Origin of the sequence: Embleya sp. NPDC008237, from assembly GCF_042956465.1 — a bacterium.
Classification (GTDB): Bacteria; Actinomycetota; Actinomycetes; order Streptomycetales; family Streptomycetaceae; genus Embleya.
Genome location: NZ_JBIBGL010000008.1, coordinates 306,779 through 364,449, shown reverse-complemented (window position 1 = coordinate 364,449; position 57,671 = coordinate 306,779). Strand labels below are relative to the sequence as shown.

The window sequence follows — 57,671 nt, the reverse complement described above, 5'->3', positions numbered from 1 at the left end:
CGCGCCACCCACCCGATCGGATACCGAGTGGCGAAGCACCCCGGGTGGTCCGCTATTGTTGTCCCGTCGCGCCGCAAGGCGCACACGGCGGGTTGCCCGAGTGGCCAAAGGGAGCAGACTGTAAATCTGCCGGTGTATGCCTACGTTGGTTCGAACCCAACACCCGCCACACCGTGAAAGACGGCTTCCGACCAGAGGTTTTGGTCGGGGGCCGTTTTTTGTTGCGTGGACTCGGGTGTGCGGGGCGGGTGGTGGACGGCCCTCGTAGGTGTGTGCCGGGGCGCGGGAGGTTGCGGGTTGTCGGGCCGCGCATCCCGTGCGTCCGACCGGTCGGCCAGGATGGGACCACGACTGCCGGCGGATGTACGGGGGAGCGAATGAGCGTGAGCGGTGACGACGAACCGGTATCGCAGGAGCTGATCGACTATTGCGCGACCCTGCCGGGAGTACTGGTGGGCGCCTCGGTGCTGCTGCGGGATCGGCACGGCGGGCTCGTGGTGGTGGAGCCCAACTACAAGCCCGGCCTGGATCTGCCCGGCGGGATGGCCGAGCCGGGGGAGGCCCCGCACGAGGCCGCCGGACGTGAGCTGCGGGAGGAGTTGGGCCTCGAACTCACCGTCGGTCGGCTGCTCGCGGTGTCCGCGACGACGTCCGGGACGTGGGGGCGGGTCGTATTGGATTTCCTCTTCGACGGGCCGACGCTGACCGACGAGCAGGTCGCGGCGCTGGCCCCGGCCGATGCGGAACTGGACGCGGTGTACGTGCTCACCCCCGACCAGGCGCTGCCGCGCTTCCCGGGGCGGACGCGGCGGCGGGTCTCGGTGGCGTTGGAGGCGTACGTGTCGGGGGCCTGTCTGTACATGGTCGACGGGCGCGAGTACCGGCCGGCGAAGAAGCGGGTGTGGCACGAGGACGAGCCGATTCCGGCCGGCACTCCGGTGAGTCGGGCGGCGGGGTGGCTGTTCGATCCCGAGGGGCGGGTCCTGCTGGTCGGTGACCCGGACGGCGGGTACGCGCTGCCCGGCGGCGGTGCCGAGCCCGAGGACGCGGACGCGCCGGCGACGCTGGCGCGCGAGGTCGCGGAGGAGGCCAACGCGGTGCTCGGGAAGACCACCCACGTGGGCTATCTGTCCGACCCGGACGGCGGCGACGTCAGGTCCCGCAGCGCCGCGCGGATCGCCGCACTCGGCCCGCTCGCCCCCGACCCGGCCACGGGCTGGTCGTGGAGCCGCGTCCTGGTCACCCCACGCCGGGCCGCCGAACTCCTCGGGGACGGCTACCAAGCGCGTCTGACGCAGGCACTCGCCGCCCAGCGGATCGCCCACGAACGCCTCGGCGTCCCGATCCTCGACGACGACAGCCGAGTCGACGTTCCCCCGGAAGGCGTCACCTTCGAGTAGCCGAGCGAGCCCCGACCATCCGGCGGCCGACACGCGATTGGAGCCGACCCCTACCCACCACCGCCCGACCGGGCAACCCCCGCCGAAGCCGCCGGGCCCACCGCACGGACGACGACGAATCCGCGAGGTCCGGGAAGCGGGGGCCGGCGGCCGAGCCCCACGAGCCCGGCCGCCGCACTCGCCGGGGGCGGGGATGGGCCGGTCGGGCCGTGGGGGGGCGGCGGTTTGCTTTCTAGAGCGGGTGGTTCAGGTGGTGGGTCAGGTTTCCGACGTAGTCGGTGATCATGTGGCGTCGGGTGAACCGCCATGTTCCGTCGGCCCGTTCGAAGGTGTCGTGGTAGCGGCCGGTGAAGATCGGCTGGAGGGGGAAGTCGGGCAGGGGCTGGAAGACAGTCACGTAGCTGCGGCACGTGCCGGTGCCCGCCTCGTCGTCCACATCCAGGACCAGGTTCGTGGTCACGTGCCGGGTATGCGGTGTGCCGTTGTCGGGATAGCGGCGCGTCCACCCCTCGAACATCGCGCGTGCACCCGCCGCGCCGGCCACCTCCGTATCCTGGCCCTCGGAGGTGATCACCGCGTGTGCGAACAACTCGCCCACGCCCACGTAGTCGCCGGCGTCGATGCGCTCGGCGTACAGCCCGATCAGATTCGGAATCGCGTGGTAACCGGACGGCATGAAGGGTGGCCTCCCGACCTCTCGACGGAGCGGCCCCGCGGCACGGCCGGCCGGCGGCCTCCGCGAAGCAGGCAATGAAGCAGGCAATGCAGGACCGGCCGACGGTAACTGACATGGCGTCAGATGTCTTCGGTACGGGCGGCCGATCCCCACCCCCGCGGCGCGCCCGTCACAACCGCCGACCGCCCGTCACCCGCGCGCCCGTCACCCCCGCCGACCGCCCGTCACCCCGGCCGGGAGTGCGCCCGCCACCCCGCCGACCTCCACTCACTCCCCGCCGTCCACCCCGACCGCGCCCCGGATGTCCCTCGTCAACTCCAGCAACTCCGCCTCGCGGTCCGCCCGCTCCCGCGGCCACCCCGCGGCGTCCGGTCGGGTCTGCCACGGATGCGGCCCGCGCAACGGCCGGTACTCCACGCCCAGCGCGTCCAGCCGAGCCAGATGCCCCGACGTCAACCGCGCCACGAACTCGGCGAAATCACCCGACCCGGACCCGGACCCGGACCCGGACCCCGACTCCGGCTCCGGCTCCGACGACGGCCCCGACCCCGACCACACCGCCTCCGCGAACGCGCACAACCTCGGAAAGGCCATGTAGTCGATCCGCCGCACCGAGTCCATGTGCTCGGTCCAGATCTGCGCCTGCCCGCCCAGCACCCGCGCGCCATCCTCGGCGGACAACGCCGACGGCACCGGCCGGAACGCGTACACGTCCGCCAGAGTCAGCAGCGGCCCGACCGGAATCGGCTCGTCCGCGCCCTCGCCCTGGCGGTAGTCGAGGTACACCGAGGTGTCCGGACACGCCACCACGTCGAACCCGGCCCGGGCCGCCGCGATCGTGCCGTGCTCGCCGCGCCAGCCGCCGATCAGCGCGTCCGAGGGCACCGCCGCGCCGCCCGCCAACACCTCGTCCCAGCCGAACAGCACCCGCTCGTGCGCGGCCAGCATCCCGGCCAACTCGGCCACGAACCAGCCGCCGAGCGAGCCCGGGTCGGGATGACCCATCCGCTCCCACGGCCCGGTCGGCACCTCGTCGCCGCCCACGCACACATACCGGGACGGGAAGATCGCGCACACCTCGGCCAGTACGTCGCGGCAGAAGCCCAGCGCCTCCTCGGTCGGCGCGAGCACCCCGTCGGACAACCCGCCCCACCGGGTGCGCACCCCCTCCACCGGCACCGCGCCGAGCGACGGGTAGGCCGCCACCGCCGCCTGCACGTGCGCCGGCAGGTCGATCTCGGGCACCACGGTGATGTGCCGATCGGCCGCGTACGCGACGATCTCGCGCAGGTCGTCGCCCGTGTAGTAGCCGCCGTGCGGTCGCTCGTCGAACGTCTCGTGTTGCCGCGATCCGCGCATGCTGCCCGTGCGCCACGCGCCCACCGAGGTCAGCCGGGGCCACCCCGGCACCTCGATCCGCCAGCCCTGGTCGTCGGTCAGATGCAGGTGCAGCACGTTCAACCGGTGCACCGCCATCAGGTCCACGAAGCGCAGCACGTCCTGCTTGGGCAGGAAGTGCCGGGCCACGTCCAGCATCACGCCGCGCCAGCCGAAGGCCGGCTCGTCCTCGATCACGCACACCGGCAGCGACCACTCGGCCGTGCGCACCCGCGCGCGCCGGAACGCGTCCGCCGGCAGCAGTTGGCGCAGCGTCTGCAGGCCGGCGAACACCCCGGCCGCCGAGCCGCCGCGCAGTTCGACCGCCGAGGTGGTGACCTCCAACCGATACCCCTCGGCCGGCAGCGCGTCCGGATCGAGCAGCAGCGTGATGCCCGGACCGGGAGCCAGGAGGCATCCGGTCGCCGGTCCGAGCGCGCCGCGCAGCCACGCGGCCTCGGCGGCCAGCTCCGGCGCATGGGTCACCCCCGTGGCCGCCGTCAGCACGAACGCGCCCGCCCCCGGGACGACCCGAGCCGGCCGCGGCACCACGGACACCGCCGCCGCCGAGGACAACGAGGACGAGGAGGAGGTGGTCATCAGGGAATCAGTCCTTCACCGCTCCGCCGAGCCCCGAGACCAGGTGCCGCTGTACCAGCACGAAGAAGATCAGGACCGGGATGGTCATCAGGGTGGACGCGGCCATGATGCCGCCCCAGTCGTTCTCGTCCGGCTTGAAGAACACCATCAGCGCCGCCGGCAACGTCTGGTGGTCGGTGTCCAGGATGAACGTCTTCGCGAACACGAAGTCGTTCCACGCGGTGATGAACGAGAACACCGACGTGGCCGCGAGCCCGGGCGCCACCAGCGGGAACAGGATCCGCCACAGGATGGTGAACCGGTTCGCGCCGTCGATCCGGGCGGCCTCCTCCAGCGATTCCGGGATCGCCTTGACGAAGCCGCGCAACATCCAGATCGCGAACGGCAGCGAGAAGGCCAGGTTGACCAGCATCAGCGAGCCGAGCGTGCTGAGCCCGAACCCGGGCGCGACCGAGCCGATGTCGCGGACCAGGAAGAACAGCGGGATGGTCAGCGCCTCGACCGGCACCATCTGGGCGACCAGGAACATCACCAGGATCGTGGTGCGGAACTTGAAGTGGAACCGGGTCAGCGCCACCGCGGCCAGGAACGAGACCAGGCCGGAGAGCACGACCACCACGGTCGCCACGATCAGGCTGTTGAGGAAGTAGCCGCCGAATCCGCTGACGCCGAAGGCGTCGCGGAAGTTGTCCAGCGTCGGATGCCACGTCCACGGCCGCGGATCGACCGAGTTGATCTCACCGTCCGGCTTGAGCGCGGAGAGCACCATCCAGTACAGCGGGAACACGGTCAGCAGCGCGATCACGATCGCGGTGGTGTTGGCGATCCGCCGGGACACCTTCCGGTTGCCCCGGCTGCGACGGATCCCGGCCGGACGACCGGTGGCGGCGGCCACAGGCTTCGAGACGGACGCGCTTCCGGCGCCGGGGCCGGCCCCCGAGGAAGCGGGCGAAGAGGCGGACACAGTGCTCACAGCTCCTCCCCGGAGCGACGCAGCGCGCGGATGTAGAAGACCGTGACCACGAGCAGGATCAGCGTCATCAGCACGCCGATCGCCGCGCCCAGGCTGTAGTCCGAGGACGCGAACGCCTTCTGGTACGCGTACACGTTGAGGACCAGGTTCTGGCCGGCGATGCCGCCGCCCCCGGTCATCACGTAGATCTGGGTGAAGACCTTGAAGTCCCAGATGATCGACTGGATCACCACGATGGTCAGGATCGGCCGCAGGATCGGCAACATCACGTGCCGGAAGGTGGTCCACGTGGACGCGCCGTCCAGGCGGGCCGCCTCCAGCACCGAGACCGGGATCGATTCGATGCCCGCGTACAGCGAGATCATCACGAACGGGAACGAGTGCCACACGACCACGACGCCGACCAGCGCGAACGCGGACCACTTCTCGTAGAACCAGTTGTGGCCCTGCATGCCCAGAACCTCGTTGACCAGGCCCAGGTTGGTGTCGAACAGGAACATCCACACCGTCGAGCCGGTCATCGCCGGAGCCGCCCACGCGCCCAGCGCGGCGAACAGCAGCAGCAGCCTCGGCCACTTGCCGACCCGGGTCAGCAACACCGCGAGTGCCGCGCCCACCGCGAGGGTGGCCACGACGCAGGCCGCCGCGAAGATCACGGTCTGGAGCAACACGTCCCAGAACTGGTCGTCGCCCAGCAGGGTCGAGTAGTTGTCGAAACCGACGAACTCGGCGACCTCGCCCGCCGACGCCTGCGGCTGACCGAACTCGAGGAAGGAGAGCAGGCCGAGCTGGTAGAGCGGGTAGCCGAACAGCGGGATCAGGATGACCGCGGACGGCAGCAGCAGCCAGAACGGCATCCACGAACGGCGCCGCCCGGTCTTGGTCTTGTTCGCGCCGCCGCGCGGGCGGACCGCGGCCGAGGCCGGCCGGTCCGCCCGCGCGGGCGTGGTGGTCGTGGTCACCGTGCTACTTCCCGGCGAACGCGTTGTCGATCGCGGTCTTGGCCTCGCCCGTCGCACCCGAGACGTCGGACTTGCCGGTGACCACCTTCTGGAACATGGTCGGCACCACGGACTGCGAGTCGATCTTGGCCCACGCGGCGTCCTTGGGCACGAACTTGGTGCCCGCGTTCAGGGTGTCGACGAACGGCTTGAGCCACGGGTCCCTGGCGACCACGTCACCACGTGCCGAGGCGAGCGTGGGCAGGTTGCCCATCGCGTCGAACATCTGGAGCTGGTACTTCTTGCCGCCCAGGATCTTCATGAAGTCGACCGCGAGCGAGCGGTGCTGCGAGGACTTCATCACGCCGAGGTCGTTGCCCCCGGAGAAGGCGGGCGCGATCGAACCCGGGGTGTTGCCCGGCAGCGGGACGACCGCGTACTTGCCCTTGGCCACGCCCGCCTCGACCGCACTGCGCGAGGAGTTGGGCAGGATCGCCATGCCGGCGGTGCCGGCCGCGAAGGCCTCCACCGTCTTGCCGCCGGTCAGGTCGGCGCACTGCTGCGGCGGACAGATGTCCTTGGCGAACAGGTCGGTGTACGCCTTGACGCCCGCCTGCGACTGCGCCGAGTCGATCGTGGAGACGTACTTGCCGCCCTGCTGGGTGGCGATGTCGCCGCCGCCCGCCCACAGGAACGGCAGGCCGCCGAAGGTGTACTTGCCGCCGACCGCGATGCCGAGCATGTCCGGCTTGGCCGCACGCACCTTCTTCGCGGCCTCGACCAGCTCGGCGTACGAGGTCGGCGGCTTGATGCCGAGCTCGGTGAACACGTCCGTGCGGTAGTACAGCGAGCGCAGGCCCAGCCACCACGGCAGACCGTAGGTCTTGCCGTCGACCAGCGTGGTGTCCTTGAGGTCCTTGGGCAGGTCGCCCGCCTCGGACCAGTTGCCCAGGTCGGCGGAGATGTCCGCGAGACCGCCGGCCGCGACGTAGCCGAACAGGTCGGTATTGCCGAACTCGACCACGTCCGGCGCGCTGTTCGGGTCGTTGAACGCGCCCTTCATCTTCTCCGCGCGCGGGCCCGCGTCGGTCGGTATGTAGCCGATCTCGACGTTCACCTTCGGGTGCGCGGCCTTGAAGTCGGCGACGGCCGCGTTGACGACCTTTTCCTTGGGCGCGCGGTTCGCCTCGTCGTACAGCCACACTTTGAGCGTGCCGGTCTGTTCGTCGGCGGACTTCGACTTGGACGCCGTGCCCGGCGCGCACGCCGCCAGCGCGATGCCGGCCACTGCGACGGCGGCCAAACTCCGGATCTTCACGACAATTCCTCCTGCGGCGAGGCAGGCCGGAGCGATCGCGGGTGATCCCGCGACCCGAGGGTCGGCCTGTACGTCTGGACGTCTGCATCAATCGACACGAACGGGCCGCAAGGGGGAAACATCCGGTGCGGCGTGAGCGGGACGTTAGAAAGCGGCGCCGCGTTCCGACAAGGCGTCCCGGCGAACGTTGTGCACTGCAAAACTGTGTGCTGCGAAAGTGGCACCGGGCGCTCACGGACACGTAACGTCCGTGCTCGGTCGACCCGGCGGCCGCCGCACCCGGCGGTCGACGAGACACACCGCCCCCCGGGGAAACCGGGCGGAGACCGGCGAATACGAGCGGACACGAAGGGTAGGGAGGGCGCGCATGTACGACGTACTGCTGCGCGGCGGGCAGGTGCTCGACGGCACCGGCGCACCCGCCTTCCGGGCCGACGTCGCGATCACCGGCGAGAGGATCGCCGCGATCGGCCGACTGGACGGCGCACGGGCCCACACCGAGCTCGACGCGAGCGGCCGGTACGTGGCGCCCGGCTTCGTCGACGCCCACGTGCACGGGGACGCCGCCGTGCTCGACCCCGAGGTCCAGCTCGCCGCCCTGCGCCAGGGCGTGACCACCTTCGTGCTCGGCCAGGACGGCCTGTCCTACGCCCCGGCGACCCCCGCCGCGCTGGCCTACGTCACCCGCTACTTCGCCGCGATCAACGGCACCCACCCCGGCCTGGGCGAGGGCCCGGTCTCGGTCGCCGACCTGCTCGCGAGCTACGACCGCACCACCGCGGTGAACACCGCCTACCTCGTCCCGCACGGCACCGTCCGGCACAGCGCACTCGGCCCCACCGCACGCGCCGCGGACGCCGCCGAACTGGCCGCGATGACCAAGGCGGTCGAACAGGGCCTGGACGAGGGCGCGTGCGGGTTGTCCACCGGCCTGGAGTACGTGCCCGGCCGCTACGCCGACACCGCCGAGCTCGCCGCCCTGCTCGCCCCGGTCGCGGCCCGCGGCCTGCCGCACGTCTCGCACATGCGCGGCTACGAGGCCGCCGCCGGCCCGGCCATGCGCGAAATGCTCGACGTGGCCCGCGCGGCCGGGGTGGCCACCCACGTCTCGCACTACCACGGCCCGGCCGAGGAACTGATCGCGATGGTGGACGCGGCCCGGGCCGAGGGCCTGGACCTCACCTACGACGCGTACCCCTACCTGCGCGGCTGCAGCATCCTGGCGATGGTCGCGCTGCCGCGCGCGCTGGACGATCCCGACCCCGACAAGGTGGTCGCCGCGCTGGCCCGACCGGCCACCCGACGGCTCCTGGCCGACGAGGTGGACCCGGCCCTGTGGCCCCGGATCACCCTCGCCCACGTGCCCGCCGCCGACTTCCGCTGGGCCGAGGGCCGGCGACTCGTGGATGCCGCCGCCGAGGTCGGCGCGAGCCCGGCCGAGTTCTGTGCCGACCTGCTGATCGCCACCGACCTGGTGGCGAGCGCCGTGTTCGACCAGCCGCCGACCAACAGCGACGAGTCGGTCCGCGCGCTGCTGCGCCACCCCGCGCACATCGGCGGCTCGGACGGCATCTACATCGGCGGCAGCCCGCACCCGCGCGGCTGGGGCGCATTCGCCCGACTGCTCGCCCGGCACGTGGTCGAACTCGGCGACTGGACCTGGGAGCAGGCCGCGGTGCACCTCGCGTCGCACCCGGCCCGCCGCTTCGGGCTGAACGACCGGGGCCTGCTCCGGGTCGGCCTGGCCGCCGACATCGCCGTGATCGACCCGACCCGGGTGGCCGACCTCGCCGACTACGGCGACGCCCGCCGACCCGCCGCCGGCATCGACGACGTGCTGGTGGCCGGAGTCCCCGTACTCTCGTCCGGAGCCCTGACGGGTCACACGCCCGGGCGCCCGGTCGGGCCGTCCTGAGGACATGCCAGTGAACACCCACGAGCACGAGCGCGGCGCCGACGCGGCGCCCGGCGAATCGCGCGGCGAGACCCGAGCCGGATCGCGCGCCGAGGGCCTGCCGACACCGCCGCGCAACCAGTCGGCATCCCTGCGCCGCGCCCTCGCCGTCCTGGAACAGGTCCGCGACCACGCCGGCGCCGAGGGTCTGAACCTGACCGAACTCGCCGACGCGCTCGGCCTGTCCAAGAGCACCGTGCTGCGCCTGGCCCAGCCGCTCCTGGACACCGGGCTGCTCGCCCGCGACCGCCGGCACGGCCACTTCCGGCTCGGCCCCGGCGCGCTCGCGCTCGGCCAGGCGTACCTGGCCGGCATCGACCTGCGCACCGCCGCCGCGGAGGAGGCGCACCGGCTCATGCGCGAGGCCGGCGGCACCGTGCACCTGTGCGTGCCGGACGCGCCGCACATCGTCTACATCGACAAGGTCGAGAACGAGACCGCCGTGCGGATGGCCTCGCGGATCGGCAGCCGCGCGCCGATGTACTGCACGGCCGTCGGCAAGGCGATGCTGGCCTGGCTGCCCGAGGACGTGTTCGCCCAGGTGGTGGACGCGGGCCTGCCCATCGTCACCGCCCGCACCCTCACCGATCCGGTGCTGCTGCGCACCGAACTGGCCCGGATCCGCAACCGGGGCTACTCGGTGGACGACCGGGAGAACGAGCCCGAGGTGCGCTGCGTGGCAGCGCCTATCTTCGATCACAACGACGTCGTGGTCGGGGCCCTGTCGGTCTCCGGTCTCACGTCCCGCGTCACCGCCGCGCGGGTCCGCGAGCTGGGACCCGCGGTCGCGGCGGCCGCCCTCCGTGTATCGCGCACCCTGGGAGCGACCCGATGATCCTCGACTCGTACACCAAAGGCACCTGGCTGCCGTATGAGGAACTCACCGACGACGAACTCGGCGCCGCCGAACACAGCCTGTTCGACGGCCCGTTCACGTGGCCGGTGATGGTCGCGCGCAAGTCCGCGCTGATCGCGAACGTGGCCACGATGGCCGAATACACCACCCGCCACGGCGTGTTGTTCGCACCGCACGGCAAGACCACCATGTCGCCCGAGCTGTTCGCGGAGCAACTGGCCGCGGGCGCCTGGGGGATCACCGTGGCGACCGCGAACCAGGCGCTGGCCGCGCACCGGTTCAAGGTGCCGCGGATCCTGCTGGCCAACGAGGTGCTGGACGAGAAGGTGCTGCGCTGGGCCGCGACCCGGCCCGACCTGCTGTTCTACGTGGACTCGCGGGCGGGTGTGCAGGTGGCCGCCCGGGCGCTGGCGGCGGTGCCCGGCGGGAAGTTGTCGGTACTGATCGAACTGGGCCGCACGGGTGGGCGGACCGGCTGCCGCGGCATCGCCGAGGGCGTCGCGCTGGCCCGGGCCGCGGCCGAGGTGCCGGGGCTGACCGTGGCGGGCGTGGCCGGCTACGAGGGCGGCCTGCCCGACGCCGCGGCGGTGTCCGGGTGGTTGCGCGAACTGGCCGCCCTGGCCGACGGGATCGCCGACCTGGTGCCGGGCACGCCGATCGTCTCGGCGGGCGGCAGCGCGTGGTTCGACGCGGTCGTGGACGTGCTCGCGCCGGACGGCAAGCCGCTCCCGGACCGCACGATCATCCTGCGCAGCGGTGCCTACGTCTCGCACGACGACGGCCTGTACGCGCGGGTGACCCCGTTCGTGCGGCACCCCGAGGAGGGCTCGCTCGCGGGTGCCCTGGAGGTGTGGGCGCAGGTGGTCTCCGCGCCCGAGCCTGGTCTGGCCGTGCTCGGCGCGGGTCGTCGCGACGTGCCCTTCGACCAGGACCTGCCGATCCCGTTGCGGGTGCGCGCGCTGGACGGGACACTGCGCGAAGCGGGGCCGGCACGCGTGGTCAAGCTCGACGACCAGCACGCGTACGTCGACCTCGGCGACAGCACGATGATCCCGGGGGAGCTGGTCTGCCTGGGGATCTCGCACCCCTGTACGGCCTTCGACAAGTGGCGCGCGGTGCCGGTGGTGGACGACGACCACCGCGTCGTGGACGTGCTGAACACCCACTTCTGAGCCGGGGGCGCGAACTCCGGGTCCCCGGCCCCGGATCCGCCGCCCGACCCGAACCGACCCGAACTCGAACCGATCCGGACCGACCCGACCCGATCCCGGGGCGAGCCCGAATCCGATGCCACCGACGACGCGAATCAGGCGAGAGGACATCATGACCGCCGAACCCCGGGAAGCCCCGGACGTGGTCACGCTCGGCGAGACCATGGTGCTGCTCACCGCGCCGCACATCGGCCCGCTGCGGCACGCCCGCACGCTCGACGTCGCCACCGGCGGGGCCGAGACCAACCTGGCGATCGGGATCACCCGACTGGGCGGGCGGGCCGCCTGGATCGGTCGGGTCGGTGACGACGAGTTCGGCCGGCTCGTACTGGCCGTGCTCGGCGGCGAAGGGCTGGACACGCGCGGCGCGGTGGTCGACCCGGACGCGCCCACCGGGCTGATGGTCAAGGCCCGGCGGACCAGCGCGGCCACCGACGTGCGCTACTACCGCGCGGGCAGCGCCGGTTCCCGGCTCTGTCCCGAGGACGTGGACCCCGCGCTGGTGCGCTCCGCCCGGATCCTGCACGTCACCGGCATCACGCCCGCACTGTCGGCGACCGCGCGTGCGGCGGTGCGCGCGGCCGTGGCCGAGGCGAACGCGGCCGGCGTACCGGTCTCGCTCGACCTGAACTACCGGCAGGCGCTGTGGTCGGCGGAGGACGCGGCCACCGAGTTGCGGGCACTGGCCGCCGGCGCGGACATCCTGTTCGCCACGGAGGACGAGGCCCGCCTCGTGCTCAAGGCGCCGGCGCACACCCCGGTGCTCGACCTCGCCCGCGAACTCGGCGCGCTCGGCCCCACCCAGGTGCTGCTCAAGCAGGGTTCGCGCGGCGCCGTCGCGATCGTCGACGGCCGCGTGCACGAGGTGCCGCTGCACCGGGTACACGCGGTCGACCCGGTGGGCGCGGGCGACGCGTTCGCCGCCGGCTACCTCGCCGAGCTGGTCGAGGGCGGGACGGTGGCGGCCCGGGTGGCCACCGCCGCCGCGGCCGGCGCGTTCGCGGTCACCGTGCCCGGCGACTGGGAGGGACTGCCCCGCCGGGACGAACTGCGGCTGCTCCAACAGGACGACGCGGTCGCCCGCTGAACCCTCGGCACACATACCGTCCGGAACACCCGAGAAACCGATCAAGGAAGCGAACCACCATGGCCCACAAGGAAATCCGCACCGACGCCGCGCCCAAGCCCGGTGGCACGTACTCGCAGGGCATCGACGCCGGCGACTTCGTCTACACCGCGGGCATGGGCCCGATCGACCCGGCCACCGGGGCGACCGTCGGCGACGACGTGGCGACCCAGACCCGCCAGGTCCTGGACAACCTCAAGGCCGTGCTGGCCGAGGCCGGCCTCGACTTCAGCCACGTGGTGAAGGTGACGACCCACCTGGAGCACCTCAAGCGCGACTTCGCCGGCTACGACGAGGTCTACCGCGAGTACTTCACCGCGCCGTACCCGGTGCGCACGACGGTCGGCTCGGACCTGATGAACATCCTGGTCGAGATCGACGTGGTGGCCCGCCGCCCCTGACCTCGGCGGACGCGGCCGGTCACAGCGGCTGGAGGAATTCCAGCCGGTTGCCCACCGCGTCCTGTGCGTAGCACCGGCGGTGGCCGGGGAACTCCCCGTCGGGGACGACCTCGGTGCCGTTCGCGGTGAGCCGGGCGATCACCTCGTCCAGGTCGGAGACCAGGATGCCGGGATGCGCCTTGCGCGCGGGCCGGAAGTCGGCCTCGACGCCGAGGTGGATCTCCAGCGTGCCGGCGCGCACCCACAGGCCGCCGCGTGCGGCCAGGACCGGCGGCTTGGCCACCTCGGTCATCCCCAGGACGTCGAGGTAGAAGGCACGGCACGCGTCCTCGCTGCCGGCCGGGATGGCGAGTTGTACGTGGTGCAGGGCGAAGGAAGTCATGCGCGCATGACTACTCCACCGCCGAACCGCTGCCAACCCCGTCTCCGGCCGGGCGCCGGGCTCGGTGCGATCGCCGGCCCGGCCCGACACATGGCACGGCCCCGCTCGACGCGTGCGAGAACGCATCGAGCGGGGCCGAGGTGTTTTCTCAGCCGGCGTTGACGCAGGTGTTGCCGAAGGTCGGGTTGAGGACACCGATGAGGATGTTCACGGTGTTGCCGCAGACGTTGACCGGGACGTGAACCGGAACCTGGATGTTGTTGCCGGAGAGCACGCCGGGCGAGCCGACGGCCGCACCGTCCGCCTCGGAGCTTGCCATGGCGGGGCCGGCAGCGCCCGCGAGAGCGGCGCCCACAGTGGCGGTCAGGACGGCGGCCTTGGCGATACGCGACATCTTGTGTCGGTCCTTTCGGTTCGTACAGTGCCACCCGCGGCGGGTGGATCCTGCACAACGCGCCAGGACGCGGTCGGATACGGCAAGGCGCCCGAACGAGCGGTTGCCCCGGCGAAGTTACGCCGGATGGGCGGCGGCATGCAGCCGCAGGGCCAGTTCCCGGGCCACCTGTGCGAGTTCCGCGGGCGCGGTCGCGGCCAGCGCACCCAGCACCTCCGCCGTCGCCTCGACGACCGCGCGCGGCACCGTCACCGGGGCCAGCCCCTCCAGCACCGAACGGGTCCGCGCCGCGACCGGCGCCGGCGCGAAGGCCGGCGCGGGAGTGGCCGAATCGGCCGAACCGGCCGCTTCGATCGGGTCCCCGTCCGGCCCGGGGCCGGGAATCAGGCTGCGCAGTCCTCTGGGCACGGCGGGCACTGTCATTCCACGGAAGTTAGTGCAATCGCCGCCGCGAATTTCCCCATCGGGCGCGATTTTCGGCCATCGCCCGTAGTTTCCCTCGGGGTTTCATCCTGTCGGGTGACGGCACTGTCGGATTCGGCGGCTAACGTTCCCGCCAACCTGGTCACCGGCGCCGAGCGCCTTGTGCCGCTTGGCATTTGACGGGGTGTCACCGACTTTCGCGGACAGCAGTGGAGGGAACGATCGTGGGATGGATCCGGGCGGGCGACTATGAGGTCGCCCTGCAGGACGGCAAGGTGGTGTGCCGCAATGCCAAGGGGCGGCAACTGAAGTCGGTGCCCGGAAAACTCGCCGAGGACCCGGCCGTCGTGGGCCTGCGGCAGCTCGTCGAATGGCTGGAGCGGCACGACCGCTCGTGCCTGGACGCGGTCGAGCGCTGGATGGTCGGCTCGCTCCCGGTCCCGGTCGCGCTGCTCTCCCGAGTGTGGCCGGATCCCTCCTGGCAGCGGGTTCTGCGCGACCTGGTGGTCACCGCCGACGGCGCCGACGTGGCCGGATTCCTGCGCGGCGCGGACCCCGAGCGCGGCGTCGGCATCGTCGACCCCGACGGCGACACCGTCTACCTCGACGCACAAACCGTCCGGATCCCGCATCCGGTACTGCTGGAGGACCTGGAGGACCTGCGCGAGTTCGCCGTCGAACTGGGCGTCGAGCAGCGGGTGCAGCAGCTCTACCGCGAGGTGTGGCACCGGCCGGCGGACCTGGACCGCTCCGCCGGCGCCGTCGAGGAGTTCGCCGGCGGGCGCTACGACCAGTTGCGCTTTCTGATCGGCCGGGCCACCCAGCTGGGCTACCAGGTGCGCGGCGGCCAGGCCGTGTGCGCGGTGCTCGACGGAGACCGCGAGGTCGAGGCCCGGATGTGGCTGGGCGACTACGACGGCTACGACTCGACCGAGACCGGCTCGGTCTCCTGGACCGAGGGCGGCAGCACGCTGACCCTGGACCGGGTCCCGCCGGTGGCCTGGTCGGAAGGCATGCGCATGGGCGCCGCGCTGTACGCGGGCCGCACGATCGAGACCACGGAGGACGCGGCGTGAACAGCACCGGCATGAACCGCAAGAGCACCACCCCCGACGCCTCGCGCGGCCTGCTGGACGCGGGCGGCATCCTGCCCGTGGGCACCCTGACCGGCGACGACATCGACACGCTCACCGTACGCACCTACCTGCACCCCGCGTTCGAGGACCGCCCGATCGTGCGGCTGGTCCCGGCGACCCTGGGCGAGGCCGAGGACCTGGCACTGGGTTTCCTGGGGCTGGCCCGCGAACCGGACGCCCCCGAGGTCGGCCAGGTGCGCCGCGAGGCGCTCGGCTTCCCGGCCTGGGCCCTGGTCAACGACCCGGCCAACGGACACCACGCACTGGCCCTGGTCCGCGACATCGAGCGGTTGGACCGCCAGGCCAAGACCAGGCCCGGCGCGGCCAAGGACGGCTTCGCCGAACTGGCCGTGCGACTGGGCCGGGCCGTACCGCACTTCCTGCCCACCTTCCACGAGCAGGCCGCGCGGATCTTCCTCAAGCACGACAACAAGACCTACGCGTCCGCCTTCTTCGGCAAGGCCCGCGAGGCCGAGCAGGTGCACAACCTGCCGATCGAGGAGGAGCGGCTGCGCGCGGTCTTCCTGGAGTTCGCCTTCGCCGGCGCGCTGACCGCCAAGGCGCTCAAGGAGCACGCCAAGGCGCTGTCCGCCCGGCTGGGCCCCGCGCAGGCGTGGGTACAGTTCCGCCAACTCGCGGTCGAGCGCTGCACCGCGGGCATGCCGCCGTACGCGGGCCTGGCCGAGGACGCCCGCGCGCTGATCCGCGCGGCCGGCGGCGACCACACCGCCGAGGAGCACGCGCTGCTGCGCGAACTGCTCGCCACACCCGCGATCGGTCGCGCGCCGCTGTCCTTCTGGAAGGTCAACCGCAAGCCGATCGCGGCCCTGGCCGCCGCCGAGCCCGACACGCAGGCCCGCCTGCTGGAGATCCTGCCCACCCCCGGCGGCTCCACCCCGGACGCCGAACTCGACGACTTCTGGCTGGACCTGCTCGCCGAGGCCGGCGCGCTGGACCGGCTGGTCGACGGCGACCTCGAGGCCGGCGCCCGCGCCCAGTGGCTCACCCGCTGGACCGCACACTGCCGACGCGGCTGGCGGTACCGTCCGCGCAGCGAGCGCACCGCGAACCTGCTCGTGCGGATGGCCGGCGCGCTGCGCGCCGAGGCGGTGCCGGCGTCCCTGTTCAGCGGCAACGGTTGGCATGCCGGCGTGGACATCGACCTGCTCGACGTGGCGCTGAGCGAGGGCATACCGCTGACCGACCCGAACCCCGAGGGCTCGTTCGACCTCGGCGAGTGGTGGGGCGACCAGGCCGCGGGCCGCCGCGAACTGGCCGCGATCGCCGCCGACGAACGCCACCTCCCCCTGCTGTACCGGGGGATCGGCAAGCTCAAGAGCCCCCATCACGCGGCCACCGCCGCGCATCCCGTGCTGCGCGGCGTGCTCGCGACCTGGCTGACCGAGCAGGGCGCCAAGGTCACCGCCGCGGCCGGCCTGCCCGACGCCGAGCGCGAGTTCGCGGCGCTCAACGAGTTCCGCGCCGTGGCCTTGGAGGTGACCCCGGACGTGGTGTCCCGGGTCCGCGCGTTCGACGCGGTCACGCTGTTGGCCGACACACTGCGCGCCGGCGTCTACGACGAACTGGGCTGGCCCGCGCTGGACGAGGCGATCGAACGCTTCGGCCGCAAAAGCGAGATCCGGCTCGACGAGGCATGGCCCGCGCTGGTGCTCTCCACCGACAAGCGCGCCATCGTGGTCGGCCCCGAGGGCATCCTGCTCGAACACGAGCTGCGCCTGCCCAAGGAACGCACCACCTGGCATCGCCCCAGCCTCCGCTACGTCGACGGACAACTCCTGGTCGCCTGGTACAACAAGGAATACGAGTGGGAGGCCTACTGGTCCGGGCGCCCGAACGAGACCTTCATGCTCACCGGCGAGAGCCCCAACGCCGGCTCGGACGCCAACCCGCTGCTGTCTCTGGCGCTGCCCGACGGCGGTCGCACCACCGGCGCCCGCCCGCTGTACGCCGGCGACACCAAGCTGCCGCCGCGCCGGGGCGTGCTCACCGACGGCACCACGCACTGGTCGCTCGACTTCGACCGCAGCGAACGCAAGTGGACCGAGTACGACCCGGCCACCGGTACCCACGGCCGGGCCTCGCTGCCCGCTCCGTTCGCCGCCGCGGTCGCCGACGGCGGCTCGCTCGTGCCCGACCGGTGCGAGTTGCTGCCGCTGCTGCCCGGCCTGGAGCAGAGCCCGTTCGGCACCGACGGCACGCTGCTGGGCCGCTGGGTCCGGGTCGACGGCGACACCGTCACCACGGGGTCGGTGGACGGCCACACCGTCAGTGCTCCGGTGCGCACCCGGCGGCACTGGGACAAGATGCCGCTGCAGGTCCCGATCGGCGCGCTGCGCCTGCCCGGCGGCGCGGCTCCCACCGTGGTCATGGACAACGGCAACGTGTCGTTGTGGGCCGGTGACGTGCTGCTGGGCCACTGCGTCGGCAACAGGGGCGGCGTCGAGGTGGCCCTGGGCAGCAGGATCGTCCCGCCGCTCGCGTTCTGGCACGCGCTGCGACCGCGCGACGAGGCCGGCTCGCTGGCGCTGCGTGCGATCACCCACGAGCGGGCCGGCGAACTGGTCGCCGAGGTGCACGCCGACCACGAGCGCGCGATGGCCGAGTATGCGATCGCCAAGAAGTCCTCGGACAAGGCGGTCCGCCCCGACACGCTGCGGATCGACCCGGTGCACCGGTTGTTGCCCGAATTGAGCCACGCCGGCCTGGTGCGCTGCGTCGCCGGGCTGGCCCGGGACACCGCCCGACTGGCCCGGCGCCTGCGCGACTTCGGCAAGGTCACGGTCAAGGAGCAGAAGACCCGCGCGGTGCCCACCGGTCCCGCCCACGGCCAGGACTCCGAACTGCGCGAGGCGCTCGCCGGGATCGCGGGCACCGGCCGGTACAGCTATTACGGCAACTCGGGGGCTCCCGCGTGGACCACGGTGAACCACATCACCGCGGTGGCCGAGGCCCTGGCCCGTACCGACGGCCCGGCCGAGTGGACCACCGAGTCCGGTCGGCTGGCCGATCCGCACGTCTCGTGGCACGAACTGCTCGACCACCGCGCCGCCATGCTCGCCCGCGCCCTGTCCCCGTTCACCTCCGAGGAGCACCGCGCGTCGCTGCTCGTGGTGCTGGAGGCGCTCGCCGCCGGCCCGCTGGGCACGCCCGCCGGCACGCTGCGCAAGGTCGTCCTGTGCGAGCCGAGCGCCAAGAAGGGCAAGGACCGCAAGCGGCAGGGTCGGACCATCCGGCGCGGCGACCGCACGGTGTTCGTCCTGGACAGCCAGTACACCTACGGCGACAAGGACCACTGGGTCGCGCTCGACCACGACCCCTCGGGGCGATTCGAGGCGATCGACGGCTTCACCACACACGAGGAACACCGCTACGTCGAGCCGATGTCCCCCGAGCGGGTCGCCGCGGTGGTGCACGGGATCCGCGAACACGGCCCCGTGGCATGGCGGCCGGAGGCGGTGCAGACCCTGGTCGAGGGCACCGGCCTCGGTCGCGCCGAGGCGAGCGTGCTGCTGGCCGGCCTGATCGCAGGCGACCTCGACAAGGACCAGCGCGCCGTGCTCGGACTCAAGGCCGCGGAGGCGACCAACGCCCGCGAACAGCTGGACCGGCTCGACGGCACCGCGCGGGCCGGCGTCCTGGGCGCGCTGATCCCCGAGCGGGCCGAGGATGTCCCCACCCTGTGGACGACGGGCTACGACCTCGCGGCCGGCTGCCGGGCGTGGGACGCGGCGTTCGGCCGGGTGTTGCGGCTGCCCGAGGAGGTCGCGGCGGACGTTCGCGGCATCTCCGCAGCCGCGTTCGAGTACGTGCTCTCGCCGGAATCGTGCAGGTGGATCACCGGCACCTCCACCCACACGTTGGACAAGGACGGCCGGCTGCGTGCCTCCGACAGCGAGGCGGTGCCCAGCGGTCACGGCCTGAACGCCACGGTGACCGCGCTCGCCTGGCTTGCCTACCGGCTGCCCTACGGCGATCCGCTGCGCGCGCACCTGCCGCACGTGCTCGGCCTGCTGCGCACCCGACTGGCCGACCCGGGCCTGGTGTTCGACCTGGACATCGAGTACGCGGAGCGCGGCAACACCGCGACCCTGCTGCGCGAAGCCGTCGGCCTGCCCGCCACCGGCGGCGCCGACCCGGACGGCATCCTCCGGATCGAGGACCGCTTCTGGCTCCGGCCCTGGTACGGCGAGAGCGAGTTCGCCGAGGTCCGACCCGCCGGCTTCACCGGCGCCGACGACCCGTGGTTCGACCGGGTGATCGCGCTCCGCGGCGCCGCGCCTTCGGCCAACTTCGAGTCCTTCCGCCGAATCCTGGACCCGGCCTTCGAGGAACTCCTGCGCGCCGACGGCCCGCCCGGCATCCAGCAGGACCCGGCGTACGCGGTGCCCGACCTGGTCGGCGAGGTGGCCAAGACGCACGGCATCGGCGAGGACGCGGCGGTCCTCTACCTCCAGCTGCTCGCCCTGCCGGACCCCACGGACCGTCAGGTCGCCCGCTGGACCGGCTGGAAGCCCGCGCGGCTGAAGAAGGCCCGCACCGAACTCGCGGCCACCGACCTGGTCGTCGAGGCCAAGCGCTCGCGCGCCGGCCGCACGCTGTTCCTGCCCGGCGGCTGGTCCGCGCTGAAGAACCCGGCGCTGCCGCTGGAGACCTGGAAGGAAGGGCTGTACGCACAGCCCACGAACACCGCGATCGTGCCCGACCGCCCGGTGCCCGAACTGTTCCGCCGGGCCTGGCAGCGGGTCCTGGACGGCGATGCGCCAGGCTTCGAACAACTCGTCACCCGCACCACCCGGAAGGGCCGCCGCTGATGGCAACCGCAACCGAACCCGCCGCGAGCGCGCGCCAGGTACAACCCCCCGAGGACCTGTACGCCCTCGAACTCGCCTTCCTGGCCGCCCACGACCGCGGCCCGCGCCCGCCGGCCTGGCGGCTGACCCCGCGCGCGGTGGTCACCTTCGTGATGGGCAGCGGCGACGAACTCAAGCTGCCGGAGCCGGTCGACGGCCTCCCGCGCACGCTGACCATCGGCGCCAAGTTCGTCGGCGAACGAGCCCTCGTCGAGCGCTGCGTGGTCACCCTCGCCGGCGAACGCGGCCTGCTCCTGGTGGGCGAGCCCGGTACCGCCAAGTCGATGTTGTCCGAACTGCTGGCCGCCGCCGTGTGCGGCACCAGCGGGCTCACCGTGCAGGGCACCGCGGGCACCACCGAGGACCAGCTCAAGTACGGCTGGAACTACGCGCTGCTGCTCGCCCAGGGCCCCAGCCGCGGTGCCCTGGTGCCCTCGCCGGTGCTCACCGCGATGACCACCGGCGCGGTGGCCCGGATCGAAGAGGTCACCCGCTGCCTGCCCGAGGTGCAGGACGCGCTGGTCTCGCTGCTGTCCGAGCGCCGGATCGCCGTGCCGGAACTCGCGGGCGGCGCCGACGCACAGGTGCACGCCGCACCCGGCTTCACCCTGATCGCCACCGCGAACCTGCGCGACCGGGGCGTCTCGGAGATGTCCGCCGCCCTCAAGCGCCGGTTCAACTTCGAGACGGTCGGCCCGATCGGCGACCACGACGCGGAGATCGCGCTGGTCCGTCGCCAGGCCAGGGCCGCGGTGGAACGCACCGGGACCGCATACGGTGTCGACGACACGGTCCTGGAGGTACTGGTCACCGCGTTCCGCGACCTGCGCACCGGCCGCTCCGCCGAGGGCTGGGAGATCGAACGCCCCTCCACCGTGCTGAGCACCGCCGAGGCGGTCGCGGTGGCGTCCTCGCTCGCGCTGGCCGCCGCCTACTTCCCGGGCGACCGGGACGTGCTGAGCCTGCTTCCGGGACACCTGCTCGGCGTCGCGAAGAAGGACGACCCGGCCGACGCCGCCCGGCTCCTGTCCTACTGGGACGCCGCGGTGCGCCGCCGCGCGGAACACGGCTCGGCCACCTGGCGCACCCTGTGGGACCTGCGCGGAGTCCTGGAGGGCTGACGAGGTGTCGACCACACGTACGGACGGGCCCATCGACGAGGCCCGTCCGGCCGCCGCGCGCCTGGCCGCGTCCCGGCAGCCGTACCTGATCGGGGTGCGCCACCACGCCCCCTCGCTCGCCGCCGCCGTGCCGGCCCTGCTGGACGCGGCCCGTCCCGACGTGCTCCTCGTCGAACTGCCCCACGAGGCCGCGCCCTGGCTCGAATGGCTCGCACACGAGGACACCCGCGCGCCGATCGCCCTGGCCGGCACCGGCCCGGGCGGCCTGGGGTTCTACCCGTTCGCCGACTTCTCGCCGGAGTTGGCCGCCCTGCGCTGGGCCGCCCGCAACGGCGTCCCGGCGATCCCGTGCGACCTCCCGCTGGGCCACCCCGGCTGGGACCGCACCGACCACGTGCCGAACGGCGCCGGCGACGGGGAGCGCGACGACGAGGGCGCGGCCGCCGGTGCGGGCGGGCTGCGCGCCGCGCTGCGCGACCGGCTCACCGGCCGGGCGGGCGACGACCTGTGGGACCGGCTGGTCGAGGCCACCGCACCCGGCTCCACCGCCGAGGCGATCCGGCGAGCCGCGCTCACCGTCGGCTGGGCCCTGCGCCGCGACGCGGGCACCGTGGACCCGGTCGACCTGCGCCGCGAGGCATGGATGCGCGCCACGCTGCACGAGGCGACCACCGCCGGTGCGCGTGCCGCGGTGGTGCTCGGCGCATTCCACGCGCCGGCCCTGCTGGAGCCGGACACCACCGCACCCACCGCCGAGATCGCCGACGTCACGATGTCGCTGATCCCGTACACCTACCCGCTCCTGGACGCACGTTCCGGCTATCCGGCCGGCATCCGCGACCCGGAGTGGCAGCAGAGCGTGCTGGAATCCGGCGGCGACCCGGCCGCGTTGCACGAGGCGTTGATCGCCGCGGCCGTGCGGATCTGCACCGACCTGCGCGGCCAGGGCCACCCCAGCGGCCCGGCCGACGCCCGCGAGATCGTGCGCCTCGCGGGCGACCTGGCCAACCTGCGCGGACTGCCCGCGGCGGGCCGCGGCGAACTGCTCGAAGCGGTCCAGACCGTGCTCACCCACGGCGAGCCGCTCGGCCGGGGTCGATCGGTGGCCCGCGCGCTCGAACGTGTCCTGGTCGGCAAGCGGGCCGGCCGGCCCGCACCGGCCGCACCGCGCAGCGGCCTGGGTCCCGAGGTGGAGCGCCGGATCACCGAGCTGGGCCTGCCCGGCCCCGCCGACCCGGCCGAACGCGACCTGCGCCTGGACCCGCTGCGCAGCGACCTGGACCGGCGCCGCGAACTGCTCCTGCAACAACTGACGACCTGTCGGATCCCGTACGCCGAACCGGTCGCGGTGGTCGGCACCGGCGGCGCGGACGCGGTCACCACGCGCTGGCGGGTGCGCTGGACCCCGTCCGCGGCGGCCCTGTTGGACGCGGCCGGCGTGAAGGGCGTGACCCCGGAACAGGCCGCCGAGGGCACCCTGCGCGCGCAGCACCGAGCCGAACTCGACGAGGGCGGCCCCACCGCGGAACAGATCCTCACCGGCCTGGAACGCGCCGCCGCCTGCGGCCTGACCGAGCTCACCGCCGCCAGGATGGCCGAGGCCGGCACCACCCTGCCGACCATCGCCACCCTCCCGAACCTGCTCACCGCCCTCACCCTGACCGACCGCATCCGCGCAGGCCACCTGGGCATCGAACCCCCGCCCACCCCGAACCGGTCCACCACGGCCGCCGCTCCCACCCCGGAGTCGGCCACGCGCCCCGGACCCACTGCGGCCGTCCCGGGATCGGCCACGCGCCCGGGCATCGACGACGCCGCTCCCGACCCGGAGTCGGCCGCACCCCCCGGCACCGCCACGAAAGAACCCGACCCCAAGTCGGCCGGGCTCCCCGACGCCGGCGAGGACATCACCCGGACCCTGCTCACCGCCGCCGTCCGCCACCTCGACGGCCTGACCGGATCCGACGACCCGGCCGACGCCCGGGCTCTGGCCGATCTGGCCGAGCGCGCCGACACGTTCGGCGGGCTCCGGCTGCACTCGGGCCTGGCCCGGCTGGCCGCCGACGGCTCGCCGCTGATGTCCGCCGCGGCCGGCGCGGTCCGGGTCCTGCTCGGCCACGAGGATGCGGCCGGCCTCGGCGACCGGATCGGCTCCTGGATCGACACCGCGACCACCCCGCCCGCCCGGGCCGACCTGACCCGCCGACTCACCGGACTGCTCACTGCGGCCGGTCCGCTCCTCCAGACCGGCGGCCCGGTCCTGACGGCGCTCCTGACCCGCGTCGACACCCTGGCCGACCGCCCGTTCCTGGACCGGCTGCCGGCCCTGCGCGGCGGCTTCGACACCCTCAGCCCCGCGGCCCGCGACCGGGTGCTCGACGCGGTGGCCGACCACCTGGGCGACCGGGTGGACACCGACGCCGACCCGATCGACCTGGCCCGCTGGACCACCGCCGACCTGACCGCCCGAGAAGCCCTCACCCACCGCGGCCTGCTTCCCACCGCCCACCCCACCCCCGAAACCGAGCCCGACTCGGGACCCGAGCCCGCCCGCGAGGCCGCACCCGCCCAGGGATCCGATCGCGCCCCCGCAACCACGTCCGCCTCCGGATCCGAGCCCGCCCGCGAGGCCGCGCTCGCTGCGGGGTCCGAGCCCACCCCCGAAGCAGCCCCCGATCCCGGGCCGCACGACCTCCCCGGCGCCCACCGCTGGAAGCTGATCCTCGGCCGCCGCTCCGACCGGCTCCGGGGCAACGCCGGCAGGATGGCCACCGCGCTCGACGAGCTCTACGGCACCGGCCGAGGCGAAGGCTCCCGCAGCGACCTCGGCGACGGCAACGGCGGCGGCCGGGAAGCCCCCTACCCCGGCGTCCGGGAATGGTCCGAGGACCTGATCACCCTCTTCGGCTCCGAGATCCGCGAGGAGGTCCTGGCCGCCGCCGCGGCAGCCGGCCGTACCGACGTCCTCACCCACCTCGACCCCGCCGCGGCCCGCCCCTCCGTGGACCTGCTCAAGACCGTGCTGGCCCACGCCGGCGGCCTCCCGGAGGCCAAACTCGCGCTGCTGCGCCCGCTGATCGCCCGGATCGTCGCCGAACTCACCCGCGAACTCGCGACCCGGCTGCGCCCCGCCCTCACCGGCATCACCACCCCACGTCCCACCCGCCGCCCCGGCGGCGCACTCGACCTGCCGCGCACGCTGCGGGCCAACCTCACCACCGCCCGCCGCACGGCGAACGGCACCGTGGCCGTCGTCCCGGAGCGGCCGATCTTCCGCACCCGGTCGAGCCGCAGCAACGACTGGCGGCTGATCCTGGTCGTGGACGTGTCCGGCTCGATGGAGGCGTCGACCATCTGGTCCGCGCTCACCGCATCGATCCTGGCCGGCGTCCCGTCGCTGAGCACGCACTTCCTGGCGTTCTCCACCGAGGTGATCGACCTCACCGAGCACGTCCACGACCCGCTCGGCCTGCTCCTGGAGGTCGAGGTCGGCGGCGGCACGCACATCGCCGCCGGTCTGCGCGCCGCCCGCGAACTGGTCACCGTGCCCTCACGCACGCTGATCACCGTGATCAGCGACTTCGAGGAGGGCTACCCCCTGGGCGGCCTGCTCGGCGAGGTGCGCACCCTGGCCTCGGCCGGCTGCCACATCCTGGGCTGCGCGAGCCTGGACGACGCGGGCCGTCCGCGCTACTCCGCCGCCGTCGCCGGCAGCCTCGTCGCCGCCGGCATGCCGGTCGCCGCCCTGAGCCCCACCGAACTGGCCCGCTGGGTCGGAGAGAAGGTCCGATGAGCACGCAGGGCCTGCCACCCGTCGCGCCGGACGTCACCGCCGACATCATCGAGGCACTCACCCCGCGCCTGCGCAAACGCCTGGACGCCGCGATCGGCAAACTCGGCGCCTGCCCGATCGCCCGTGACGGCGACACCGTGCGGATCACCGTCGGCGAGGACGCCGAACTGACCCTGTCCATCCCGAGCGGATCGGTCACCCGCGCCGAAGACCTGCGCTGCTCGTGCCTGTTGGCCCCGGCGTGCGTACACCGCGCCGCGGCCGCCGCCGCGGCTCCGGTCGCCGACAGCGCACCCCCACCCGCTCCGGACACCTCGAACGCCGCCGACACCTCGGCCACTTCCACCGAGGCCTCCGACCCCGACACCGCCGCGGAACGGGACCAAACCCCCGGGCTCACCGAACCCGCCACAGCCGAACCCACCGCAGCCGAACGCGCCGCCGCCGACGCGCTGTGGACCGCCGGCGCCGCGATCGTGGACGCCGGCGTCGACACCGCGGGCGCCGTGCTCCAGGCCGGCCTGTTGCGCGCCGCGCACACCGCACGCCTGGCCGGGCTGCACCGCGCGTCCGCCGCCGCCGTCGCGGTGGCCACCGGCCTGCGAGCCGCCCGGACCGGCGATCCCGCATACCGACTCGCCGAACTGGTCGGCGCGCTGCGCGAACTGCTCGACGTGGCACACGCCCTGCGCACCTCGACCGGGGAGTCGGCGCAGGCCCTCGACGTGTTGCGCGGCACCTCCCGCCGGGCCTACGCACCGGCCGGGTCGTTGCGGCTGTACGGGCTGTTCACCGAACCCGTGCTGACCGCCCGCGGGTTCGCGGGCGCGGTGACCACCACCGTCGATGCGACCGGCACCCTGCGCACCATCGGCGACGTCGCCCCCGGCGGCGCCGATCGCGCGGTCGGCGCCGCGACCCGCGCGATCCGGGTCGGCGACACCTCCATCGACCCGGCCGCGCTTACCCGCGCCGGTCTGGTCGTCTCCGGCGCCACCGCGTCCGCGGGCGGGCGGCTCGGCGCCGGCCAGGGGGTGCGCGCCGCCCGGGCGAGCGGTGCCGCCTGGACCGACGAGCCGCTCGGCGCCCTGTGGGACGTCCCGCCGGCCACCCAGGTCGACCGCGTCGTGAGCCATCGCGACCTCCCCCCGGACGATCGCCCCGCAGGCGCCGACCTGCTCTTCCTCGACGTCACCGTGCTCGGCCCGACCCCCGGCGCCCGGGACCGGGTGCGTGCCGCCTGCGCCGACCTGGACGTGCACCTGCTCGTCGCGCACGCCGACCCGGCCTTCGCCTACCGCGACAACCTGCGGCTGCTGGCGACCTGCCCGGGACTGCGGTTGCGACTGATCGGTCGACTCGAACCGGGCGCGGACCGGGCGGTCCGGGTGCTCGCGGTCGGCATCCCGCCGGGCGAGGGACCGACCCTGCGGCTGGTCGAGGACCGCCTGGGCCGGGTCGACCTGGGCCTGGACCGCCTGCACCGCGCCGACCTCCCGGCCGCCGCGGCACCCCCCACCGCCACCGTCGCGACCGAGGAACTCCCGGCCGGCCCGCTGTACCTGATGCACCGTCACGTAGAGCGAGCGATCAGCGGTGGTCGGCCGGTGCTCGCGCTGGCCGGTTCCACCGCCGCCGACACCGCCCGACTGCGCCGGGTCGGGCTGAGCACCGGAGCGAGCCTGGTCGAGCGGCTCACGCATGTCGCGGCGGGCCGCGAACGGGATGTTTTCGGGCGTCTTCGCGCGGGCGACAACGACCTTTTGTCCGCTGCGTGGCTGGCCGTCGCCGTCTACGCGCAAACCGTCGAAGGCGCTCTGACCAGGGCTGTTTGGTCCACCGAGTAGTCGAGCCGGGGGCGTTGCGCCAATCGATTTCCGATCGGTGACAGGCAGCGTGTATGGTTTTCCTGCTCGCCCCAATAGCTCAGTCGGTAGAGCGTCTCCATGGTAAGGAGAAGGTCTACGGTTCGATTCCGTATTGGGGCTCAGACGATGGGATCCCCGCCTGGGAACAGGCGGGGGCCTCGTTGAGGCGGCGTAGCTCAGACGGTAGAGCAAGCGGCTCATAATCGCTGTGTCACCGGTTCAAGTCCGGTCGCCGCTACCAAGCGAGCCGATTCGGGGGAGACTCCGCATCGGCTGCTTTTGCTGTATTCACCCCTGACCGCAAGGAAGGCACTCCAGTGGCTGCCACCGACGTCCGCCCGAAGATCACGCTGGCCTGCGTGGAGTGCAAGGAGCGGAACTACATCACCAAGAAGAACCGGCGTAACGACCCGGACCGTCTTGAGATGAAGAAGCACTGCCCCCGCTGCAACGCGCACACCGCGCACCGCGAAACCCGCTAGGCGGTTCGCACCACGACACCGACGAGGCCACTCCCCGCGAGGGGGGTGGCCTCGTTGTCGTATTCTCCGCAGCGTTGCCCACACCGGCCCGCCACCCACCAGGGAGAACCGCTTCATGCCGCTGGACACGAAGTTCATCGGGCGGACGTATCCGCCCACCGAGCCGTACGAGGTGGGCCGGGAGAAGATCCGCGAGTTCGCCGCCGCGATCGGTGACGCCGATCCCGCGTACAACGACCCCGAGGCGGCCAAGGCGCTCGGCCACCCGGACGTGATCGCACCGCCGACGTTCGCGATCGTGGTCACCATGCGCGCCGCCGACCAGGTGGTCTACGACCCCGAGCTGGGCCTCGACTACTCGCGCGTCGTGCACGGCGACCAGAAGTTCACCTACACCCGCCCGGTCCGCGCGGGCGACCGGCTGACCGTGGTGACCACCGTGGACAACATCAAGTCCCTCGCGGGCAACGACATCCTCACCACCCGCGCCGAGGTGACCACCGTGGAGGGCGAGCACATCGTCACCGCGCTCTCGACCCTGGTGGCCCGCGGCGCGGCCGACGACACGGAGGCCTGATCATGACCGCCAAGATCTCCTTCGACGACGTCGCGGTCGGCACCGAACTGCCCGCGCGCAGCTTCCCGGTCACCCGGGAGACCCTGGTCCGCTACGCGGGCGCGTCGGGTGACTTCAACCCGATCCACTGGAACGGCCGGTTCGCCACCGAGGTCGGCCTGCCGGACGTGATCGCGCACGGCATGTTCACCATGGCCGAGGCCGCACGGGTGGTCACCGACTGGCTCGGCGACCCGGGCGCGCTGATCGAGTTCGGCGTGCGCTTCACCAAGCCGGTCGTGGTTCCGGACACCGCCGAGGGGGCGACCATCGAGGTCACCGGCAAGGTCGCGGTGCTCCTGGACGACCGCCGGGCCCGGGTGGACCTGCTGGTCACCGCCGGCGGTGCCAAGGTCCTGGGCGTGCCCCGGGCCGTGGTCCAGCTGGCCTGAGCACCGGCCCGATCGCGGGATGCGAGAATCCAACGGTGCAGCCTGAAACCGACGCGCCTCTCGCCTCCCTGACCACCCTCCGCCTCGGCGGTCCGGCTCGTCGGCTCCACACGGCCACGACCACCGACGCGGTGCTGGCGACCGTCCGCGCCGCCGACGAGCAGGGCACCCCGTTGCTCGTGCTCGGCGGCGGCAGCAACCTGGTCGTCGGCGACGACGGCTTCCCGGGCGACGTGCTGCGGATCGCCACCACCGGACTGCGCGTGGACGGCACCGACCTGAGCGTCGAGGCCGGCGTGCCGTGGGACGACGTGGTCACCGCCGCCGTCGCCGCGGGCCTGTCCGGCATCGAATGCCTCGCCGGCATCCCGGGCAGCACCGGCGCCACCCCGGTGCAGAACGTCGGCGCCTACGGCCAGGAGGTCGCCGAGACGATCACCTCGGTCGAGGTCTACGACCGGACCGAGCGTGGCGTGCGATCGCTGACCGCCGCCGAGTGCCGCTTCACCTACCGGCACAGCGTGTTCAAGGGCGACGACCGCTTCGTGGTGCTGCGCGTGTGCTTTCGCCTGCGCGACGACGCGGGCCGCTCGGCACCGATCCGGTACGCCGAACTGGCTCGTACGCTCGGCGTCGAGCCGGGCGAGCGGGTCCCGGTCGCGGCGGCCCGCGCGGCGGTGCTGGGCCTGCGGCGCGGCAAGGGCATGGTGCTGGACCCGGCCGACCACGACACCTGGAGCGCGGGCTCCTTCTTCACCAACCCGATCCTGACCCACGACGCCTTCGCCGAACTGACCGCGCGGACCGCGCGGCACCTGGGCCCCGACGTCGCCCCGCCGTGCTACCCGTCCGGCGCCGACCACGTGAAGACCTCCGCGGCCTGGCTGATCGAACGGGCCGGCTTCGCCAAGGGCTACGGACAGGGCCGGGCGCGGATCTCCACCAAGCACACACTGGCACTGACCAACCGCGGTCGGGCCAGCACCGAGGACCTGCTCACCCTGGCCCGCGAGGTCCGCGACGGCGTCCACGAAACCTTCGGCGTGACCCTGGTCAACGAACCGGTCCTGATCAACGCCAAGCTCTGACCCGAGCCCAGGGCCCGCAGCCTTCCCACCTCACTCGACGGTCGGGCGGGCGGGCACCAAATCCTGCTCGACCGAAGCGCCCGGTGCCGCCAACCACCCGTCCACCCCGTCCAGCAGCGCCCGCTGCACCGGCGTAGGCGCCACCGAGCCCAGGATCGACTGCCGGGCGAGCTCGGCCAACTCCGTGTCGTCGAACCCGAGCTCGTCCCGGGCCAGCTCGTACTGCGCGGCCAGCCGGGAGCCGAACAACAACGGGTCGTCGGCGCCCAGCGCGATCGGCACCCCGGCGTCGAACAACTTCCGCAGCGGCACGTCCGAGGCCTTGTCGTAGACGCCGAGCGCGACGTTGGACGCCGGGCACACCTCGCACACGATCCGCCGCCGCGCGAGCAGCGCCATCAACTCGGGATCCTCCACCACCCGGATCCCGTGCCCGAGCCGGCGCGCGCCCAGCACGTCCACGCATTCGCGGATGCTGCGCGGCCCGTCCAACTCGCCGCCGTGCGGGTTCGCGAACAACCCGGCATGCCGGGCGATCTCGAAGGCCCGCTCGAACGCGGGCGCCCGACCCCGCCGCTCGTCGTTGGACAATCCGAAGCCGACCACACCGCGATCGGTGTACTGCGCGGCGAGCCGGGCCAGCGTGCGCGCCTCCAACTGGTGCTTGGTGCGATTCGCCGCGATCACCACGGCGATCCCGATCCCGGTCGCCTCCCGGGCGGCCTCCACCGCGTCCAGCACGACCTCGACCGCCGGCGTCAACCCGCCCAGGCGGGGCGCGTACGAGGTCGGGTCCACCTGGATCTCCAGCCAGCCCGAACCCTCGGCCCGGTCGTCCTCCGCCGCCTCACGGACCAGCCGATGCATGTCGTCCGGGGTGCGCACACACGAGCGGGCGATGTCGTACAACCGCTGGAACCGGAACCAGCCCCGCTCGTCGGTGGCCCGCAATCGGGGTGGTCGACCGGAGGTCAGCGAGTCGGGCAGCCGCACTCCGTGCAGATCCGCCAGTTCCAACAGGGTTTCCGGCCGCATGGATCCCGTGAAGTGCAGGTGGAGATGAGCCTTCGGGAGGGTGCGGACATCGCGTGCGGGACGATCCATCCACAGATCATGGACCACCGGCCGCGCGCACGTGAGGGGTACCGCGGATGATCCCCTGAAGGAGAGCCGAAACTTCGGGGGCCGGCACGTGAACGCCCTGCCGGCACCCGCGCCGAGAGGCCGCAATGCGCCGAGGCCGCCACCCGGTCACCCGCGCGACGGCCCCGGACCCTTACCGACTGCTTCGTCCGTCCCGACTGTCGACTACTTCGCCTCGCCCAACAACCGGGCGATCCGGCCGACACCCTCCACCAGGTCCTCGTCGCCGAGCGCGTAGGACAGCCGCAGGTAGCCCTGGGTGCCGAAGGCCTCGCCCGGCACCACGGCCACCTCGACCTCGTCCAGGATCAGGTTCGCCAACTCGGCCGAGGTCTCGGGACGCACGCCCCGGATCTCCTTGCCCAGCACCGCCTTGACCGACGGGTACACGTAGAACGCGCCCTTGGGTTCGGGGCAGTGCACCCCCGGGATCTCGTTCAGCATCCGCACGATCGTGCGGCGGCGCCGGTCGAAGGCCACCTTCATCGTGTCCACCGCGGCCAGATCGCCGGTCAGCGCGGTGAGCGCGGCGGCCTGGGCGACGTTGCACACGTTCGAGGTGGCGTGCGACTGGAGGTTCGCGGCGGCCTTGATCACGTCCTTGGGGCCGATGATCCAGCCGACCCGCCAGCCGGTCATCGCATACGTCTTGGCGACTCCGTTGACGATCAGGCAGCGGTCCGCCAGTTCCGGCACCACCACCGGCATCGACACGAATTCGGCGTCGTCGTAGACCAGGTGCTCGTAGATCTCGTCGGTCAGCACCCACAGCCCGTGCTCGGCCGCCCAGCGCCCGATCGCCTCGGTCTGCTCCCGCGAGTACACCGCGCCGGTCGGGTTCGAGGGCGAGACGAACACCAGCACCTTGGTGCGCTCGGTGCGCGCCGCCTCCAACTGCTCGACGGACACCAGGTAACCGGTGCTCTCGTCGGCGACCACATCCACCGGGACACCGCCCGCGAGCTTGATCGACTCCGGATAGGTGGTCCAGTACGGCGCGGGCACGAGCACCTCGTCGCCCGGATCCAGGACGGCCGCGAACGCCTCGTAGATGGCCTGCTTGCCACCGTTGGTCACGAGCACCTGGGCCGGATCCACCGCCAGGCCCGAGTCGCGCAGCGTCTTGGCGACGATCGCGGCCTTCAACTCGGGCAGCCCACCGGCCGGCGTGTAGCGGTGGAACCTCGGCTCGCGACACGCGGCGACCGCCGCGTCCACGATGTAGTCGGGCGTCGGGAAGTCCGGCTCGCCGGCGCCGAAGCCGACCACGGGTCGACCGGCGGCCTTGAGCGCCTTCGCCTTGGCGTCGACCGCGAGCGTCGCGGACTCGGCGATGGCACCGACACGGGTCGAGATCCGGCGCTTCGGCGCGGGCACGGACGGGGAGCTGGGGGTGGGAGCCGTCATGCCGGCCATGGTCGCATTTCCGCCCCGGCGCGGGCATGTCGATTCCGCGCGGATGCGCCGAACCGCCGGCCTGCGCGCCATGGGTTCGACCTGACGCACTCGACCCCGTACACTCGACGCTTGGCGGTCCCAACCTGCATGCTGCCGCGCCCGAAAATGTTGTGTTCTCGGGTCGGCGACTCCGCTAGGTTGATGACACCACGTGAAGGGCACTAGCTCAATTGGCAGAGCACCGGTCTCCAAAACCGGGGGTTGGGGGTTCAAGTCCCTCGTGCCCTGCGATGTGCGACTGCGGTCGATCCCCGGATCGACCGTGACTCGTACGCAGTCAGCGCAAACTGTCGGCGCCGACAACCCCGTCGGTGATCCACGGTCGGACCGGATCAGGTGAGGACGAGTTGACGGAGGCCCACGGCTCCACGGCTACGCCTGAGCACAGCAGCTCTGATGGCCGCGGCTCCGACGACGAGCCCCCCGGCGGTCGCCGGGCGAACCGCCCGAAGGGTTCTTCGGGCAAGCCGGAGCAGAAAAAGAAGAACCTGTTCGCACGGGCGGCTCTTTTCTACCGGCAAATCATCGCCGAGCTGCGCAAGGTCGTTTGGCCGACCCGCAACGAGCTGAGCACGTACACCACCGTGGTCATCGTGTTCTGTCTGATGATCATCGGAATCGTCTACGGACTCGACCTCGGCTTCGCGAAGGCCGCGCTCGCCATCTTCGGCTGAGCCCCATCCTTTTCGTAGCGCGCCTGCAACGACCGTTCGACCCCCAGCCAGGAAGAAGCACCCAACGTGTCTGACCCGAACCTGTCCGCCGACAACTCCGCCGACGAGACGGTGGCCCTGTCGGAGCAGGCGGAGGCCGCAGCTCTCGAGGACGCAGCCCTCGAAGACGCGGCCGAGGCCCCGGCCGTCTCCACCGATGACGAAGTGGAAGACACCGAGGCCACCGAGGACGACGCCGAGGGCGCGGACGACGAGTTCGAGGACGACGACGCCGAAGCCGCAGAGGCCGAGGACGACGACGCCGAGCTCGAGGACGCCCCCGAGGGCGACCCGGCCGAGGACTTCAAGGACGCGCTCCGTCGCGCCCCGGGCGAGTGGTACGTCATCCACTCGTACGCGGGCTACGAGAACCGCGTGAAGGCCAACCTCGAGTCCCGCACCACCTCGCTCAACATGGAGGACTACATCTTCCAGGTCGAGGTGCCGCAGGAAGAGGTCGTCGAGATCAAGAACGGCCAGCGCAAGACCGTCAAGCGCAACAAGTTCCCCGGCTACGTGCTGGTCCGGATGGACCTGACGAACGAGTCGTGGGGCGCCGTCCGGAACACCCCCGGTGTGACCGGCTTCGTCGGCAACGCGCACGAGCCCTTCCCGCTCACCCTCGACGAGGTCGTCAAGATCCTCGCTCCCGAGGAGGAGAAGGCGACCGGCGGCGGCAGCGGGGCCAAGAGCACGACCGAGGTCAAGGTGCTCGACTTCGAGGTCGGCGACTCGGTCACCGTCATCGACGGCCCCTTCGCGACGCTGCAGGCGACGATCAACGAGATCAACGCCGACTCGCAGAAGGTCAAGGGCCTGGTGGAGATCTTCGGGCGCGAGACGCCGGTCGAGCTCTCGTTCAACCAGATCCAGAAGAACTGATACTTCCCCCAGGTGGGACCCCGTTTCGCCGGGGTCGCATCCGGGTGGTGGACAAGGCGCCCTCACAACGGTGGTTATCGTTGAGTGGGCGCCGCACCGCGTGGCGGGCCCGAACACGTCCGCGCTCCGCGTGGTGATCGGGACGTACATCTCGTCGAAGGACCCGGAAAAAAATGCCTCCCAAGAAGAAGAAGCTGTCAGCGATCATCAAGCTGCAGATCAAGGCCGGCGCAGCCACGCCGGCCCCGCCGGTCGGTCCCGCTCTGGGCCAGCACGGCGTCAACATCATGGAGTTCTGCAAGGCGTACAACGCGGCGACCGAGTCGCAGCGTGGCGACATCGTCCCGGTGGAGATCTCGGTCTACGAAGACCGTTCCTTCACCTTCGTGACGAAGACGCCGCCGGCCGCGCGCCTGATCCTCAAGGCCGCCGGTGTCGAGAAGGGCTCGGGCGAGCCGCACAAGACCAAGGTCGCCAAGGTCACCCGCGAGCAGATCCGCGGCATCGCGCAGACCAAGATGGCCGACCTGAACGCCAACGACATCGACGCCGCGGAGAAGATCATCTCCGGCACCGCGCGTTCGATGGGCATCACGGTCGAGGGCTGATCGAGCCCCGCAGTCCGGCAGTACCAGAACCGACGCGAGGACGTGTGCGCGAGCCCACGACCCCGCGGAGTGGAAGGGTCCGCGCGACCCGCTCCCACCACAACTCCTTTCGGAATTCCAGGAGCTTTCAGTGAAGCGCAGCAAGTCCTACCGCGAGGCCGACACCAAGATCGACCACGAGCGGCTCTACTCGCCGCTCGAGGCCGTTCGACTGGCCAAGGAGACCTCGCCCACCAAGTTCGCCGGCACCGTCGAGGTGGCCATGCGTCTGGGCGTCGACCCGCGCAAGGCCGACCAGATGGTCCGCAGCACCGTCATCCTCCCGCACGGCACCGGCAAGACCGCCCGGGTCCTGGTCTTCGCGACCGGTGACCGTGCCGAGGCTGCCAAGGCTGCCGGCGCCGACATCGTCGGTTCCGACGAGCTCATCGACGAGGTCGCGAAGGGCCGGCTCGACTTCGACGCCGTCGTCGCCACCCCGGACCTGATGGGCAAGGTCGGCCGCCTGGGCCGCGTGCTCGGCCCGCGTGGCCTCATGCCCAACCCGAAGACCGGCACGGTCACGCCCGACGTGGCGAAGGCCGTGAACGAGATCAAGGGCGGCAAGATCGAGTTCCGCGTCGACAAGCACTCGAACCTGCACTTCATCATCGGCAAGACGACGTTCGACGACACCCAGCTCGTCGAGAACTACGCCGCCGCCCTCGAAGAGGTGCTCCGCGCGAAGCCGTCGGCCGCCAAGGGTCGCTACATCAAGAAGGTCGGCGTCTCGACCACGATGGGCCCCGGCATCCAGGTCGACCCCAACCGCGTCCGCAACCTCCTGGTGGAGGAAGAGGCGGTCTGATCCGCCCCGCACGCGAACGAGGCCCGGCACACCGCACGGTGTGCCGGGCCTCGGCACGTCCGGGCACTCGCCGGCGCCGGAGAAGCGCAGGGAGACACCTCCTGGGCGACCCGACCAAGGGCCTGCCGAATCCGCCGAACCTGCCGGGCATGCCGTCGATGCCCGGGATGCCGTCGTTGCCCGTCCTGCGGTAACCGATTTGCTCCGAACGAGTGCCGTCGCGTACCTTGGCACCAAGCCAAAGACCGTCGGTCGTTGTCGTCGTGCCGCAAGGCAGGGTCGGCAAACGAAGGTTCCGCATCGCGGACGACCTGCGCAGGTGTGAACGTGAGACGTTGCCCCCGAAGCACGCGCATTCCGCGTGATTCGAGGATGTACGCCCCGTGCGCCTGCGCCGGGGCGTTTTTCGTATGTGGACCCCTTCCGCCCTGCGGACCGGCGTATTCATCCGGCACACGGTCGACCGGCACGGTCGATCGGCAATCGCATCGCGGAAGGAGGCCAGCCCTATGGCGAGGCCCGACAAGGCGGCCGCGGTCGCCGAGCTCACGGAGCAGTTCCGTGACTCGAACGCCGCAGTGCTGACCGAGTACCGCGGGCTCACCGTCGCGCAGCTCAAGGAGCTGCGTCGTTCGCTCGGTGAGAACGCGCAGTACGCCGTGGTGAAGAACACGCTGACCAAGATCGCCGCCAACGAGGCGGGCATCGATCAGCTGGACGACCTCCTCGAGGGCCCGTCCGCGATCGCGTTCGTCACGGGTGACCCCGTGGAGGCCGCGAAGAGCCTGCGTGACTTCGCCAAGGCGAACCCCCTTCTCGTCATCAAGGGCGGCGTCCTTGAGGGCAAGGCGCTCAGCGCCGACGAGATCAAGAAGCTCGCGGACCTCGAGTCCCGCGAGGTGCTGCTTGCCAAGCTGGCGGGCGCCATGAAGGGATCCATGGCCAAGGCCGCGGCGACCTTCCAGGCACCGCTGTCGCAGTTCGCCCGCACCGCGGACGCACTGCGCGCGAAGGTCGAGCAGGGCGGTGCCGGCGAGCCGGCTCCCGCCGCCGAGACCGAGACCGCCGAGTAGTTCGGCAGTCGCGACCTCGGTCGCCGGGGGCAGCGCCCCCGCCATCCCACACCACCCGGCACCAGCCGAATTGATCAGGAAGGACCGCCGATCATGGCGAAGCTCAGCAACGACGAGCTGCTTGCGTCGTTCAAGGAAATGACCCTCATCGAGCTCTCGGACTTCGTGAAGCTCTTCGAGGAGACCTTCGACGTCAAGGCTGCCGCCCCGGTCGCCGTCGCGGCCGGCCCGGCGGGCGGCGGCGCCGCTGCCGAGGCCGTCGAGGAGCAGGACGAGTTCGACGTCATCCTCACGGGTGCCGGCGACAAGAAGATCCAGGTCATCAAGGAGGTGCGCGCGCTCACGAGCCTCGGTCTGAAGGAGGCCAAGGACCTCGTGGACTCCGCCCCCAAGGCGCTCCTGGAGAAGGTCTCGAAGGAGGCCGCCGAGAAGGCGAAGGCCGCCCTCGAAGGCGCCGGCGCCTCGGTCGAGGTCAAGTAATTCGACGCCGCCCTCCGGGTGGCATCACCGAAGGCGATCGCCCGTCAGGGCGGTCGCCTTCGGGCTTTTCCGGAGCGGATCGCAGACGGCCCGACGGCGCCGGGGAACCCCGCGACGAGCGGCACAGAGTCGGACATACCTCTCTCGGCCTCGCTCGAAAGGGTGATACTCCCAACACTCCGAGCGCCCGCCGAACCCCCTCGCACCAGGGCCGTCGTAGCCTGCCGAGGGCGCGCGCCAGGGCGCGCGGGTCGCCCTTCGAGCGCCGGATCCGGGCGTTGTCGGACCGGCGGTCTACCGTGTTTTTCAGGCTTCCCGAGGTTCCGCGCGAACCCGGTCGGCCGATGTGACGAGACTCTCGTCGCAGGCCGCGGGATCGGGACCTACGTCCGGTTTTCTCGGGGCGCGGAAGGGTTCCGTCGGCTCTGAGGGGGAAAGCAACCCCTTGACGAACGGATCGGGGCGCGCAATTCTTCGGACGCACCCCTGAAGCACGGTTGCCGGATGGTTTCTGAATCCGGGTGGTGGACCGGCCCTTCATAGGGGCTGGACAGCGGTGTGCCTTGTGGCTACACTGACCCTTTGCGCTGCCTATTGACTTCTCCCGGTGTATGAACCCGGGCCGTCCAGTATGCGCATAGTGAGTCCGAGCCCTCGGAAGGACCCCTCTTGGCCGCCTCGCGCACCGCCTCCGCTACCAACCCCGGCGCCGCCACTGCCCCGCTCCGCATCTCCTTCGCCAAGATCAGGGAACCCCTGGAGGTTCCGAACCTTCTCGCGTTGCAGACCGAGAGCTTCGACTGGCTGCTCGGCAACAGTGCGTGGAAGGCACGGGTCGAGGCCGCCCTCGCGGGCGGACAGGATGTGCCCACCAAGTCCGGCCTCGAAGAGATCTTCGAAGAGATCTCTCCGATCGAGGACTTCTCCGGTTCGATGTCCCTGACGTTCCGGGACCACCGGTTCGAGCCTCCGAAGAACTCCATCGAGGAGTGCAAGGAGCGCGACTTCACGTACTCGGCGCCGCTGTTCGTCACGGCCGAGTTCACCAACAACGAGACCGGCGAGATCAAGAGCCAGACGGTCTTCATGGGCGACTTCCCGCTCATGACGAACAAGGGCACCTTCATCATCAACGGCACCGAGCGTGTCGTGGTGTCCCAGCTGGTTCGCTCCCCGGGTGTGTACTTCGACAGCCAGGTCGACAAGACGTCCGACAAGGACATCTTCAGCGCGAAGGTGATTCCCTCGCGTGGCGCCTGGCTCGAGCTGGAGATCGACAAGCGCGACACCGTCGGTGTCCGCATCGACCGCAAGCGCAAGCAGAGCGTCACCGTGCTGCTGAAGGCGCTCGGCTGGACCGACTCCCAGATCCTGGAGGAGTTCGGCCAGTACGAGTCGATGCGGCAGACCCTGGAGAAGGACCACACCCAGGGCCAGGACGACGCGCTGCTGGACATCTACCGCAAGCTGCGTCCGGGGGAGCCGCCGACCCGCGAGGCCGCGCAGACTCTGCTCGAGAACCTCTACTTCAACCCGAAGCGTTACGACCTCGCCAAGGTCGGCCGCTACAAGGTGAACAAGAAGCTCGGTGTGGAGCAGGCGCTGGACGCCGGCGTGATGACCGTCGAGGACGTCATCGCCACCATCAAGTACCTGGTCAAGCTGCACGCCGGCGAGACCGAGATGGAAGGCGCCTCCGGCCAGGAGATCGTGGTCGAGGTCGACGACATCGACCACTTCGGCAACCGTCGTCTGCGCAACGTCGGCGAGCTCATCCAGAACCAGGTCCGTACCGGCCTGGCCCGGATGGAGCGCGTCGTCCGCGAGCGCATGACCACCCAGGACGTCGAGGCGATCACGCCGCAGACCCTGATCAACATCCGGCCGGTCGTCGCCTCCATCAAGGAGTTCTTCGGCACCAGCCAGCTGTCCCAGTTCATGGACCAGACGAACCCGCTGTCGGGCCTGACCCACAAGCGTCGTCTGTCCGCGCTGGGCCCCGGCGGTCTCTCCCGTGAGCGGGCCGGCTTCGAGGTCCGTGACGTGCACCCGTCGCACTACGGCCGGATGTGCCCGATCGAGACCCCCGAAGGCCCGAACATCGGCCTGATCGGCTCGCTCGCGTCCTACGGTCGGGTCAACGCGTTCGGTTTCGTGGAGACCCCGTACCGCAAGGTGATCGAGGGCCGGGTCACCGACGGCATCGACTACCTGACGGCCGACGAGGAAGACCGCTTCGTCATCGCCCAGGCGAACGCGCCGCTGAACGAGGACGACTCGTTCGCCGAGGCCCGTGTGCTCGTGCGTCGCCGCGGCGGCGAGATCGACTACATCCCCGGCGACGAAGTCGACTACATGGACGTCTCGCCGCGCCAGATGGTGTCGGTCGCGACCGCGATGATCCCGTTCCTCGAGCACGACGACGCGAACCGCGCGCTCATGGGCTCGAACATGATGCGCCAGGCCGTGCCGCTGCTGAAGGCGGAGTCCCCGCTGGTGGGCACCGGCATGGAGTACCGCGCCGCGGTCGACGCCGCCGACGTGATCACCGCCGAGAAGCCCGGTGTGGTCCAGGACGTCTCGGCCGACTACATCACCGTGATGAACGACGACGCGACGTACACCACGTACCGCGTGCAGAAGTTCATGCGCTCGAACCAGGGCACGTCCTTCAACCAGAAGGTCGTCGTCGACGAGGGCGCGCGGGTCGAGGCCGGCCAGGTGCTGGCCGACGGTCCGTGCACCGAAGAGGGCGAGATGGCCCTCGGCAAGAACCTGCTCGTGGCATTCATGCCGTGGGAGGGCCACAACTACGAAGACGCGATCATCCTGTCGCAGCGTCTGGTGCAGGACGACGTCCTCTCCTCGATCCACATCGAGGAGCACGAGGTCGACGCCCGCGACACCAAGCTCGGCCCGGAGGAGATCACCCGGGACATCCCGAACGTCTCCGAAGAGGTCCTCGCGGACCTGGACGAGCGCGGCATCATCCGGATCGGCGCCGACGTCGTACCCGGCGACATCCTGGTCGGCAAGGTCACGCCCAAGGGCGAGACCGAGCTGACCCCGGAGGAGCGTCTGCTCCGTGCGATCTTCGGCGAGAAGGCGCGCGAGGTGCGCGACACCTCGCTCAAGGTCCCGCACGGCGAGTCGGGCAAGGTCATCGGCGTCCGCGTCTTCGACCGCGAGGCCGGCGACGAGCTGCCGCCGGGCGTGAACCAGCTGGTCCGCGTCTACGTCGCGCAGAAGCGCAAGATCACCGACGGTGACAAGCTCGCCGGTCGGCACGGCAACAAGGGCGTCATCTCGAAGATCCTGCCGGTCGAGGACATGCCGTTCCTGGAGGACGGCACCCCGGTCGACATCATCCTCAACCCGCTCGGTGTCCCGTCCCGGATGAACCCGGGTCAGGTCCTGGAGACGCACCTCGGCTGGATCGCCAAGACCGGCTGGAGCGTCGAGGGCGACGACGAGGACTGGAAGGGTCGCCTCCGGGCGATCGCGGCCGACCAGGGTGCCCCCGGCACCAACGTCGCCACCCCGGTCTTCGACGGTGCGCGCGAGGAGGAGATCACCGGTCTCCTCGACTCGACCAACAAGACCCGCGACGGCGTCCGTCTGATCGACGGCACCGGCAAGGCGAAGATGTACGACGGCCGCTCCGGCGAGCCGTTCCCGCACCCGGTATCGGTCGGGTACATGTACATCCTCAAGCTGCACCACCTGGTCGACGACAAGCTGCACGCCCGGTCGACCGGTCCCTACTCGATGATCACCCAGCAGCCGCTGGGTGGTAAGGCCCAGTTCGGTGGCCAGCGCTTCGGTGAGATGGAGGTGTGGGCACTCGAGGCATACGGTGCCGCCTACGCGCTCCAGGAACTGCTGACCATCAAGTCCGACGACGTCCTCGGCCGCGTGAAGGTGTACGAGGCGATCGTCAAGGGCGAGAACATCCCGGAGCCGGGCATCCCCGAGTCCTTCAAGGTGCTCATCAAGGAGATGCAGTCGCTCTGCCTCAACGTGGAGGTCCTCTCCAGCGACGGTATGTCGATCGAGATGCGCGACACCGACGAGGACGTCTTCCGCGCTGCGGAGGAGCTCGGTATCGACCTGTCGCGGCGTGAGCCGAGCAGCGTCGAAGAGGTCTGAGGCTCCCTCCCGGGTCCGGCCGTGAGGCCGGCCCCGGGATTTCGACCCCAGTCCTGATGAAGACACACACTGGTGAGCACGGCACAGCCCCCGCCGTGACCGCCGGGACCAAACCCCGAAAGAGGGATTGACGAAACAGTGCTCGACGTCAACTTCTTCGACGAGCTGCGTATCGGCCTCGCTACCGCAGACGACATTCGCCAGTGGTCGCACGGTGAAGTCAAGAAGCCCGAAACCATCAACTACCGCACCCTGAAGCCGGAAAAGGACGGGCTCTTCTGCGAGAAGATCTTCGGTCCGACCCGGGACTGGGAGTGCTACTGCGGCAAGTACAAGCGCGTCCGCTTCAAGGGCATCATTTGTGAGCGCTGCGGCGTCGAGGTCACTCGCGCCAAGGTGCGTCGTGAGCGCATGGGCCACATCGAGCTCGCCGCGCCGGTCACGCACATCTGGTACTTCAAGGGCGTGCCCAGCCGCCTCGGCTACCTGCTCGACCTCGCCCCGAAGGACCTCGAGAAGGTCATCTACTTCGCGGCGTACATGATCACGTACGTCGACGACGAGCGTCGCCAGCGCGACCTGCCGTCCCTCGACGCCAAGATCTCGGTCGAGCGTCAGCAGATCGAGCAGCGTCGCGACGCCAGCGTCGAAGAGCGCCAGAAGAAGCTCGAGACCGACCTCGCCGAGCTGGAGGCCGAGGGCGCCAAGTCCGACGTCCGCCGCAAGGTGCGCGAAGGTGCCGAGCGCGAGATGAAGCAACTGCGCGACCGCAACCAGCGCGAGCTCGACCGCCTCGACGACGTCTGGACCCGGTTCAAGAACCTCAAGGTCCAGGACCTCGAAGGCGACGAGATCCTCTTCCGTGAGATGCGTGACCGCTTCGGCACGTACTTCATGGGCGGCATGGGCGCGCAGGCGCTCCAGCGTCGGCTGGAGTCCTTCGACCTCGACGCCGAGGCGGAGAAACTGCGCGAGATCATCCGCACCGGCAAGGGCCAGAAGAAGACCCGGGCGCTCAAGCGCCTCAAGGTCGTCTCCGCGTTCCAGCAGACCCGGAACAGCCCCAACGGCATGGTCCTGGACTGCGTCCCGGTGATCCCGCCGGACCTGCGTCCGATGGTGCAGCTGGACGGTGGCCGCTTCGCGACCTCCGACCTGAACGACCTGTACCGCCGCGTGATCAACCGCAACAACCGGTTGAAGCGTCTGCTCGACCTCGGTGCCCCCGAGATCATCGTGAACAACGAGAAGCGGATGCTCCAGGAGGCCGTCGACGCGCTGTTCGACAACGGCCGCCGCGGTCGTCCGGTGACCGGCCCGGGCAACCGGCCGCTCAAGTCGCTGTCCGACATGCTCAAGGGCAAGCAGGGTCGTTTCCGCCAGAACCTGCTCGGCAAGCGCGTGGACTACTCCGCGCGTTCGGTCATCGTCGTCGGCCCGCAGCTCAAGCTGCACCAGTGCGGTCTGCCGAAGGCCATGGCGCTCGAGCTGTTCAAGCCGTTCGTGATGAAGCGCCTGGTGGACCTCAACCACGCGCAGAACATCAAGTCGGCCAAGCGCATGGTCGAGCGTGCCCGCCCCGTGGTGTGGGACGTGCTCGAAGAGGTCATCGCCGAGCACCCGGTGCTGCTCAACCGTGCACCGACGCTGCACCGTCTGGGCATCCAGGCGTTCGAGCCGCAGCTCGTCGAGGGCAAGGCCATCCAGATTCACCCGCTCGTGTGCACCGCGTTCAACGCGGACTTCGACGGTGACCAGATGGCCGTTCACCTGCCGCTCTCCGCGGAGGCGCAGGCCGAGGCCCGCATCCTGATGTTGTCGAGCAACAACATCCTGAAGCCGGCCGACGGTCGCCCCGTCACCATGCCGACCCAGGACATGGTGCTCGGGCTGTTCTTCCTGACCTCCGAGCGGGAGAACACCAAGGGCGACGGGCGCGTCTTCGCGTCCACGGCCGAGGCGATCATGGCGTTCGACGCCCGTGAGCTCGACCTGCAGGCGAAGATCGAGCTGCGACTGCCGGCGGGCACCGTCCCGTCGCGCGGCTGGGTCGCGCCGGAGGGCTGGGAGCCGGGTTCGCCGCTGCGCGTGCGCACCTCGCTCGGTCGCGCGCTGTTCAACGAGCTCCTGCCGGCGGACTACCCGTTCGTCGACGAGGAGATCGGCAAGAAGACGCTGTCGATCATCGTGAACGACCTGGCGGAGCGGTACCCGAAGGTGGTCGTGGCGGCAACGCTGGACAACCTGAAGGAGGCCGGCTTCCACTGGGCCACCCGTTCCGGTGTCACCGTCTCGATCTCCGACGTCGTCGTTCCGCCGGCGAAGAAGGAGATCCTGGAGCGCTTCGAGGCCCAGGCCGAGAAGGTCCAGAAGCAGTACGAGCGCGGCCTGATCACCAAGGACGAGCGTCAGCAGGAGCAGATTCAGATCTGGACCAAGGCGACCAACGAGGTTGCCGAGGCGATGAACCTGAACTTCCCCAAGACGAACCCCATCTTCATGATGGTCGACTCGGGTGCTCGCGGAAACATGATGCAGATGCGTCAGATCGCGGGTATGCGTGGTCTGGTGTCGAACGCCAAGAACGAGACGATTCCCCGTCCCATCAAGGCGTCCTTCCGTGAGGGCCTGTCCGTCCTCGAGTACTTCATCTCGACGCACGGTGCCCGTAAGGGTCTGGCCGACACCGCGCTGCGTACCGCCGACTCGGGTTACCTGACCCGTCGTCTGGTGGACGTCTCGCAGGACGTGATCGTGCGCGAGGAGGACTGCGGCACCGACCGCGGTCTGGTCCTGTCGATCGCCACCCGCGGTGCCGACGGCGTGCTCCGCAAGGACGACGACGTCGAGACCAGCGTGTACGCCCGCAACCTGGCCGAGGACGTCGTCGTCGACGGCAAGGTGCTGGCCCCGGCCAACGCCGACCTCGGCGACGTGATCATCAACCACCTCGTCGCCGAAGGCGTCGAGTCGGTGAAGACGCGTTCGGTGCTGACCTGCGAGTCCAAGGTCGGTACGTGCGCCATGTGCTACGGCCGCTCGCTGGCGACCGGCAAGCTCGTGGACATCGGCGAGGCGGTCGGCATCATCGCCGCCCAGTCGATCGGTGAGCCCGGCACCCAGCTGACGATGCGTACCTTCCACACCGGTGGTGTGGCGGGTGACGACATCACGCAGGGTCTGCCGCGTGTCGTCGAGCTCTTCGAGGCGCGCACCCCCAAGGGTGTCGCCCCGATCAGCGAGGCGGCTGGTCGGGTGCGCATCGAGGACACCGAGAAGACCCGCAAGGTCGTGGTGGTCCCGGACGACGGTTCCGAGGAACTGGCGTACGCGGTCAGCAAGCGCTCGCGCCTGCTGGTCGACGAGGGCGACCACGTCGACGTCGGTCAGAAGATGCTCGTCGGTGCGGTCAACCCGCACGACGTGCTGCGCATCCTCGGCCAGCGTGCGGTGCAGATCCACCTCGTGGCGGAGGTCCAGCAGGTCTACCGCTCGCAGGGTGTGTCGATCCACGACAAGCACATCGAGATCATCATTCGGCAGATGCTCCGCCGCGTGACGATCATCGAGTCGGGCGACGCCGAGCTGCTTCCGGGCGAGCTCGTCGAGCGCGGCCGGTTCGAGACCGAGAACCGTCGGGTGATGTCCGAGAGCGGGCACCCGGCCTCGGGTCGTCCGCAGCTCATGGGCATCACGAAGGCGTCGCTGGCCACCGAGTCGTGGCTGTCGGCGGCCTCCTTCCAGGAGACCACCCGAGTGCTGACCGACGCGGCGATCCACGCCAAGTCGGACCCGCTGCTGGGCCTGAAGGAGAACGTGATCCTCGGCAAGCTCATCCCGGCCGGTACGGGCATGCCCCGCTACCGCAACATCCGGGTCGAGCCCACCGAAGAGGCCAAGGCGGCGATGTACTCGATGTCCGGGTACGACGAGGCCGACTACTCCGCGTTCGGTTCGGGCTCCGGCCAGGCCGTCCCGCTGGAGGAGTACGACTTCGGCGGCTACCAGGGCTGATCCGCCCTCGGCAAAGCCGTGACAGGGACAGGGCCGTCACCCTTCGGGGTGGCGGCCCTGTCCCATGTCCGTACCTCTGTCCAGGCAGACCCCTCCACCACGGCCCCGATCGGTGCGACGATGCTTCCAACGCGCCGTCCCACTCCGGGAGAACCCCATGAGCACCCCTGGCGGGTCCGAGTACGGCCCCTACCACGAGCAGCCGCACGGCGACGCGCAGAGCCCCTACGGCGAGCCCTACCCGCCCTACGGGTACGGCTACGGGCCGGGGGAGTCGCCCGCTCCGTACGGCTACGGCCAGGCGCCCCAGTACGGGCAGCAGCCGCCGTACGGATACGGCTACTACCAACACCCCGGCTACGGCGGCTACCTGCCCCAGCCGGGCACCAACGGCCTGGCCATCGCGTCGATGATCCTGGGCATCGTCTGGCTGTACTGGCTGGGCAGCCTGCTCGCGGTGATCTTCGGGCACATAGCGCTGGCCCAGACCGCGCGCACCGGGCAGCAGGGCCGCGGCATGGCGATCGCCGGCGTGGTCCTGGGCTGGATCGGACTGGCTCTGCTGGCACTGGCCATCGTGGTGCTCGTGCTGGACTCCGACGGCCACGAGTATTCGGAGTACCTGAACCTGTTCGGCGCGCTCCGCGCGGTGTGCTGAGTCACGTTCCCGCCATCCGGTGGGCGCAGGGCGCGCGCTCGTTCGCCTCAGGCCGCAATGCCGGGTACGGTGGGGCTCGGAGGGTGATGTACCGCCCTGAACGATTCGGTGCTCCACCAAGGTGAGAGCGCCGAATTCCATGTCGTGGCGGGGGTCTTTCTTTTCGCTTTGACCTCTGCTGCTGTGGTAGGTAGTCTCTCTCCTTGTGCCTGGGGTGTCCCCGGGCTCTTGTGCCTGCGCTCACCGCAATCCCGACGGGATGCGTGCGTGAGAGGGCGCGAGAGACCGACCCACAGCCTCCTGAGCAAGCACACTCCCAAGACCGGGCGACACGCCCGACCGCGGGGGTCGGACTTGCGGGTGGCTCCGGCGTCGACCGGGATGCAGGCCGATTCAGACATTGCAGTCGCTTCAAAAAGACCGCTCGGCACGAAGAAGACGGAGACGCGGTGCCCACGATCCAGCAGCTGGTCCGAAAGGGCCGCCAGGACAAGGTCGACAAGGCCAAGACTCCGGCGCTCAAGGGGAGCCCGCAGCGTCGCGGCGTGTGCACCCGTGTTTACACGACGACGCCGAAGAAGCCGAACTCGGCGCTTCGCAAGGTCGCGCGTGTGCGCCTCACGAGTGGCATCGAGGTGACGGCCTATATCCCCGGTGAGGGTCACAACCTCCAGGAGCACTCGATCGTGCTCGTTCGCGGTGGTCGTGTGAAGGACCTCCCCGGTGTCCGCTACAAGATCATTCGTGGTTCGCTCGACACCCAGGGTGTCAAGAACCGCAAGCAGGCGCGCAGCCGCTACGGCGCGAAGAAGGAGAAGAGCTAATGCCGCGTAAGGGCCCTGCCCCCAAGCGACCGGTCATCATCGACCCGGTTTACAACTCGCCGTTGGTCACCTCGCTGGTGAACAAGGTCCTGATGAGCGGCAAGCGCTCCGTCGCCGAGAAGATCGTCTACGGCGCACTCGAAGGTTGCCGCGAGAAGACCGGTACCGACCCGGTCATCACGCTCAAGCGCGCCCTCGAGAACGTGAAGCCGACCCTCGAGGTCCGCAGCCGCCGTGTCGGTGGCGCGACCTACCAGGTGCCGGTCGAGGTCCGTCCGGGCCGCTCCACGACCCTCGCTCTCCGCTGGCTCGTCGGCTACTCCCGCGCCCGTCGCGAGAAGACGATGACCGAGCGTCTGATGAACGAGCTCCTGGACGCGAGCAACGGTCTGGGTGCCGCGGTCAAGCGCCGCGAGGACACCCACAAGATGGCCGAGTCCAACAAGGCCTTCGCGCACTACCGCTGGTAGTTCCACCCGCAACGACGAGAAGCCGAGAGAAGACAAGCCACGATGGCTACCACTGCTCTTGATCTGGCCAAGGTCCGAAACATCGGCATCATGGCCCACATCGACGCGGGCAAGACCACCACCACCGAGCGGATCCTGTTCTACACCGGGGTCAACTACAAGATCGGTGAGGTTCATGAGGGCGCTGCCACCATGGACTGGATGGAACAGGAGCAGGAGCGCGGCATCACCATCACGTCTGCCGCGACGACCTGTCACTGGACGCTCGACGACGTCGATCACACGATCAACATCATCGACACCCCCGGCCACGTCGACTTCACCGTCGAGGTGGAGCGTTCGCTGCGCGTGCTCGACGGCGCCGTCACCGTCTTCGACGGTGTCGCCGGCGTGGAGCCGCAGTCCGAGACCGTTTGGCGTCAGGCCGACCGGTACGGCGTGCCGCGCATCTGCTTCGTGAACAAGCTCGACCGCACCGGCGCCGAGTTCCACCGCTGCGTCGACATGATCGACGCGCGACTGGGCGCGGTTCCGCTGGTCATGCAGCTGCCGATCGGCACCGAGATGGACTTCCAGGGTGTTGTCGACCTGGTCGCCATGAAGGCGCTGGTCTGGTCGGCCGAGGCGGCCAAGGGCGAGATGTACGACGTCGTCGACATCCCGGCCACGCACACCGAGGCCGCCGCCGAGTACCGCGGCAAGCTGCTCGAGACGATCGCCGAGTACGACGACGAGATGATGGAGCTGTACCTGGAGGGCCAGGAGCCCACCACGGAGCAGTTGATCGCCGCGATCCGTCGCGCGACCATCGCCTCGACCAAGGGTGAGAACAAGGGCAAGCCGACGTTCACTCCGGTGTTCTGCGGTACCGCGTTCAAGAACAAGGGTGTTCAGCCCCTGCTCGACGCGGTCGTCCGTTACCTGCCGTCGCCGCTCGACATCGAGGGCATCCAGGGTCACGCGGTGAACAAGGAGGAAGAGGTCATCGTGCGCCAGCCGCGCGATGACGAGCCCTTCGCGGGCCTCGCCTTCAAGATCATGCGTGACCCGCACCTGGGCAAGCTCACCTTCGTCCGGGTCTACTCGGGTGTCCTGGAAGCCGGCAGCTCCGTGCTGAACTCGGTGAAGGGGCGCAAGGAGCGCATCGGCAAGATCTACCGGATGCACGCGAACAAGCGTGAGGAGATCCCGTCGGTCGGCGCGGGCGACATCATCGCGGTGATGGGTCTCAAGGACACCACCACCGGTGAGACGCTCTGCGACCCGGCGAACCCGGTGATCCTCGAGTCGATGACGTTCCCGGCCCCGGTCATCGAGGTCGCGATCGAGCCGAAGTCCAAGGGCGACCAGGAGAAGCTGGGTGTCGCCATCCAGTCCCTCGCCGCCGAGGACCCCTCGTTCCAGGTGCACTCGGACGAGGAGACCGGCCAGACGATCATCGGCGGCATGGGCGAGCTGCACCTCGAGGTGCTGGTCGACCGGATGAAGCGCGAATTCCGCGTGGAGGCCAACGTCGGCAAGCCGCAGGTGGCCTACCGCGAGACGATCCGCAAGGTCGTCGAGCGCGTGGACTACACGCACAAGAAGCAGACCGGTGGTACCGGTCAGTTCGCCAAGGTGCAGATCGCGCTCGAGCCGCTCGAGGGTGACGCGTACGAGTTCGTCAACAAGGTCACCGGTGGCCGTATCCCCAGGGAGTACATCCCCTCGGTGGACGCGGGTGCGCAGGAGGCCATGCAGTACGGCGTTCTCGCCGGCTACCCGATGGTCGGCGTGCGTCTGACGCTGATCGACGGTGGCTACCACGAGGTCGACTCGTCCGAGCTCGCGTTCAAGATCGCCGGTTCGCAGGCGTTCAAGGAAGCGGCTCGGCAGGCCAGTCCGGCTCTTCTGGAGCCGATGATGGCCGTCGAGGTCACCACGCCCGAGGACTACATGGGCGATGTGATCGGCGACCTCAACTCGCGTCGCGGCCAGATCCAGGCCATGGACGAGCGCTTTGGTGCGCGCGTCGTCAAGGCTTTGGTCCCGCTGTCGGAGATGTTCGGCTATGTCGGCGACCTCCGCAGCAAGACCTCGGGTCGCGCGAGCTACTCCATGCAGTTCGACTCCTACGCCGAGGTTCCGAGGAACGTCGCCGAGGAGATCATCGCCAAGTCGCGCGGCGAGTAATCACCGCCACCGCGGCATCAGCGATACCAGGGGGACCCGGGGTCCACAGGACTCCGGTGCCCCCGCCCCGGCTCACCCCCGATACCCGACGTCGTACGGCGTAAAGAACCAGTCCACAGGAGGACCCCAGTGGCGAAGGCTAAGTTCGAGCGGACTAAGCCGCACGTCAACATCGGCACCATTGGTCACATCGACCACGGTAAGACGACGCTGACCGCGGCGATTACCAAGGTGCTGCACGACGCGTACCCGGACCTGAACCCCTTCACGCCGTTCGACCAGATCGACAAGGCGCCGGAGGAGCGGCAGCGCGGTATCACGATCTCGATCGCGCACGTCGAGTACCAGACGGAGAACCGTCACTACGCGCACGTCGACTGCCCCGGGCACGCCGACTACATCAAGAACATGATCACCGGTGCCGCGCAGATGGACGGCGCGATCCTCGTGGTCGCCGCCACCGACGGCCCGATGCCGCAGACCAAGGAGCACGTGCTCCTGGCCCGCCAGGTCGGCGTTCCGTACATCGTGGTCGCGCTGAACAAGGCCGACATGGTGGACGACGAGGAGATCCTGGAGCTCGTCGAGCTCGAGGTGCGCGAGCTCCTCTCCGAGTACGAGTTCCCGGGCGACGACCTTCCGGTCGTGCGGGTCTCGGCGCTCAAGGCGCTCGAGGGCGACAAGGAGTGGGGCGAGAAGCTCCTCGGCCTCATGGCCGCCGTCGACGAGGCGATCCCGACCCCGCCGCGTGACACCGACAAGCCGTTCCTCATGCCCGTCGAGGACGTCTTCACGATCACCGGTCGTGGCACGGTCGTCACCGGCCGCATCGAGCGTGGCATCGTCAAGGTCAACGAGACTGTCGACATCGTCGGCATCAAGGAGACCAAGACCACCACCACGGTCACCGGCATCGAGATGTTCCGCAAGCTGCTCGACGAGGGTCAGGCGGGCGAGAACGTCGGTCTGCTCCTCCGTGGCATCAAGCGCGAGGACGTCGAGCGCGGCCAGGTCATCATCAAGCCCGGTTCGGTCACGCCGCACACCGAGTTCGAGGCCCAGGTCTACATCCTGTCGAAGGACGAGGGTGGCCGTCACACCCCCTTCTTCAACAACTACCGGCCGCAGTTCTACTTCCGTACGACGGACGTGACCGGCGTGGTGACCCTCCCCGAGGGCACCGAGATGGTCATGCCGGGTGACAACACCGGCATGGACGTCGCGCTGATCCAGCCGATCGCCATGGAAGAGGGCCTGCGTTTCGCCATCCGCGAGGGTGGCCGCACCGTGGGCGCCGGCCAGGTCGTCAAGATCAAGAAGTGATGAAATCCCGCCCGCCGGTCCACCTGGGTCGGCGGGCGGGGCTTTGTCCGGATCGATTCCACCCCCTAGGTGGGACCGGATATCCATCGCTCGGGGGCTCTCTCAAACCTGGGAGAGTCGCTCGATTGGCCAAGCCCGCCATTCGTGGGGCATACTAGCCAAGTTGCTCGGATAGACAACGGGCTGCGCCGTGCCTGTCGCACAGACGGAATCGGGCGCCGGCCCTGTTGACTCCGAACAATCGGTGGACTTCTGTCCTGCCACCCATGCAGCCGGCGTCGTCGCTTAGCGACCTCGTGTCGTCCTTTCGCTTGCCGCAGCGAAGGTGACGCCGAGAGTACGTTGCCCAGGCCCCCAGGCCGCCCGTAAGGGTTTCCAAGGGGTGCTTGTGAGCAACAGAGCGACACGCCCGACCGCGGGGGTCGGCGGGGAAGGGAAACCCCAAGGGGTTTTCAGCCCAAGTCTTCTCCCCGTGTCAGCGGGGGTGATCCGCAGCGGTACGAGAGAAGGAATTCGAAGCAGCCATGGCGGGACAGAAGATCCGCATCAGGCTCAAGGCCTACGACCACGAGGTCATCGACAGTTCGGCGAAGAAGATCGTCGAGACGGTGACGCGTACTGGTGCGCAGGTTGCGGGACCGGTGCCGCTGCCGACCGAGAAGAACGTGTACTGCGTCATCCGCTCGCCGCACAAGTACAAGGACTCGCGCGAGCACTTCGAGATGCGCACTCACAAGCGGCTCATCGACATCCTCGACCCCACGCCGAAGACGGTCGACTCGCTTATGCGTCTCGACCTGCCGGCCGGCGTCGACATCGAGATCAAGCTCTGAGGACGCACCGACGATGACGAAGCAGATGAAGGGCATTCTGGGCAAGAAGCTCGGCATGACCCAGGTCTGGGACGAGAACAACCGCGTCGTTCCAGTGACTGTGGTCGAAGCCGGGCCCTGCGTCGTGACCCAGGTCCGCAACGCCGAGGTCGACGGCTACTCCGCCGTCCAGATCGCGTTCGGCGCGATCGACCCGCGCAAGGTGAACAAGCCGCTCGCCGGCCACTTCGCCAAGGCCGGGGTGACCCCGCGTCGCCACCTGGTCGAGCTCCGCACCTCCGACGCCGGCGAGTACACGCTGGCGCAGGAGATCACCGCCGAGGTGTTCGAGGCCGGCCAGAAGGTCGACGTCATGGGCACCTCGAAGGGCAAGGGCACGGCCGGTGTCATGAAGCGACACGGCTTCAAGGGTCTCGGCAGCTCGCACGGTACGCAGCGCAAGCACCGCTCGCCCGGCTCGATCGGTGGCTGCGCCACCCCGGGTCGTGTGTTCAAGGGCGTGCGCATGGCAGGCCGCATGGGTAACGAGCGCGTCTCCACCCAGAACCTGACCGTTCACGCCGTCGACGCCGAGAAGGGCCTGCTCCTGATCAAGGGCGCGGTCCCCGGTCCGAACGGCGGCCTGGTTCTGGTGCGCACTGCTGCGAAGGGTGTGTGAATTTCATGACCAGCATTGACGTTCTTTCGCCCGCCGGCGAGAAGTCCGGGACGATCGACCTCCCCGCGGAGCTGTTCGACGTCCAGGTGAGCATCCCGACGATCCACCAGGTCGTCGTGGCCCAGCTCGCCGCGGCTCGTCAGGGCACGCACAAGACCAAGACTCGTGGCGAGGTCCGCGGTGGTGGGCGCAAGCCGTACCGCCAGAAGGGCACCGGCCGCGCCCGTCAGGGCTCGACCCGCGCGCCGCAGTTCGCCGGTGGTGGCGTCGTGCACGGTCCCGTGCCGCGTGACTACGAGCAGCGGACCCCGAAGAAGATGAAGGCCTCCGCCCTGCGCGGTGCCCTCTCCGACCGGGCGCGTCACGAGCGCATCCACTGCGTTTCCGCGCTGATCGAGGGCGACAAGCCGTCGGTCAAGGCGGCGAAGACGCTGCTCGGCAAGATCAGTGAGCGCAAGAACGTGCTCCTGGTCGTCGAGAAGTCCGACACCACTGCCTGGCTGAGCGCCCGCAACCTTCCGCAGGTGCACTTGCTCGAGGTCGGGCAGCTGAACACCTACGACGTGCTCGTCTCCGACGACGTGGTCTTCACGAAGGCCGCTCTGGAGCGCTTCATCGCCGGACCGGCGCAGGCCGCCTCGGCGGTCGCGAGCTCCGACGAGCTCGAAGGGAGCCACGCGTGAGCACCGACACCGTCGAGAGCACGACGAAGGTCACCAGCAAGACCTACACCGACCCGCGCGACGTGCTGCTGAAGCCGGTGATCTCGGAGAAGAGCTACGGGCTCATCGACGAGAACAAGTACACGTTCATCGTGCACCCCGACGCCAACAAGACCCAGATCAAGCAGGCCGTCATCGCGGTCTTCGGCGTCAAGGTCGAGAGCGTCAACACGATCAACCGCGTTGGTAAGCGCAAGCGCACCAAGACCGGTTTCGGCAAGCGCAAGGACACGAAGCGCGCGATCGTCACCCTTGCAGAGGGCGAGCGGATCGACATCTTCGGTGGACCCGTCGGCTGACGGCCGCTGATACGGACGAGGACTAAGAGAAGCCATGGGCATCCGCAAGTACAAGCCGACGACGCCGGGCCGTCGTGGCGCCAGCGTCGCCGACTTCGTCGAGATCACGCGGTCCGAGCCGGAGAAGTCGCTGGTCCGCCCTCTGCACAGCAAGGGTGGTCGTAACAACCACGGCCGTGTGACTGCTCGCCACCAGGGTGGCGGCCACAAGCGCGCGTACCGACTGATCGACTTCCGGCGCAACGACAAGGACGGCGTTCCGGCGAAGGTCGCTCACATCGAGTACGACCCGAACCGCACCGCGCGCATCGCTCTTCTGCACTACGCGGACGGCGAGAAGCGCTACATCCTGTGCCCGAACAAGCTGAAGCAGGGCGACCGGATCGAAAACGGTCCGGGCGCCGACATCAAGCCGGGCAACAACATGCCGCTCCGGAACATCCCGGTCGGTACGGTCATCCACGCCATCGAGCTTCGGCCCGGTGGCGGCGCGAAGATCGCCCGTTCCGCGGGTGTCAGCGTGCAGCTGCTGGCGAAGGAGGGCGCCCACGCGACCCTCCGCATGCCGTCGGGCGAAATTCGCCTGGTCGACGTGCGCTGCCGGGCGACGGTCGGCGAGATCGGCAATGCCGAGCAGTCGAACATCAACTGGGGCAAGGCCGGTCGCATGCGCTGGAAGGGCAAGCGCCCGACCGTCCGCGGTGTGGCGATGAACCCCATCGACCACCCGCACGGTGGTGGTGAGGGTAAGACCTCTGGTGGTCGCCACCCGGTGAGCCCCTGGGGTAAGCCCGAGGGTCGTACTCGCCGGCCGAAGAAGGCCAGCGACAAGCTCATCATCCGCCGCCGCAAGACGAACAAGAAGCGCTAGGAGCAGTCTCGATGCCGCGCAGTCTCAAGAAGGGACCCTTCGTCGACGGCCACCTCATCAAGAAGGTGGACGTACAGAACGACAAGGGAACCAAGAACGTCATCAAGACCTGGTCCCGCCGCTCGATGATCGTCCCGGCGATGCTGGGCCACACGATCGCGGTGCACGACGGCCGTAAGCACGTCCCGGTGTTCGTGACCGAGTCGATGGTCGGCCACAAGCTCGGCGAGTTCGCGCCGACTCGGACCTTCCGCGGTCACGAGAAGGACGACCGGAAGTCGCGTCGTCGCTGACGCGGCGAATCGCATGGATATCGAGATGAGCAAGGGGACGTCGATGGAAGCCAGGGCTCAGGCGCGGTACATCCGCGTCACGCCCATGAAGGCCCGCCGTGTGGTGGACCTCATCCGTGGCATGAACGCCGCGGAGGCCCAGGCGGTCCTGCGATTCGCTCCGCAGGCCGCGAGTGAGCCGGTCGGCAAGGTGCTGGACAGCGCCATTGCCAACGCCGGTCACAACCACAACTTGGACACGAACATCCTGTACGTGTCCGCCGCCTACGTGGACGAGGGTCCGACCCTCAAGCGTTTCCGTCCGCGGGCACAGGGCCGGGCGTACCGCATCCGCAAGCGCACCAGCCACATCACCGTGGTTGTCGCCGAGAAGGAGAGGACCCGCTAGTGGGCCAGAAGGTTAACCCGCACGGGTTCCGTCTCGGCATCACCACGGACTTCAAGTCCCGGTGGTACGCCGACAAGCTGTACAAGGACTACGTCGGCGAGGACGTCAAGATTCGTCAGATGATGACGAAGGGCATGGAGCGCGCCGGGATCTCGAAGGTTGAGATCGAGCGCACCCGTGAGCGCGTCCGCGTCGACATCCACACCGCCCGGCCGGGCATCGTCATCGGCCGTCGTGGTGCGGAGGCCGACCGCATCCGCGGTGAGCTGGAGAAGCTCACCGGCAAGCAGGTTCAGCTGAACATCCTCGAGGTCAAGAACCCCGAGGTCGACGCTCAGCTTGTGGCGCAGGGTGTGGCCGAGCAGCTCTCGAGCCGCGTGTCCTTCCGCCGCGCGATGCGCAAGGCGATGCAGAGCTCCATGAAGGCCGGGGCCAAGGGCATCAAGATCCAGTGCGGTGGTCGTCTGGGTGGGGCCGAAATGTCCCGCTCGGAGTTCTACCGTGAGGGTCGCGTGCCGCTGCACACGCTGCGCGCCAACGTCGACTACGGCTTCTTCGAGGCCCGTACGACGTTCGGTCGCATCGGCGTGAAGGTGTGGATCTACAAGGGCGACGTCAAGAACATCGCCGAGGTCCGCGCCGAGAACGCCGCGGCTCGTGCCAGCAACCGTCCCGCCCGCGGCGGCGCTCCCGAGCGTCCCCGTCGTGGTGGCGAGGGTGGCGGCGGCGGTCGTGGCGGCGAGCGCGGTGGCCGTGGTGGCCGCGGCGGACGTCCGCAGCAGAACGACGCGCAGGCCACCGGTTCCTCGGACACCGGCTCCGCGCCGGCGGCCGAGGCTGTGAACTCGGCGCCCGAATCCGGATCGGAGGCCTGACCCCGATGCTGATCCCCCGCAGGGTCAAGCACCGCAAGCAGCACCACCCCAAGCGTGGTGGCCGCGCCAAGGGCGGTACGGAACTGGCGTTCGGCGAGTACGGCATCCAGGCCCTCGGCCAGGCGTACGTGACCAACCGTCAGATCGAGTCCGCTCGTATTGCCATCACCCGGCACATTCGCCGTGGTGGCAAGGTGTGGATCAACATCTACCCCGACCGTCCGCTGACCAAGAAGCCTGCCGAGACCCGCATGGGTTCCGGTAAGGGCTCGCCCGAGTGGTGGGTCGCGAACGTCAAGCCCGGTCGGGTGATGTTCGAACTGTCGTACCCGAACGAGAAGGTGGCTCGTGAGGCGCTTACCCGCGCCGTGCACAAGCTGCCGATGAAGTGCCGGATCGTCCGGCGCGAGGCTGGTGAGGCGTGATGGCGGCCGTTACCAAGGCGTCCGAGCTCCGCGAACTCGGTGACGAGGAAATCGTCGCCAAGCTCCGCGAAGCCAAGGAGGAGCTGTTCAACCTCCGTTTCCAGGCGGCGACCGGGCAGCTCGAAAACCACGGGCGGCTCAAGGCTGTCCGTAAGGACATCGCCCGGATCTACACGCTGATGCGCGAGCGCGAGCTGGGCATCGACGTGCAGGAGACCGGAGGCGCGGCGTGAGCGAGAAGACTGAGATGACTGAAGCAACCCGGGGTTTCCGCAAGACCCGTGAGGGCCTCGTCGTCAGCGACAAGATGGACAAGACCGTCGTCGTCGCCGTCGAGGACCGCGTGAAGCACCCGATGTACGGCAAGGTCATCCGCCGCACGAACAAGCTGAAGGCTCACGACGAGCAGAACGCCTGTGGCGTCGGTGACCGTGTCGTCCTCATGGAGACTCGGCCGCTGTCCGCCAGCAAGCGCTGGCGCATCGTCGAGATCCTCGAAAAGGCCAAGTAGCGAGCGCCGGTCGCCCCACCATCCGTGGGTCGTGACCGCGACGTGACGATCAGGAGTTAGACGTGATCCAGCAGGAGTCGCGACTGCGAGTCGCCGACAACACGGGTGCGAAGGAGATTCTCTGCATCCGTGTGCTCGGTGGCTCCGGCCGGCGCTACGCGGGCATCGGGGACGTCATCGTTGCCACCGTCAAGGACGCGATCCCCGGTGGCAACGTGAAGAAGGGCGACGTCATCAAGGCAGTCGTCGTGCGGACGGTCAAGGAGCGCCGGCGTGTCGACGGCTCCTACATCCGCTTCGACGAGAACGCCGCCGTTGTCCTGAAGAACGATGGCGAACCCCGAGGCACCCGTATTTTCGGTCCGGTCGGCCGTGAGCTTCGTGAGAAGAAGTTCATGAAGATCATCTCGCTCGCGCCGGAGGTGCTCTAACCAATGGCGAAGGCGATGAAGATCAAGAAGGGTGACCTGGTACAGGTCATCACGGGCAAGGACAAGGGCAAGCAGGGCAAGGTCATCGCGGCCTACCCGCCGAAGGAGCGCGTCCTGGTCGAGGGCGTCAACCGGATCAAGAAGCACACCAAGGTCGGTCAGTCCGCCAAGGGTGCCAAGACCGGTGGCATCATCACCCAGGAAGCCTCCATCCACGTCAGCAACGTGATGCTGGTGGTGGAGAAGGACGGTAAGAAGGTCCCGACGCGGACCGGCTTCCGGTTCGATGACGAGGGCAACAAGATCCGGTACGCCAAGCGGACCGGTGAGGACATCTGATGACGGTCACCACTGAGGCGCGCGAACTGCCGCGTCTGAAGCAGCGTTACCGCGAGGAGATCCTCGGCAAGCTGCGTGAGGAGTTCTCGTTCGAGAACGTCATGCAGGTTCCGGGCGTCACCAAGATCGTGGTCAACATGGGTGTGGGCGACGCCGCCCGCGACTCGAAGCTGATCGACGGCGCGATCAAGGACCTGATGGCCATCACCGGCCAGAAGCCCCAGGTCACGAAGGCCCGCAAGTCCATCGCGCAGTTCAAGCTGCGTGAGGGTCAGCCGATCGGCGCGCACGTTACACTGCGCGGCGACCGCATGTGGGAGTTCCTCGACCGTCTGCTGTCGATCGCGCTGCCGCGTATCCGCGACTTCCGCGGTCTCTCGCCGAAGCAGTTCGACGGCCGCGGCAACTACACCTTCGGTCTCACGGAGCAGTCGATGTTCCACGAGATCGACCAGGACAAGATCGACCGCGTTCGCGGCATGGACATCACTGTGGTGACCAGCGCCAAGAACGACGACGAGGGCCGCGCTCTGCTGCGTCTCCTCGGCTTCCCGTTCAAGGAAGCGTGAGCAGTCGGCTCGCCGACTGAGGAACGCAACAAGGAGACTGAGACGTGGCGAAGAAGGCCCTGATCGCAAAGGCCGCCCGCAAGCCGAAGTTCGAGGTTCGTGGCTACACGCGCTGCCAGCGCTGTGGCCGTCCTCACTCGGTGTACCGCAAGTTCGGCCTGTGCCGCGTGTGCCTGCGCACGATGGCGCACGCCGGCGAGCTGCCGGGCGTCACCAAGAGCAGCTGGTAGTTCGCGACGGTCGC

Annotated in this window: 53 protein-coding genes and 4 tRNA genes; 47 read left to right on the top strand and 10 right to left on the bottom strand. The window is 70.1% G+C overall.

Annotation, left to right across the window (positions count from 1 at the left end; all coding sequences use genetic code 11):
* The first annotated feature begins 86 nt into the window (after positions 1-86).
* Together ACFZBU_RS22750 and ACFZBU_RS22745 are read left to right on the top strand one after the other, a co-directional pair.
* Positions 87-169: transfer RNA gene (locus ACFZBU_RS22750), tRNA-Tyr, on the top strand.
* A 214-nt stretch (positions 170-383) separates the two neighbouring features.
* A complete protein-coding gene (locus tag ACFZBU_RS22745) occupies positions 384-1,400 on the top strand; it encodes an NUDIX hydrolase (protein WP_391585426.1) in 1,017 nt (338 codons plus the stop codon).
* A 232-nt stretch (positions 1,401-1,632) separates the two neighbouring features.
* On the opposite strand, the gene ACFZBU_RS22740 is transcribed toward ACFZBU_RS22745, so the two are convergent.
* From ACFZBU_RS22740 to ACFZBU_RS22720, 5 genes are all read right to left on the bottom strand, one after another.
* The gene (locus tag ACFZBU_RS22740; protein WP_391585425.1) at positions 1,633-2,076 is read right to left on the bottom strand and encodes a nuclear transport factor 2 family protein; all 444 of its coding nucleotides are present in this window, start codon (positions 2,074-2,076) and stop codon (positions 1,633-1,635) included.
* A 267-nt stretch (positions 2,077-2,343) separates the two neighbouring features.
* Positions 2,344-4,053, bottom strand: coding sequence for a beta-N-acetylhexosaminidase (locus ACFZBU_RS22735; RefSeq protein ID WP_391585424.1), 1,710 nt, complete (start codon positions 4,051-4,053; stop codon positions 2,344-2,346).
* 7 nt (positions 4,054-4,060) lie between these two features.
* Positions 4,061-4,891 carry a carbohydrate ABC transporter permease gene (locus tag ACFZBU_RS22730; protein WP_391585531.1) on the bottom strand — a complete coding sequence of 277 codons (831 nt, stop codon included), beginning with the start codon at positions 4,889-4,891 and terminating at the stop codon, positions 4,061-4,063.
* A 131-nt stretch (positions 4,892-5,022) separates the two neighbouring features.
* Positions 5,023-5,988, bottom strand: coding sequence for a carbohydrate ABC transporter permease (locus ACFZBU_RS22725; RefSeq protein WP_391585423.1), 966 nt, complete (start codon positions 5,986-5,988; stop codon positions 5,023-5,025).
* 4 nt (positions 5,989-5,992) lie between these two features.
* Entirely contained in the window at positions 5,993-7,285 is a 1,293-nt protein-coding gene (locus ACFZBU_RS22720) for an extracellular solute-binding protein (protein ID WP_391585422.1), read from the bottom strand.
* 367 nt (positions 7,286-7,652) lie between these two features.
* Between ACFZBU_RS22720 and ACFZBU_RS22715 the strand changes: the two genes are divergently transcribed.
* From ACFZBU_RS22715 to ACFZBU_RS22695, 5 genes are all read left to right on the top strand, one after another.
* On the top strand, positions 7,653-9,200 hold the full coding sequence (locus ACFZBU_RS22715; protein ID WP_391585421.1) for an amidohydrolase family protein: 1,548 nt from the start codon (positions 7,653-7,655) through the stop codon (positions 9,198-9,200).
* A gap of 10 nt (positions 9,201-9,210) precedes the next feature.
* Entirely contained in the window at positions 9,211-10,074 is an 864-nt protein-coding gene (locus ACFZBU_RS22710; protein WP_391585420.1) for an IclR family transcriptional regulator, read from the top strand.
* Positions 10,071-11,267: an alanine racemase gene (locus tag ACFZBU_RS22705; protein ID WP_391585419.1), complete on the top strand. Its 1,197-nt coding sequence runs from the start codon at positions 10,071-10,073 to the stop codon at positions 11,265-11,267. The genes ACFZBU_RS22710 and ACFZBU_RS22705 overlap by 4 nt, the downstream gene beginning before the upstream one ends.
* A 151-nt stretch (positions 11,268-11,418) precedes the next feature.
* Positions 11,419-12,393 carry a sugar kinase gene (locus ACFZBU_RS22700; RefSeq protein WP_391585418.1) on the top strand — a complete coding sequence of 325 codons (975 nt, stop codon included), beginning with the start codon at positions 11,419-11,421 and terminating at the stop codon, positions 12,391-12,393.
* A 59-nt stretch (positions 12,394-12,452) separates the two neighbouring features.
* Positions 12,453-12,833: a RidA family protein gene (locus ACFZBU_RS22695; protein ID WP_020549267.1), complete on the top strand. Its 381-nt coding sequence runs from the start codon at positions 12,453-12,455 to the stop codon at positions 12,831-12,833.
* A gap of 19 nt (positions 12,834-12,852) precedes the next feature.
* Here the strand turns inward: ACFZBU_RS22695 and ACFZBU_RS22690 are convergent, their stop codons facing one another.
* From ACFZBU_RS22690 to ACFZBU_RS22680, 3 genes are all read right to left on the bottom strand, one after another.
* Entirely contained in the window at positions 12,853-13,215 is a 363-nt protein-coding gene (locus ACFZBU_RS22690) for a VOC family protein (RefSeq protein ID WP_391585417.1), read from the bottom strand.
* Positions 13,216-13,363: 148 nt separating this feature from the next.
* Complete coding sequence (locus ACFZBU_RS22685; protein ID WP_391585416.1) at positions 13,364-13,609, bottom strand: chaplin; 246 nt, start codon at positions 13,607-13,609, stop codon at positions 13,364-13,366.
* Positions 13,610-13,726: 117 nt separating this feature from the next.
* Positions 13,727-14,032: a hypothetical protein gene (locus tag ACFZBU_RS22680; RefSeq protein WP_391585414.1), complete on the bottom strand. Its 306-nt coding sequence runs from the start codon at positions 14,030-14,032 to the stop codon at positions 13,727-13,729.
* Positions 14,033-14,256: 224 nt separating this feature from the next.
* On the opposite strand from ACFZBU_RS22680, the gene ACFZBU_RS22675 reads away from it, so the two are divergent.
* The 11 genes from ACFZBU_RS22675 (at position 14,257) to ACFZBU_RS22625 (ending at position 29,399) form a co-directional block, all read left to right on the top strand.
* Entirely contained in the window at positions 14,257-15,108 is an 852-nt protein-coding gene (locus tag ACFZBU_RS22675) for a DUF4132 domain-containing protein (protein WP_391585413.1), read from the top strand.
* The gene (locus ACFZBU_RS22670; RefSeq protein ID WP_391585412.1) at positions 15,105-20,000 is read left to right on the top strand and encodes a hypothetical protein; all 4,896 of its coding nucleotides are present in this window, start codon (positions 15,105-15,107) and stop codon (positions 19,998-20,000) included. The genes ACFZBU_RS22675 and ACFZBU_RS22670 overlap by 4 nt, the downstream gene beginning before the upstream one ends.
* The gene (locus ACFZBU_RS22665; protein WP_391585411.1) at positions 20,000-21,160 is read left to right on the top strand and encodes an AAA family ATPase; all 1,161 of its coding nucleotides are present in this window, start codon (positions 20,000-20,002) and stop codon (positions 21,158-21,160) included. The genes ACFZBU_RS22670 and ACFZBU_RS22665 overlap by 1 nt, the downstream gene beginning before the upstream one ends.
* Before the next feature lie 4 nt (positions 21,161-21,164).
* Complete coding sequence (locus tag ACFZBU_RS22660; protein WP_391585410.1) at positions 21,165-24,953, top strand: DUF5682 family protein; 3,789 nt, start codon at positions 21,165-21,167, stop codon at positions 24,951-24,953.
* The gene (locus ACFZBU_RS22655; protein ID WP_391585409.1) at positions 24,950-26,800 is read left to right on the top strand and encodes a hypothetical protein; all 1,851 of its coding nucleotides are present in this window, start codon (positions 24,950-24,952) and stop codon (positions 26,798-26,800) included. The genes ACFZBU_RS22660 and ACFZBU_RS22655 overlap by 4 nt, the downstream gene beginning before the upstream one ends.
* Before the next feature lie 68 nt (positions 26,801-26,868).
* Positions 26,869-26,941, top strand: a tRNA-Thr gene (locus tag ACFZBU_RS22650).
* Positions 26,942-26,986: 45 nt separating this feature from the next.
* Positions 26,987-27,062: transfer RNA gene (locus ACFZBU_RS22645), tRNA-Met, on the top strand.
* 76 nt (positions 27,063-27,138) lie between these two features.
* Positions 27,139-27,303, top strand: coding sequence for a 50S ribosomal protein L33 (gene rpmG / locus ACFZBU_RS22640; protein ID WP_004571794.1), 165 nt, complete (start codon positions 27,139-27,141; stop codon positions 27,301-27,303).
* A 115-nt stretch (positions 27,304-27,418) separates the two neighbouring features.
* Complete coding sequence (locus ACFZBU_RS22635) at positions 27,419-27,880, top strand: MaoC family dehydratase N-terminal domain-containing protein (RefSeq protein WP_391585408.1); 462 nt, start codon at positions 27,419-27,421, stop codon at positions 27,878-27,880.
* Between the two features lie 2 nt (positions 27,881-27,882).
* Positions 27,883-28,311, top strand: coding sequence for a MaoC family dehydratase (locus ACFZBU_RS22630; protein ID WP_391585407.1), 429 nt, complete (start codon positions 27,883-27,885; stop codon positions 28,309-28,311).
* 35 nt (positions 28,312-28,346) lie between these two features.
* On the top strand, positions 28,347-29,399 hold the full coding sequence (locus ACFZBU_RS22625; RefSeq protein ID WP_391585406.1) for a UDP-N-acetylmuramate dehydrogenase: 1,053 nt from the start codon (positions 28,347-28,349) through the stop codon (positions 29,397-29,399).
* Positions 29,400-29,429: 30 nt separating this feature from the next.
* Here ACFZBU_RS22625 and ACFZBU_RS22620 read toward each other — a convergent pair whose 3' ends face one another.
* Together ACFZBU_RS22620 and ACFZBU_RS22615 are read right to left on the bottom strand one after the other, a co-directional pair.
* Positions 29,430-30,503, bottom strand: coding sequence for an adenosine deaminase (locus ACFZBU_RS22620; protein ID WP_391585405.1), 1,074 nt, complete (start codon positions 30,501-30,503; stop codon positions 29,430-29,432).
* Positions 30,504-30,707: 204 nt separating this feature from the next.
* Positions 30,708-31,958 (bottom strand): pyridoxal phosphate-dependent aminotransferase, encoded by a 1,251-nt coding sequence (locus ACFZBU_RS22615; protein ID WP_391585404.1) that lies wholly within the window; start codon positions 31,956-31,958, stop codon positions 30,708-30,710.
* Positions 31,959-32,155: 197 nt separating this feature from the next.
* On the opposite strand from ACFZBU_RS22615, the gene ACFZBU_RS22610 reads away from it, so the two are divergent.
* From ACFZBU_RS22610 to ACFZBU_RS22470, 29 genes are all read left to right on the top strand, one after another.
* A tRNA-Trp gene (locus tag ACFZBU_RS22610) sits at positions 32,156-32,228 on the top strand.
* Between the two features lie 119 nt (positions 32,229-32,347).
* Complete coding sequence (secE, locus tag ACFZBU_RS22605) at positions 32,348-32,674, top strand: preprotein translocase subunit SecE (protein WP_079026295.1); 327 nt, start codon at positions 32,348-32,350, stop codon at positions 32,672-32,674.
* A 66-nt stretch (positions 32,675-32,740) separates the two neighbouring features.
* Positions 32,741-33,595: a transcription termination/antitermination protein NusG gene (gene nusG, locus ACFZBU_RS22600; RefSeq protein WP_391585403.1), complete on the top strand. Its 855-nt coding sequence runs from the start codon at positions 32,741-32,743 to the stop codon at positions 33,593-33,595.
* A 173-nt stretch (positions 33,596-33,768) separates the two neighbouring features.
* Complete coding sequence (rplK, locus tag ACFZBU_RS22595; protein ID WP_020549250.1) at positions 33,769-34,203, top strand: 50S ribosomal protein L11; 435 nt, start codon at positions 33,769-33,771, stop codon at positions 34,201-34,203.
* A 130-nt stretch (positions 34,204-34,333) separates the two neighbouring features.
* Positions 34,334-35,050 (top strand): 50S ribosomal protein L1, encoded by a 717-nt coding sequence (gene rplA, locus ACFZBU_RS22590; protein WP_391585402.1) that lies wholly within the window; start codon positions 34,334-34,336, stop codon positions 35,048-35,050.
* Positions 35,051-35,559: 509 nt separating this feature from the next.
* Positions 35,560-36,123, top strand: a complete 564-nt coding sequence (rplJ, locus tag ACFZBU_RS22585) for a 50S ribosomal protein L10 (RefSeq protein ID WP_391585401.1) — start codon at positions 35,560-35,562, stop codon at positions 36,121-36,123.
* A gap of 93 nt (positions 36,124-36,216) precedes the next feature.
* A complete protein-coding gene (gene rplL / locus ACFZBU_RS22580) occupies positions 36,217-36,603 on the top strand; it encodes a 50S ribosomal protein L7/L12 (protein ID WP_391585400.1) in 387 nt (128 codons plus the stop codon).
* 669 nt (positions 36,604-37,272) lie between these two features.
* Entirely contained in the window at positions 37,273-40,752 is a 3,480-nt protein-coding gene (rpoB, locus tag ACFZBU_RS22575) for a DNA-directed RNA polymerase subunit beta (protein WP_391585399.1), read from the top strand.
* Positions 40,753-40,890: 138 nt separating this feature from the next.
* Positions 40,891-44,766, top strand: coding sequence for a DNA-directed RNA polymerase subunit beta' (locus tag ACFZBU_RS22570; RefSeq protein WP_391585398.1), 3,876 nt, complete (start codon positions 40,891-40,893; stop codon positions 44,764-44,766).
* A 157-nt stretch (positions 44,767-44,923) separates the two neighbouring features.
* Entirely contained in the window at positions 44,924-45,424 is a 501-nt protein-coding gene (locus ACFZBU_RS22565) for a DUF4190 domain-containing protein (protein WP_391585397.1), read from the top strand.
* A 449-nt stretch (positions 45,425-45,873) separates the two neighbouring features.
* Positions 45,874-46,248: a 30S ribosomal protein S12 gene (gene rpsL / locus ACFZBU_RS22560; RefSeq protein ID WP_020549242.1), complete on the top strand. Its 375-nt coding sequence runs from the start codon at positions 45,874-45,876 to the stop codon at positions 46,246-46,248.
* Entirely contained in the window at positions 46,248-46,718 is a 471-nt protein-coding gene (gene rpsG, locus ACFZBU_RS22555) for a 30S ribosomal protein S7 (RefSeq protein WP_020549241.1), read from the top strand. The genes rpsL and rpsG overlap by 1 nt, the downstream gene beginning before the upstream one ends.
* A 42-nt stretch (positions 46,719-46,760) precedes the next feature.
* On the top strand, positions 46,761-48,890 hold the full coding sequence (fusA, locus tag ACFZBU_RS22550) for an elongation factor G (protein WP_391585396.1): 2,130 nt from the start codon (positions 46,761-46,763) through the stop codon (positions 48,888-48,890).
* Between the two features lie 129 nt (positions 48,891-49,019).
* The gene (gene tuf, locus ACFZBU_RS22545) at positions 49,020-50,213 is read left to right on the top strand and encodes an elongation factor Tu (protein ID WP_391585395.1); all 1,194 of its coding nucleotides are present in this window, start codon (positions 49,020-49,022) and stop codon (positions 50,211-50,213) included.
* Between the two features lie 524 nt (positions 50,214-50,737).
* Positions 50,738-51,046 carry a 30S ribosomal protein S10 gene (rpsJ, locus tag ACFZBU_RS22540; RefSeq protein ID WP_020549238.1) on the top strand — a complete coding sequence of 103 codons (309 nt, stop codon included), beginning with the start codon at positions 50,738-50,740 and terminating at the stop codon, positions 51,044-51,046.
* A gap of 13 nt (positions 51,047-51,059) precedes the next feature.
* Positions 51,060-51,704: a 50S ribosomal protein L3 gene (rplC, locus tag ACFZBU_RS22535; protein ID WP_391585394.1), complete on the top strand. Its 645-nt coding sequence runs from the start codon at positions 51,060-51,062 to the stop codon at positions 51,702-51,704.
* A 5-nt stretch (positions 51,705-51,709) separates the two neighbouring features.
* The gene (rplD, locus tag ACFZBU_RS22530; RefSeq protein WP_020549236.1) at positions 51,710-52,387 is read left to right on the top strand and encodes a 50S ribosomal protein L4; all 678 of its coding nucleotides are present in this window, start codon (positions 51,710-51,712) and stop codon (positions 52,385-52,387) included.
* Positions 52,384-52,725, top strand: a complete 342-nt coding sequence (rplW, locus tag ACFZBU_RS22525) for a 50S ribosomal protein L23 (protein WP_020549235.1) — start codon at positions 52,384-52,386, stop codon at positions 52,723-52,725. Before rplD ends, rplW begins: the two co-directional genes overlap by 4 nt.
* Positions 52,726-52,759: 34 nt before the next feature.
* On the top strand, positions 52,760-53,596 hold the full coding sequence (gene rplB, locus ACFZBU_RS22520; RefSeq protein WP_020549234.1) for a 50S ribosomal protein L2: 837 nt from the start codon (positions 52,760-52,762) through the stop codon (positions 53,594-53,596).
* Positions 53,597-53,607: 11 nt separating this feature from the next.
* Positions 53,608-53,889 carry a 30S ribosomal protein S19 gene (rpsS, locus tag ACFZBU_RS22515; RefSeq protein ID WP_020549233.1) on the top strand — a complete coding sequence of 94 codons (282 nt, stop codon included), beginning with the start codon at positions 53,608-53,610 and terminating at the stop codon, positions 53,887-53,889.
* A gap of 43 nt (positions 53,890-53,932) precedes the next feature.
* The gene (gene rplV / locus ACFZBU_RS22510) at positions 53,933-54,277 is read left to right on the top strand and encodes a 50S ribosomal protein L22 (RefSeq protein ID WP_026217944.1); all 345 of its coding nucleotides are present in this window, start codon (positions 53,933-53,935) and stop codon (positions 54,275-54,277) included.
* Complete coding sequence (gene rpsC / locus ACFZBU_RS22505) at positions 54,277-55,152, top strand: 30S ribosomal protein S3 (RefSeq protein WP_355532993.1); 876 nt, start codon at positions 54,277-54,279, stop codon at positions 55,150-55,152. The genes rplV and rpsC overlap by 1 nt, the downstream gene beginning before the upstream one ends.
* 5 nt (positions 55,153-55,157) lie before the next feature.
* Positions 55,158-55,577, top strand: a complete 420-nt coding sequence (gene rplP, locus ACFZBU_RS22500; protein ID WP_020549230.1) for a 50S ribosomal protein L16 — start codon at positions 55,158-55,160, stop codon at positions 55,575-55,577.
* Positions 55,577-55,810 (top strand): 50S ribosomal protein L29, encoded by a 234-nt coding sequence (gene rpmC / locus ACFZBU_RS22495; protein WP_020549229.1) that lies wholly within the window; start codon positions 55,577-55,579, stop codon positions 55,808-55,810. The genes rplP and rpmC overlap by 1 nt, the downstream gene beginning before the upstream one ends.
* Entirely contained in the window at positions 55,807-56,088 is a 282-nt protein-coding gene (gene rpsQ, locus ACFZBU_RS22490) for a 30S ribosomal protein S17 (RefSeq protein WP_355532996.1), read from the top strand. The genes rpmC and rpsQ overlap by 4 nt, the downstream gene beginning before the upstream one ends.
* A gap of 62 nt (positions 56,089-56,150) precedes the next feature.
* Positions 56,151-56,519, top strand: a complete 369-nt coding sequence (gene rplN, locus ACFZBU_RS22485; RefSeq protein WP_078975728.1) for a 50S ribosomal protein L14 — start codon at positions 56,151-56,153, stop codon at positions 56,517-56,519.
* 15 nt (positions 56,520-56,534) lie between these two features.
* The gene (rplX, locus tag ACFZBU_RS22480; protein ID WP_026217943.1) at positions 56,535-56,858 is read left to right on the top strand and encodes a 50S ribosomal protein L24; all 324 of its coding nucleotides are present in this window, start codon (positions 56,535-56,537) and stop codon (positions 56,856-56,858) included.
* Positions 56,858-57,427: a 50S ribosomal protein L5 gene (gene rplE / locus ACFZBU_RS22475; RefSeq protein ID WP_020549225.1), complete on the top strand. Its 570-nt coding sequence runs from the start codon at positions 56,858-56,860 to the stop codon at positions 57,425-57,427. The genes rplX and rplE overlap by 1 nt, the downstream gene beginning before the upstream one ends.
* Positions 57,428-57,471: 44 nt before the next feature.
* A complete protein-coding gene (locus tag ACFZBU_RS22470) occupies positions 57,472-57,657 on the top strand; it encodes a type Z 30S ribosomal protein S14 (RefSeq protein WP_020549224.1) in 186 nt (61 codons plus the stop codon).
* The last annotated feature ends 14 nt before the right edge of the window (positions 57,658-57,671 follow it).

What these genes read in the sequence shown, in the direction of transcription:
- fusA (WP_391585396.1), top strand. Translation starts at nt 46,761, where the DNA reads ATGGCTACCACTGCTCTTGATCTGGCCAAGGTCCGAAACATCGGCATC.
- rplK (WP_020549250.1), top strand. Translation starts at nt 33,769, where the DNA reads ATGCCTCCCAAGAAGAAGAAGCTGTCAGCGATCATCAAGCTGCAGATC.
- rplX (WP_026217943.1), top strand. Translation starts at nt 56,535, where the DNA reads ATGAAGATCAAGAAGGGTGACCTGGTACAGGTCATCACGGGCAAGGAC.
- ACFZBU_RS22635 (WP_391585408.1), top strand. Translation starts at nt 27,419, where the DNA reads ATGCCGCTGGACACGAAGTTCATCGGGCGGACGTATCCGCCCACCGAG.
- ACFZBU_RS22740 (WP_391585425.1), bottom strand. Translation starts at nt 2,076, where the DNA reads ATGCCGTCCGGTTACCACGCGATTCCGAATCTGATCGGGCTGTACGCC.
- rpsS (WP_020549233.1), top strand. Translation starts at nt 53,608, where the DNA reads ATGCCGCGCAGTCTCAAGAAGGGACCCTTCGTCGACGGCCACCTCATC.
- ACFZBU_RS22615 (WP_391585404.1), bottom strand. Translation starts at nt 31,958, where the DNA reads ATGGCCGGCATGACGGCTCCCACCCCCAGCTCCCCGTCCGTGCCCGCG.
- ACFZBU_RS22705 (WP_391585419.1), top strand. Translation starts at nt 10,071, where the DNA reads ATGATCCTCGACTCGTACACCAAAGGCACCTGGCTGCCGTATGAGGAA.
- rplP (WP_020549230.1), top strand. Translation starts at nt 55,158, where the DNA reads ATGCTGATCCCCCGCAGGGTCAAGCACCGCAAGCAGCACCACCCCAAG.
- ACFZBU_RS22715 (WP_391585421.1), top strand. Translation starts at nt 7,653, where the DNA reads ATGTACGACGTACTGCTGCGCGGCGGGCAGGTGCTCGACGGCACCGGC.
- rplV (WP_026217944.1), top strand. Translation starts at nt 53,933, where the DNA reads ATGGAAGCCAGGGCTCAGGCGCGGTACATCCGCGTCACGCCCATGAAG.
- rplC (WP_391585394.1), top strand. Translation starts at nt 51,060, where the DNA reads ATGACGAAGCAGATGAAGGGCATTCTGGGCAAGAAGCTCGGCATGACC.
- rplE (WP_020549225.1), top strand. Translation starts at nt 56,858, where the DNA reads ATGACGGTCACCACTGAGGCGCGCGAACTGCCGCGTCTGAAGCAGCGT.
- ACFZBU_RS22680 (WP_391585414.1), bottom strand. Translation starts at nt 14,032, where the DNA reads ATGACAGTGCCCGCCGTGCCCAGAGGACTGCGCAGCCTGATTCCCGGC.
- ACFZBU_RS22665 (WP_391585411.1), top strand. Translation starts at nt 20,000, where the DNA reads ATGGCAACCGCAACCGAACCCGCCGCGAGCGCGCGCCAGGTACAACCC.
- ACFZBU_RS22735 (WP_391585424.1), bottom strand. Translation starts at nt 4,053, where the DNA reads ATGACCACCTCCTCCTCGTCCTCGTTGTCCTCGGCGGCGGCGGTGTCC.
- ACFZBU_RS22690 (WP_391585417.1), bottom strand. Translation starts at nt 13,215, where the DNA reads ATGACTTCCTTCGCCCTGCACCACGTACAACTCGCCATCCCGGCCGGC.
- rplJ (WP_391585401.1), top strand. Translation starts at nt 35,560, where the DNA reads ATGGCGAGGCCCGACAAGGCGGCCGCGGTCGCCGAGCTCACGGAGCAG.
- ACFZBU_RS22630 (WP_391585407.1), top strand. Translation starts at nt 27,883, where the DNA reads ATGACCGCCAAGATCTCCTTCGACGACGTCGCGGTCGGCACCGAACTG.
- ACFZBU_RS22620 (WP_391585405.1), bottom strand. Translation starts at nt 30,503, where the DNA reads ATGGATCGTCCCGCACGCGATGTCCGCACCCTCCCGAAGGCTCATCTC.
- ACFZBU_RS22695 (WP_020549267.1), top strand. Translation starts at nt 12,453, where the DNA reads ATGGCCCACAAGGAAATCCGCACCGACGCCGCGCCCAAGCCCGGTGGC.
- ACFZBU_RS22565 (WP_391585397.1), top strand. Translation starts at nt 44,924, where the DNA reads ATGAGCACCCCTGGCGGGTCCGAGTACGGCCCCTACCACGAGCAGCCG.
- rpmC (WP_020549229.1), top strand. Translation starts at nt 55,577, where the DNA reads ATGGCGGCCGTTACCAAGGCGTCCGAGCTCCGCGAACTCGGTGACGAG.
- rplB (WP_020549234.1), top strand. Translation starts at nt 52,760, where the DNA reads ATGGGCATCCGCAAGTACAAGCCGACGACGCCGGGCCGTCGTGGCGCC.
- ACFZBU_RS22700 (WP_391585418.1), top strand. Translation starts at nt 11,419, where the DNA reads ATGACCGCCGAACCCCGGGAAGCCCCGGACGTGGTCACGCTCGGCGAG.
- rpsJ (WP_020549238.1), top strand. Translation starts at nt 50,738, where the DNA reads ATGGCGGGACAGAAGATCCGCATCAGGCTCAAGGCCTACGACCACGAG.
- rpsG (WP_020549241.1), top strand. Translation starts at nt 46,248, where the DNA reads ATGCCGCGTAAGGGCCCTGCCCCCAAGCGACCGGTCATCATCGACCCG.
- rplL (WP_391585400.1), top strand. Translation starts at nt 36,217, where the DNA reads ATGGCGAAGCTCAGCAACGACGAGCTGCTTGCGTCGTTCAAGGAAATG.
- ACFZBU_RS22655 (WP_391585409.1), top strand. Translation starts at nt 24,950, where the DNA reads ATGAGCACGCAGGGCCTGCCACCCGTCGCGCCGGACGTCACCGCCGAC.
- rplD (WP_020549236.1), top strand. Translation starts at nt 51,710, where the DNA reads ATGACCAGCATTGACGTTCTTTCGCCCGCCGGCGAGAAGTCCGGGACG.
- ACFZBU_RS22685 (WP_391585416.1), bottom strand. Translation starts at nt 13,609, where the DNA reads ATGTCGCGTATCGCCAAGGCCGCCGTCCTGACCGCCACTGTGGGCGCC.